The sequence below is a fragment of the Priestia abyssalis genome, assembly GCF_002019595.1.
Lineage (GTDB): Bacteria > Bacillota > Bacilli > Bacillales > Bacillaceae_H > Bacillus_BA > Bacillus_BA abyssalis.
In genome coordinates this window covers 2,168,959-2,225,271 of the sequence record NZ_KV917369.1, presented here as the reverse complement: position 1 = coordinate 2,225,271, position 56,313 = coordinate 2,168,959, and the positions used below count along the sequence as shown (strand labels likewise).

The 56,313-nt window shown below is 38.7% G+C and carries 69 protein-coding genes and 1 pseudogene (1 of these 70 only partly in view); 16 read left to right on the top strand and 54 right to left on the bottom strand.

What is annotated here, in order from left to right; genetic code table 11:
* The 9 genes from BK575_RS10265 to BK575_RS10230 form a co-directional block, all read right to left on the bottom strand.
* A protein-coding gene (locus BK575_RS10265) for a phage tail tube protein (protein ID WP_078410287.1) crosses the window boundary here: on the bottom strand, positions 1–55 show its beginning. It extends 380 nt beyond the left edge of the window; the window shows 55 of its 435 coding nt (coding positions 1–55); the start codon lies at positions 53–55; its stop codon lies off the left edge, out of view.
* Positions 56–69: 14 nt separating this feature from the next.
* Positions 70–1,128 carry a phage tail sheath C-terminal domain-containing protein gene (locus tag BK575_RS10260; protein ID WP_078410286.1) on the bottom strand — a complete coding sequence of 353 codons (1,059 nt, stop codon included), beginning with the start codon at positions 1,126–1,128 and terminating at the stop codon, positions 70–72.
* Positions 1,129–1,133: 5 nt separating this feature from the next.
* Positions 1,134–1,577: a phage tail terminator family protein gene (locus BK575_RS10255; RefSeq protein ID WP_078410285.1), complete on the bottom strand. Its 444-nt coding sequence runs from the start codon at positions 1,575–1,577 to the stop codon at positions 1,134–1,136.
* On the bottom strand, positions 1,574–1,996 hold the full coding sequence (locus BK575_RS10250) for an HK97 gp10 family phage protein (protein ID WP_078410284.1): 423 nt from the start codon (positions 1,994–1,996) through the stop codon (positions 1,574–1,576). Before BK575_RS10250 ends, BK575_RS10255 begins: the two co-directional genes overlap by 4 nt.
* Entirely contained in the window at positions 1,993–2,349 is a 357-nt protein-coding gene (locus tag BK575_RS10245; protein WP_078410283.1) for a phage head closure protein, read from the bottom strand. Before BK575_RS10245 ends, BK575_RS10250 begins: the two co-directional genes overlap by 4 nt.
* Positions 2,336–2,638: a hypothetical protein gene (locus BK575_RS10240; RefSeq protein ID WP_078410282.1), complete on the bottom strand. Its 303-nt coding sequence runs from the start codon at positions 2,636–2,638 to the stop codon at positions 2,336–2,338. The genes BK575_RS10245 and BK575_RS10240 overlap by 14 nt, the downstream gene beginning before the upstream one ends.
* 9 nt (positions 2,639–2,647) lie before the next feature.
* Positions 2,648–2,809 carry a hypothetical protein gene (locus BK575_RS28510; protein WP_169907712.1) on the bottom strand — a complete coding sequence of 54 codons (162 nt, stop codon included), beginning with the start codon at positions 2,807–2,809 and terminating at the stop codon, positions 2,648–2,650.
* 12 nt (positions 2,810–2,821) lie between these two features.
* Complete coding sequence (locus tag BK575_RS10235) at positions 2,822–3,979, bottom strand: phage major capsid protein (RefSeq protein WP_078410281.1); 1,158 nt, start codon at positions 3,977–3,979, stop codon at positions 2,822–2,824.
* A gap of 162 nt (positions 3,980–4,141) precedes the next feature.
* Complete coding sequence (locus tag BK575_RS10230) at positions 4,142–5,023, bottom strand: leucine-rich repeat domain-containing protein (RefSeq protein ID WP_078410280.1); 882 nt, start codon at positions 5,021–5,023, stop codon at positions 4,142–4,144.
* A gap of 332 nt (positions 5,024–5,355) precedes the next feature.
* Between BK575_RS10230 and BK575_RS10225 the strand changes: the two genes are divergently transcribed.
* Complete coding sequence (locus BK575_RS10225; protein WP_078410279.1) at positions 5,356–6,591, top strand: IS110 family RNA-guided transposase; 1,236 nt, start codon at positions 5,356–5,358, stop codon at positions 6,589–6,591.
* Positions 6,592–6,769: 178 nt separating this feature from the next.
* Here the strand turns inward: BK575_RS10225 and BK575_RS10220 are convergent, their stop codons facing one another.
* The 6 genes from BK575_RS10220 to BK575_RS10195 form a co-directional block, all read right to left on the bottom strand.
* Entirely contained in the window at positions 6,770–7,483 is a 714-nt protein-coding gene (locus BK575_RS10220) for a head maturation protease, ClpP-related (protein ID WP_078410278.1), read from the bottom strand.
* Positions 7,480–8,619, bottom strand: a complete 1,140-nt coding sequence (locus BK575_RS10215; protein WP_078410277.1) for a phage portal protein — start codon at positions 8,617–8,619, stop codon at positions 7,480–7,482. The genes BK575_RS10220 and BK575_RS10215 overlap by 4 nt, the downstream gene beginning before the upstream one ends.
* A gap of 17 nt (positions 8,620–8,636) precedes the next feature.
* Entirely contained in the window at positions 8,637–10,322 is a 1,686-nt protein-coding gene (locus tag BK575_RS10210; protein ID WP_078410276.1) for a terminase TerL endonuclease subunit, read from the bottom strand.
* Positions 10,319–10,639 carry a P27 family phage terminase small subunit gene (locus tag BK575_RS10205; protein WP_235867357.1) on the bottom strand — a complete coding sequence of 107 codons (321 nt, stop codon included), beginning with the start codon at positions 10,637–10,639 and terminating at the stop codon, positions 10,319–10,321. Before BK575_RS10205 ends, BK575_RS10210 begins: the two co-directional genes overlap by 4 nt.
* Positions 10,640–10,747: 108 nt before the next feature.
* Entirely contained in the window at positions 10,748–11,080 is a 333-nt protein-coding gene (locus BK575_RS10200) for an HNH endonuclease (protein WP_078410275.1), read from the bottom strand.
* A gap of 50 nt (positions 11,081–11,130) precedes the next feature.
* Positions 11,131–11,469: a hypothetical protein gene (locus tag BK575_RS10195; RefSeq protein ID WP_078410274.1), complete on the bottom strand. Its 339-nt coding sequence runs from the start codon at positions 11,467–11,469 to the stop codon at positions 11,131–11,133.
* Positions 11,470–11,560: 91 nt separating this feature from the next.
* Between BK575_RS10195 and BK575_RS10190 the strand changes: the two genes are divergently transcribed.
* A complete protein-coding gene (locus tag BK575_RS10190) occupies positions 11,561–11,782 on the top strand; it encodes a DUF2188 domain-containing protein (RefSeq protein ID WP_078410273.1) in 222 nt (73 codons plus the stop codon).
* Between the two features lie 312 nt (positions 11,783–12,094).
* Positions 12,095–12,241: a hypothetical protein gene (locus tag BK575_RS28505; RefSeq protein WP_169907711.1), complete on the top strand. Its 147-nt coding sequence runs from the start codon at positions 12,095–12,097 to the stop codon at positions 12,239–12,241.
* On the opposite strand, the gene BK575_RS10185 is transcribed toward BK575_RS28505, so the two are convergent.
* Both BK575_RS10185 and BK575_RS10180 read right to left on the bottom strand, forming a co-directional pair.
* The gene (locus tag BK575_RS10185) at positions 12,231–12,977 is read right to left on the bottom strand and encodes a hypothetical protein (protein ID WP_078410272.1); all 747 of its coding nucleotides are present in this window, start codon (positions 12,975–12,977) and stop codon (positions 12,231–12,233) included. The two genes, BK575_RS28505 and BK575_RS10185, sit on opposite strands and share 11 nt — an antisense overlap.
* 82 nt (positions 12,978–13,059) lie before the next feature.
* The gene (locus tag BK575_RS10180) at positions 13,060–13,728 is read right to left on the bottom strand and encodes a BA5345 family protein (RefSeq protein WP_078410271.1); all 669 of its coding nucleotides are present in this window, start codon (positions 13,726–13,728) and stop codon (positions 13,060–13,062) included.
* Between the two features lie 130 nt (positions 13,729–13,858).
* Here BK575_RS10180 and BK575_RS28500 point away from each other — a divergent pair, with 130 nt between their 5' ends.
* Entirely contained in the window at positions 13,859–14,026 is a 168-nt protein-coding gene (locus BK575_RS28500; protein ID WP_169907709.1) for a hypothetical protein, read from the top strand.
* Positions 14,027–14,176: 150 nt separating this feature from the next.
* Here the strand turns inward: BK575_RS28500 and BK575_RS10175 are convergent, their stop codons facing one another.
* Positions 14,177–14,638, bottom strand: a complete 462-nt coding sequence (locus BK575_RS10175; protein ID WP_078414735.1) for an ArpU family phage packaging/lysis transcriptional regulator — start codon at positions 14,636–14,638, stop codon at positions 14,177–14,179.
* Between the two features lie 316 nt (positions 14,639–14,954).
* On the opposite strand from BK575_RS10175, the gene BK575_RS10170 reads away from it, so the two are divergent.
* The gene (locus BK575_RS10170; protein ID WP_078410270.1) at positions 14,955–15,179 is read left to right on the top strand and encodes a hypothetical protein; all 225 of its coding nucleotides are present in this window, start codon (positions 14,955–14,957) and stop codon (positions 15,177–15,179) included.
* A 43-nt stretch (positions 15,180–15,222) separates the two neighbouring features.
* Here the strand turns inward: BK575_RS10170 and BK575_RS28495 are convergent, their stop codons facing one another.
* From BK575_RS28495 to BK575_RS10095, 18 genes are all read right to left on the bottom strand, one after another.
* Positions 15,223–15,363: a hypothetical protein gene (locus tag BK575_RS28495; RefSeq protein ID WP_169907707.1), complete on the bottom strand. Its 141-nt coding sequence runs from the start codon at positions 15,361–15,363 to the stop codon at positions 15,223–15,225.
* A gap of 217 nt (positions 15,364–15,580) precedes the next feature.
* Complete coding sequence (locus BK575_RS29005) at positions 15,581–15,769, bottom strand: hypothetical protein (protein ID WP_078410269.1); 189 nt, start codon at positions 15,767–15,769, stop codon at positions 15,581–15,583.
* Between the two features lie 179 nt (positions 15,770–15,948).
* Entirely contained in the window at positions 15,949–16,416 is a 468-nt protein-coding gene (locus BK575_RS10160; RefSeq protein WP_078410268.1) for a hypothetical protein, read from the bottom strand.
* A gap of 1 nt (position 16,417) precedes the next feature.
* Positions 16,418–16,966: a RuvC family protein gene (locus BK575_RS10155; RefSeq protein ID WP_078410267.1), complete on the bottom strand. Its 549-nt coding sequence runs from the start codon at positions 16,964–16,966 to the stop codon at positions 16,418–16,420.
* Positions 16,967–16,968: 2 nt separating this feature from the next.
* Positions 16,969–17,502, bottom strand: a complete 534-nt coding sequence (locus tag BK575_RS10150; RefSeq protein WP_078410266.1) for an HNH endonuclease — start codon at positions 17,500–17,502, stop codon at positions 16,969–16,971.
* Between the two features lies 1 nt (position 17,503).
* Positions 17,504–17,680 (bottom strand): hypothetical protein, encoded by a 177-nt coding sequence (locus BK575_RS28490; RefSeq protein WP_169907705.1) that lies wholly within the window; start codon positions 17,678–17,680, stop codon positions 17,504–17,506.
* Positions 17,677–17,895, bottom strand: coding sequence for a hypothetical protein (locus tag BK575_RS10145; protein ID WP_078410265.1), 219 nt, complete (start codon positions 17,893–17,895; stop codon positions 17,677–17,679). The genes BK575_RS28490 and BK575_RS10145 overlap by 4 nt, the downstream gene beginning before the upstream one ends.
* Complete coding sequence (gene fbpA, locus BK575_RS10140; protein ID WP_139368010.1) at positions 17,888–18,070, bottom strand: Fur-regulated basic protein FbpA; 183 nt, start codon at positions 18,068–18,070, stop codon at positions 17,888–17,890. The genes BK575_RS10145 and fbpA overlap by 8 nt, the downstream gene beginning before the upstream one ends.
* A complete protein-coding gene (gene dnaB / locus BK575_RS10135) occupies positions 18,045–19,400 on the bottom strand; it encodes a replicative DNA helicase (RefSeq protein WP_078410263.1) in 1,356 nt (451 codons plus the stop codon). Before dnaB ends, fbpA begins: the two co-directional genes overlap by 26 nt.
* Positions 19,378–19,662 (bottom strand): replicative helicase loader/inhibitor, encoded by a 285-nt coding sequence (locus BK575_RS10130; protein ID WP_078410262.1) that lies wholly within the window; start codon positions 19,660–19,662, stop codon positions 19,378–19,380. The genes dnaB and BK575_RS10130 overlap by 23 nt, the downstream gene beginning before the upstream one ends.
* Before the next feature lie 5 nt (positions 19,663–19,667).
* Positions 19,668–20,420 carry a replication protein gene (locus BK575_RS10125; protein WP_169907703.1) on the bottom strand — a complete coding sequence of 251 codons (753 nt, stop codon included), beginning with the start codon at positions 20,418–20,420 and terminating at the stop codon, positions 19,668–19,670.
* 179 nt (positions 20,421–20,599) lie between these two features.
* Complete coding sequence (locus BK575_RS10120; RefSeq protein WP_078410260.1) at positions 20,600–21,418, bottom strand: recombinase RecT; 819 nt, start codon at positions 21,416–21,418, stop codon at positions 20,600–20,602.
* An 11-nt stretch (positions 21,419–21,429) separates the two neighbouring features.
* Entirely contained in the window at positions 21,430–22,374 is a 945-nt protein-coding gene (locus BK575_RS10115) for a YqaJ viral recombinase family nuclease (protein ID WP_078410259.1), read from the bottom strand.
* Between the two features lie 103 nt (positions 22,375–22,477).
* Positions 22,478–22,699 carry a YqaI family protein gene (locus BK575_RS10110; RefSeq protein WP_078410258.1) on the bottom strand — a complete coding sequence of 74 codons (222 nt, stop codon included), beginning with the start codon at positions 22,697–22,699 and terminating at the stop codon, positions 22,478–22,480.
* A gap of 2 nt (positions 22,700–22,701) precedes the next feature.
* Positions 22,702–22,824 carry a hypothetical protein gene (locus tag BK575_RS29330; RefSeq protein WP_268877712.1) on the bottom strand — a complete coding sequence of 41 codons (123 nt, stop codon included), beginning with the start codon at positions 22,822–22,824 and terminating at the stop codon, positions 22,702–22,704.
* Positions 22,803–23,156 carry a hypothetical protein gene (locus tag BK575_RS10105; protein ID WP_078410257.1) on the bottom strand — a complete coding sequence of 118 codons (354 nt, stop codon included), beginning with the start codon at positions 23,154–23,156 and terminating at the stop codon, positions 22,803–22,805. Before BK575_RS10105 ends, BK575_RS29330 begins: the two co-directional genes overlap by 22 nt.
* Before the next feature lie 69 nt (positions 23,157–23,225).
* Positions 23,226–23,495, bottom strand: coding sequence for a hypothetical protein (locus BK575_RS10100; protein WP_078410256.1), 270 nt, complete (start codon positions 23,493–23,495; stop codon positions 23,226–23,228).
* Positions 23,492–23,725, bottom strand: coding sequence for a DNA-binding protein (locus BK575_RS10095; RefSeq protein ID WP_078410255.1), 234 nt, complete (start codon positions 23,723–23,725; stop codon positions 23,492–23,494). Before BK575_RS10095 ends, BK575_RS10100 begins: the two co-directional genes overlap by 4 nt.
* Positions 23,726–23,929: 204 nt before the next feature.
* Here BK575_RS10095 and BK575_RS10090 point away from each other — a divergent pair, with 204 nt between their 5' ends.
* The 3 genes from BK575_RS10090 to BK575_RS10080 are packed head-to-tail and all read left to right on the top strand — an operon-like array spanning position 23,930 to position 25,988.
* Positions 23,930–24,388 carry a helix-turn-helix domain-containing protein gene (locus tag BK575_RS10090; protein WP_235867356.1) on the top strand — a complete coding sequence of 153 codons (459 nt, stop codon included), beginning with the start codon at positions 23,930–23,932 and terminating at the stop codon, positions 24,386–24,388.
* Between the two features lie 15 nt (positions 24,389–24,403).
* The gene (locus BK575_RS10085) at positions 24,404–24,856 is read left to right on the top strand and encodes an ImmA/IrrE family metallo-endopeptidase (protein WP_078410253.1); all 453 of its coding nucleotides are present in this window, start codon (positions 24,404–24,406) and stop codon (positions 24,854–24,856) included.
* Positions 24,834–25,988 (top strand): site-specific integrase, encoded by a 1,155-nt coding sequence (locus BK575_RS10080; protein ID WP_078410252.1) that lies wholly within the window; start codon positions 24,834–24,836, stop codon positions 25,986–25,988. The genes BK575_RS10085 and BK575_RS10080 overlap by 23 nt, the downstream gene beginning before the upstream one ends.
* A 116-nt stretch (positions 25,989–26,104) precedes the next feature.
* Here the strand turns inward: BK575_RS10080 and glnA are convergent, their stop codons facing one another.
* Positions 26,105–27,469 carry a type I glutamate--ammonia ligase gene (glnA, locus tag BK575_RS10075; RefSeq protein ID WP_078410251.1) on the bottom strand — a complete coding sequence of 455 codons (1,365 nt, stop codon included), beginning with the start codon at positions 27,467–27,469 and terminating at the stop codon, positions 26,105–26,107.
* 408 nt (positions 27,470–27,877) lie between these two features.
* Between glnA and BK575_RS29000 the strand changes: the two genes are divergently transcribed.
* Positions 27,878–28,453 (top strand): hypothetical protein, encoded by a 576-nt coding sequence (locus tag BK575_RS29000; RefSeq protein ID WP_235867355.1) that lies wholly within the window; start codon positions 27,878–27,880, stop codon positions 28,451–28,453.
* A 46-nt stretch (positions 28,454–28,499) separates the two neighbouring features.
* On the opposite strand, the gene BK575_RS10065 is transcribed toward BK575_RS29000, so the two are convergent.
* Positions 28,500–29,936 carry an amino acid permease gene (locus BK575_RS10065; protein WP_078410250.1) on the bottom strand — a complete coding sequence of 479 codons (1,437 nt, stop codon included), beginning with the start codon at positions 29,934–29,936 and terminating at the stop codon, positions 28,500–28,502.
* Positions 29,937–30,242: 306 nt separating this feature from the next.
* Here BK575_RS10065 and BK575_RS28485 point away from each other — a divergent pair, with 306 nt between their 5' ends.
* Together BK575_RS28485 and BK575_RS10060 are read left to right on the top strand one after the other, a co-directional pair.
* Positions 30,243–30,398 (top strand): hypothetical protein, encoded by a 156-nt coding sequence (locus BK575_RS28485; RefSeq protein WP_169907701.1) that lies wholly within the window; start codon positions 30,243–30,245, stop codon positions 30,396–30,398.
* Positions 30,395–31,132, top strand: coding sequence for a vanadium-dependent haloperoxidase (locus BK575_RS10060; RefSeq protein ID WP_139368009.1), 738 nt, complete (start codon positions 30,395–30,397; stop codon positions 31,130–31,132). Before BK575_RS28485 ends, BK575_RS10060 begins: the two co-directional genes overlap by 4 nt.
* 63 nt (positions 31,133–31,195) lie before the next feature.
* Here the strand turns inward: BK575_RS10060 and BK575_RS10055 are convergent, their stop codons facing one another.
* The 3 genes from BK575_RS10055 to pruA all read right to left on the bottom strand — a co-directional run bounded on the left by BK575_RS10055 (position 31,196) and on the right by pruA (position 35,388).
* Positions 31,196–32,461, bottom strand: coding sequence for a Glu/Leu/Phe/Val family dehydrogenase (locus tag BK575_RS10055; protein WP_139368136.1), 1,266 nt, complete (start codon positions 32,459–32,461; stop codon positions 31,196–31,198).
* Between the two features lie 91 nt (positions 32,462–32,552).
* Complete coding sequence (locus tag BK575_RS10050) at positions 32,553–33,755, bottom strand: ornithine--oxo-acid transaminase (RefSeq protein ID WP_078410248.1); 1,203 nt, start codon at positions 33,753–33,755, stop codon at positions 32,553–32,555.
* Positions 33,756–33,840: 85 nt separating this feature from the next.
* Entirely contained in the window at positions 33,841–35,388 is a 1,548-nt protein-coding gene (gene pruA, locus BK575_RS10045) for an L-glutamate gamma-semialdehyde dehydrogenase (RefSeq protein WP_078410247.1), read from the bottom strand.
* 379 nt (positions 35,389–35,767) lie between these two features.
* Between pruA and BK575_RS10040 the strand changes: the two genes are divergently transcribed.
* Together BK575_RS10040 and BK575_RS10035 are read left to right on the top strand one after the other, a co-directional pair.
* Positions 35,768–37,201: a sigma-54 interaction domain-containing protein gene (locus BK575_RS10040; RefSeq protein WP_078410246.1), complete on the top strand. Its 1,434-nt coding sequence runs from the start codon at positions 35,768–35,770 to the stop codon at positions 37,199–37,201.
* A 330-nt stretch (positions 37,202–37,531) separates the two neighbouring features.
* Positions 37,532–37,930 (top strand): DoxX family protein, encoded by a 399-nt coding sequence (locus BK575_RS10035; RefSeq protein ID WP_078410245.1) that lies wholly within the window; start codon positions 37,532–37,534, stop codon positions 37,928–37,930.
* 83 nt (positions 37,931–38,013) lie between these two features.
* Here the strand turns inward: BK575_RS10035 and hutU are convergent, their stop codons facing one another.
* The 10 genes from hutU to BK575_RS09990 form a co-directional block, all read right to left on the bottom strand.
* Positions 38,014–39,672 carry a urocanate hydratase gene (hutU, locus tag BK575_RS10030; RefSeq protein ID WP_078414733.1) on the bottom strand — a complete coding sequence of 553 codons (1,659 nt, stop codon included), beginning with the start codon at positions 39,670–39,672 and terminating at the stop codon, positions 38,014–38,016.
* A gap of 28 nt (positions 39,673–39,700) precedes the next feature.
* Entirely contained in the window at positions 39,701–41,224 is a 1,524-nt protein-coding gene (hutH, locus tag BK575_RS10025; RefSeq protein ID WP_078410244.1) for a histidine ammonia-lyase, read from the bottom strand.
* 119 nt (positions 41,225–41,343) lie between these two features.
* A complete protein-coding gene (hutP, locus tag BK575_RS10020; RefSeq protein WP_078410243.1) occupies positions 41,344–41,793 on the bottom strand; it encodes a hut operon transcriptional regulator HutP in 450 nt (149 codons plus the stop codon).
* Positions 41,794–42,112: 319 nt separating this feature from the next.
* Complete coding sequence (locus tag BK575_RS28480; RefSeq protein ID WP_162831911.1) at positions 42,113–42,271, bottom strand: hypothetical protein; 159 nt, start codon at positions 42,269–42,271, stop codon at positions 42,113–42,115.
* A 254-nt stretch (positions 42,272–42,525) separates the two neighbouring features.
* Positions 42,526–43,233 carry a TerC family protein gene (locus tag BK575_RS10015; protein WP_078410242.1) on the bottom strand — a complete coding sequence of 236 codons (708 nt, stop codon included), beginning with the start codon at positions 43,231–43,233 and terminating at the stop codon, positions 42,526–42,528.
* 480 nt (positions 43,234–43,713) lie between these two features.
* A complete protein-coding gene (locus tag BK575_RS10010) occupies positions 43,714–44,073 on the bottom strand; it encodes a DUF4387 domain-containing protein (RefSeq protein ID WP_235867353.1) in 360 nt (119 codons plus the stop codon).
* 2 nt (positions 44,074–44,075) lie between these two features.
* Entirely contained in the window at positions 44,076–45,437 is a 1,362-nt protein-coding gene (locus BK575_RS10005; protein ID WP_078410241.1) for an acyclic terpene utilization AtuA family protein, read from the bottom strand.
* Between the two features lie 142 nt (positions 45,438–45,579).
* Positions 45,580–46,569: a sugar ABC transporter substrate-binding protein gene (locus tag BK575_RS10000; protein ID WP_169907699.1), complete on the bottom strand. Its 990-nt coding sequence runs from the start codon at positions 46,567–46,569 to the stop codon at positions 45,580–45,582.
* A gap of 298 nt (positions 46,570–46,867) precedes the next feature.
* Positions 46,868–47,119, bottom strand: coding sequence for an HPr family phosphocarrier protein (locus tag BK575_RS09995; RefSeq protein WP_235867352.1), 252 nt, complete (start codon positions 47,117–47,119; stop codon positions 46,868–46,870).
* A 44-nt stretch (positions 47,120–47,163) separates the two neighbouring features.
* Positions 47,164–48,471, bottom strand: a complete 1,308-nt coding sequence (locus BK575_RS09990) for a CitMHS family transporter (protein ID WP_078410239.1) — start codon at positions 48,469–48,471, stop codon at positions 47,164–47,166.
* A gap of 556 nt (positions 48,472–49,027) precedes the next feature.
* Here BK575_RS09990 and BK575_RS09985 point away from each other — a divergent pair.
* The 3 genes from BK575_RS09985 to BK575_RS09975 are packed head-to-tail and all read left to right on the top strand — an operon-like array spanning position 49,028 to position 52,900.
* Positions 49,028–50,608, top strand: coding sequence for a spore germination protein (locus tag BK575_RS09985; RefSeq protein WP_078410238.1), 1,581 nt, complete (start codon positions 49,028–49,030; stop codon positions 50,606–50,608).
* A 17-nt stretch (positions 50,609–50,625) separates the two neighbouring features.
* Entirely contained in the window at positions 50,626–51,732 is a 1,107-nt protein-coding gene (locus BK575_RS09980) for a GerAB/ArcD/ProY family transporter (RefSeq protein WP_078410237.1), read from the top strand.
* Positions 51,713–52,900, top strand: a complete 1,188-nt coding sequence (locus tag BK575_RS09975; protein WP_078410236.1) for a Ger(x)C family spore germination protein — start codon at positions 51,713–51,715, stop codon at positions 52,898–52,900. Before BK575_RS09980 ends, BK575_RS09975 begins: the two co-directional genes overlap by 20 nt.
* A 326-nt stretch (positions 52,901–53,226) precedes the next feature.
* Here BK575_RS09975 and BK575_RS09970 read toward each other — a convergent pair whose 3' ends face one another.
* The 3 genes and pseudogenes from BK575_RS09970 to BK575_RS09960 form a co-directional block, all read right to left on the bottom strand.
* Positions 53,227–53,550, bottom strand: a complete 324-nt coding sequence (locus BK575_RS09970) for a MerR family transcriptional regulator (RefSeq protein WP_169908016.1) — start codon at positions 53,548–53,550, stop codon at positions 53,227–53,229.
* 399 nt (positions 53,551–53,949) lie between these two features.
* Positions 53,950–54,144: pseudogene (locus BK575_RS09965) on the bottom strand (SRPBCC domain-containing protein); the annotation flags it as partial.
* Between the two features lie 285 nt (positions 54,145–54,429).
* A complete protein-coding gene (locus tag BK575_RS09960; protein WP_078410235.1) occupies positions 54,430–54,996 on the bottom strand; it encodes an HTH-type transcriptional regulator Hpr in 567 nt (188 codons plus the stop codon).
* Between the last annotated feature and the right edge of the window lie 1,317 nt (positions 54,997–56,313).

Here is a 56,313-nt window from a genome sequence, read left to right as displayed (position 1 = left end):
CCCATACAGCACCGAATGTACCATTGATTTGTTTGTTACTTGCTACTTTCCCCATCGTCTATCCCCTCCTTAAATCGCAATCTGGAAGTCTAGGTCTTCCATTGCATCTACGATTTTTACGTTTGCAGCAGCAAACACATTTTTCTTAAAGGACATTTCTTTCACCTTTTGATCATCCCAAGCAGTGGTATCTGTCCCAATACCTTCCCAGGCAAGACGTTGAGCCTCTATATTGACTCTGGCCTTATTATCAAAATTAGGGTCCAAAATGTCATCGCCGGCCAAACCTTTGAAATATGCATTCACAGAAGTAAAAAACAAAGCTTGATTGTCGTATGTGTTATTGACTTTTCCAACATAGTGATTATTAAAGGTATCTCGGATATCATCTTTCATCATATCCATAGTTTCGATAATTTTAATGCTCTTGAAGTCTTCTGTTTTCTCAGTAGTAGTTGTGGTTAGGCTGTTTACACCTCTACCAATCTTAATTTTCTCACCATCATTAATGAGAATAAGCTTCCCAGCATCAATATCACTGTTAGGGTCCACACTTTCAGTAATGGTGTCAACTTCATCCAGCACATAGTAAGTGGATGAACGAGTAAATGGTAGACCTGCCAAAATCCCGGCCATACGCACAGAATATTCAGCTGCTGAATACGTTTTTTCTCCAACTTTGATGTCTTCTGTAGCAAAGTTAATGATCCCCTCGTGGTCTCCTTCATGATTAGGCAATACAGCTTTGTACGTTTTCTTATCATTATCACGCTTACCTTTAATCCATGTAGCAACATCTAATACTTGAGATGTAGTAATTGATGGGATAGCCAGGTAATTAAATTTCTTACTCCCCAAACGTGCTAATGCTTCATTAAGATTGGTTGCATCCGGATCTAAACGTTCGCAAATGACCTTTGCCGGCGTTCCTTTGAATGCTAATTTAATATAATCAACGTTTTCCGCTGCCCAATCAGTATCTTTAATTTCATCAATGCTCTTATATTCTTTCGTGTTAAATGTGCCTGTATCATCTAATAAAATAAGTGATACTATCCCGCGAGCACTTCGAGCAACAGCGCTAACGGCTTTACCTTTGAACTCAATATTAATCTCCGGTAATCCCATTTATTTCACCCTTTCCTAATATCTAATGTTTCCATTAATTCAGCATCTGGATTGTCACCGAAAGTACGGTACACAGCTTCTCTTCCTTCAGAAAACTCAATATCGAAAGAGAATTCAAGGACCCCATCAGTTGTAACGCTGGAGGCTTCAATTATATTGAAATGCCTGTCTTTCACACTAAGTTTTAAATCGAATAAATTTTCAAGTTGTTCCTGAACGTCCAATAATTCGATGGAATAATCGTTTCGATCACTTGGAAAATAATTAATTCGAATAGTAAAGGATTTCTCAACTTGCTCGACAGTAGATGAACGACCTAGATTGTCGAAAGACACAAAAAAAGAAGGCCTATTAAAACCCTCTTTCACATCATTGCTGTTAATTTCAATGTTAAATCCACTTTTCAATAAGGTATTTACAGCTTTTTTGATATCTTTATACGTAATCACAGTTTCCCACTCTCCAGCATGTCATCCAGCCATATCGACAGCATGTCCTCGAATTGGCCACTATCATCAAAATCCCTCATGCCCTTTTCAAGCACCTTTTTCCCTGGCACAAATCCTACTTCTTTTCCATCATGTGTCACCATTCTGTGCCCATCCTCGATTAAATGGGCGTGTGGGGAAGAGTTAATAACACGAACAACCCATTCACCGTTCTGCCCTTTAAAAACTTTCCCACGCTTCCATCGTTTATGATAATTACCAGTGACTTTTTTCACTTCACTACGAGCCTTTCTAGCCACCCGTGTACGTGCTTTGCTCCCAATTTTACGCATGATCTTAACACTCTCTTTTGGAAGCTTCGTCTGGGCCATTGTCAATAAATCCTTTTGAAACTCCGTTAATCCCCTGGTATCCATCATTCCATCACTTCCGTACAGAAGATTTCCAACGTCTCATTTTTAAAGTATGGATTGAGAATATATTTAATTTCAAACTTGCTATTACGAAAATGGATTTGCATATCCTTTGTGATGTCTTTTCCAGCTGCATAACGCACAATGATCTTATGAGTGACATTTGTCAGGATAGTTTCAGCTACTTGCTTTTGTAGGCTCCCCGTTTGTGGAACGATTTCAGCCCAAATTGATTTAAGTTTTTCAAATTTATAAATTGTTTCATCGAGTTCATTTACCGTTTTGATATTACCGAAAACATCGATTCTATGCCGTAACTGTCCTGAATTCAGCTTAGGTTTATACTTAAACGGCTGCATCTGTATCATCCTCTAGCTCAATTTCTTCAAGTGCCTTACCAATGGCTAAGCTATTAATCCGGCTTAAGAAGTTTGTATCAAAAAATTCTAGCGCATCGTTATAGACATATCGGGACCGTTCAAAAACAAGTTCTTTGAATTCTTCATCTGTATTTATGTCATAGTCCCCACAAGATCTTATTAATGCTTTCATAGACACAGAAAGGATGCGTCTTAGGTTATCATCTTCATCGTCACCCAGACGCACCCTTTCTTTAAATTCCCTTAATATTTGTTCCGTGATGTTCATTCACATCACCTACTTTTCTTCTGATTCTTCAACTCGAACTAAAAAAGAGCTGTCGAGATTTTTTTCAACCTCGTTAGCTCTTTTCACTGTCATTTCAATTTCAGAATCAACTTTGTAAATTTCATTTGTGTGTATATCGCGAAAGGTTTTCAATACTTTGTATTTAGCCATTCAAAACCCTCCTTATCCAGCTGGAACTGTTTCAGTTAGTGCTAATGTATAAACAGCTGCTGCTTTATTATCGCGTGGCTTGCCAAAAGCGAAGGTTTTTGCAATGTGTAAATTGCAATCTTCAATTGCTAATGTTTCTTTGTATTCACTCACTTCGACACCACCACCGCGATAAGCATCATAACGATCTGTAACAAATGCAATGACCTCACCTGTTGTTGCGAATACCGATTCAATCAACTTGAAATTGAATGGCAGTTTTGTAATGTAATCACCTAATGAGTTTTGAGAAGTAAATTCAGCTTTTAGATCCCAAGAGTCAGATGGATTGATAATTAACGCTACCTTACCAGTAACGTTTAAAGGTTTGCCATTTTGCTTAGTAGATAATAATTTACCGATGCCGGCAAATTCACGAATAGTTGTTTTTGGATCAGCTAATGTTAATGAACCTGCTGCATTTTTCTTAGCATGTCCATTTGTTGGGTCAACAGCCGCTTGTAAATCACGAACTAAACCAATGGGTTGATGCTTAGTTGGTCCTGCACCATTGATAACAGCATCTTCTAATGCAACAGCATAAGTTTCAGTAATTTGGGCACGCACATAAGCTTCAATCCATTCTGGACCAAATTTCTTTAAGTCTTTTGGTAATACAACGAATGCAGTTAATTTAGATTGAGCAATGTTCTCTTGATTGAATGCAGCACCTAATTGACCTTTGATGTCACCAAAAATAGGTCCCCATACAGCTGCACCTTCATATTCGGAAGTAATTGCAGTTAAAGTAATTGTTCCAAGGTTTTGGAAATTAATCACTGATAATAACGGGTGGTCAGTTGTTAAGTCGTCATAAATACGTTCAACAATCGTTTCAGGAAGAATTAATTCATCAGTAAAACCTTCTGATTGAACAACTTGATTGAAGAAAGTACGTTCTTGAGAAGTTAAAACATTGGCACCACGAGCAACCAAGACATTGTGATCGGTATTTGAATTGCTAACTGCTTCAGTGATTTGGGTTTTTAAAGATGAAACTAAAGCATCTTGCATTTCGGTCCAAGCTTTCTCGATTTGCTCCGGTGTTGATTCTTCATTTTTCACGACCGCAGCATAATTTAATTTTGCATTTTCATAAACCTCTGTATGATTGTTTAATTTCATAACCATAATTTATTTCCCTCCAATATTTTTTAAATTGGCTCTGTTAAACGCTAGTGTTGATATTTGATCAAAAGAAAAAGGAGCATTCTTTGCTCCTTTTGTTTATCCCTTCTTCAACTATGCCTCCGTTAGTTCAATAAAGACCTGTATAAATATATGGTTAAGTAGCTACTTTACTCGACTGGTCCAGTTCTTAAATTCCGTCCATTTATGTGAATAATGCTTTTTGCTATCAAAGTAAACATAGTCAACATGGAAACACGGAGTGATGTCTCCATCTAAAACATTCGTTTCTGGAAAGACAAAATGTTTCAAATTAGTTAATGGTTCAATAAATTCTAAGGATGGAACTTCCCCACATTTAACGAGAAACAAAAATTCTAGCGAATGTAAAGCTCGGATACGAAGTAGATCCTGAATATTTTTGCAGGAAGTGATGTCTAATTTTTTTAACGAGGACCCTAAACCTTCAATGTCGCCCAAAGACGTTAAGGTTCGTAAGTAATTCAATTCTAGTTCTTTTAATTGATTTAGCTTTCCAATTCCTTGGAGTGAACGAACTTTTGATTGTGTGATGGTCAGTTCTTCGAGCTTTTCAAGAGTAGCCAACTCCTCCAGGTCTCCTTGTTTAGGAGCATATTTCTCCAACAATAGTCCCTTTAAATTGGTGAGGTGATGAAGTCCTCTTATCTTTTTACTCCAGCACAGAAGAAGGGATTCAAGCTCTGAAAATGCCTCTAGGTCAACTTCGATCCCCCCATCAATAACGGTTGTCTCTGATAAACTTAGCCCCTTTAAACTTTTCAAGTACCGCAATCCCGAAATATCTTTCAAGTAATTACTATCCAGGACTACCTCTTCAACGCTCGGGCATTCATTTAAGAATTCGACATTTTCACCTTCATAGTACCAATCCATTACGACTATCTTAGTAATGCGGTGAAAATTTATATATTCAATGCATTCATTTAGATGCTCGTGGGATACTAAAACCTCTTCTGCATCACCGTCTATTCTTACTCTAACATTATTTACTTTTTTGTTCTTCATTCCGCCACCTCTCATCAAATTTTATCTTATTTCTATCATTTAAAGAAGAGGTTCTTTATTGCACTAAACTGCCCTGTTCGTATTATAAGGTCAGCCAGATAAGAAAATATTTCTGGTTGACCATTTTTTATATGGTCTTATTATAACGGTAGCCGGGGTAAAACGTAACTGCCCGTGGGACCTAGATCCCGTCAGCTAAACAGTTTGCCCCCTACTTGTAGAAACATGATTGAGGCTGGTTGGGACCTAGATCTCGTATAACAAGCGAAGCTGTGACACTGCAAGAAGGAATTAGGGGTACCGGCAAATAAGAGATTAGGAGATGATGGAGGATGAATCCAGTCGTTGGTCTGGATATTTCAAAGGGAGAAAGTCAAGTTCAAGCTTTTGTAGATAAAGGCAAACCTTTTCGTAAGAGCTTTAAAGTATCTCATACTCTTGATGGGCTTGGTTTACTTGTAGAGTTCTTAGATGATGTGCAGAAAGAAACAGGTCAGAAGCCTCCTGTGATTCTAGAAGCAACTGGACACTATCAGACACCAGTTGTCCAATATCTAGATGAACGTGGGTATTTATTAATTATTATTAATCCTTTAATTTCGTATAAGGCAAAGAGTTCAAGTCTAAGAAAAGTAAAGACAGATGCAGTCGATGCATACCTACTCTGTGAATTGTATTATAAAGAGGAATTAGAGCCATACAAAAAGCGAGGGATTCAGTTATTAAACCTTCGTAATCTTACGAGACAACACGAAAATATTACAGGCGTTATGATTCAGACTAAGCTTCAATTTCAGGCTGTACTTGATCAGGTATTTCCTGAATATCGAGGAGTTTTCGGTGATTTGTATTCTGTGGTATCACTCTTAACATTACAAGAGTTTCCGTCATCTGAAGACATATTAAAGGCTAGTGATGAAACAATCTCGAATAAGATCAAAGAATTATGTCAAAGTCGCTCAATCAGATGGGCAAATGAAAAAGCTCTAAAACTAAAAGAGGCGGCAGCTCGTAATCCTTTTGAAAAAACAGTCTACCAGAGTCATATATTAAGCTTAGGTATGTACATTAACATTATTCTTCAATACAAAGAGCATCTATCAAGATTAGAGTCAGAGATAGACGCTCTCGCTAAAGAAATTGAAGAATATAATATTATCAAATCCATCCCCGGCATTGGAGAAAAAATCGCTGCCACGATTATTTCTGAAATCGGTGAGATAGATCGATTTAACCACCCTAAAAAGCTTGTCGCTTTCGCTGGTGTTGATCCTAGTGTATTTGAATCTGGTAAATTTAGAGCTACCCAAAACCGTATTACTAAAAGAGGATCAAGTAGACTTCGCCATGCCTTATATATGGCAGTTCGTTGTGCCATTCGTGATTGTCGTAAGAAGAAAACCACAGATGAAATACTCCCTAGAAACAAAAGAATGCGGGAGTTTTATGATAAGAAACGCGAAGAAGGAAAGCCCTTTAAGGTCGCTGTCATTGCTTGTGTAAACAAGCTCTTACATTGGATTTTTGCCTTATTAAAAAACAGAACAATTTTCCAAGATATAGCTTAATGACTATATCTAACTAAATAAAACAAAACCTTCCAAAATTAAGGTAGTGGAAGGTTATTTGGTGTGCGTATTTTTAGTATAGCATGAAATAATTTAAGTTTTTATTGAAAAATGTTGACAAACTATTAGCTGGTTTAGTTGAACAAAAAAATCAACAGCAACGAACAGAGCCTTTAAATTAAAAAATGAACCCTTTACGTTTCGTCTGCACTGGTGCAGGCCATGTAGGTTCATTTTGTTGATTTGTATTCATTTGTGCTAGATTATTTGTTACAGTATTGATAATTTGCTGCATTTGCTCATCGGTAATACCACTTTCTGTATCCTCTTCTTGGTTTGATTCTACTTTATCAGCAAATCCTTCTTTAACTGCTTGCTCAGCTGTCATCCAAGTTTCATTCTCAATTAACTTGGCAATTTCATTGCGACTTTTACCTGTTTTTTGTTGGTAGATAGAGACGATTGATTCATCATAAGATTCAAGAGCGTTGAGTGTTTTCTTAATATCTTGCTTAGTTCCCCATGCAAATGTTGCTGCTTCATGAATCATCATTCGTGAACCAGTACGCATGATAATTTCATCGGCCCCCATTGCGATTATCGATGCAGCTGATGCCGCTAGTGATGTAACCTCCACAACGACGTGTTTATCTAGGTCTTTTAAATAATTGTAGATTTCGACACCTTGATCTGCATCGCCGCCGCCGCTATTTAATTTAATACGTACTGTAGAAGCAGTAACATCTTTCAACGCATTTCGAACGTCCTCTGCGCTTGTAGCAGTATAAAACCATCCACTCTTACCAATAGCACCGGATATAACCATTTCGTGTTCTTCACCATTGACTTGATTATAAAATTTATAAGGGATAGACTGGATTTTATTTTTCACTCATTATCACCTCCTTCAACTGTACCAGCAGATTGATAATTTTTCGTAATAACAAACTCATCTAATTCTGGGTTGTCCGAACGCTCCGCACCAAACAATTCCCTCACCTCATTTCTCGTGAATGCACCAGACGCGACAAGCTTGTCTACTGCTTCAGCATGATCAATTAAGTCTTTTTCGGTTACTCCTTTAACTTCGATCCGGGAGCCATTCAAGTAAGCTTTTTTCTCAATCAATTTAGCATTTAGCTCATCACTGATTTTTTTTACTAAAGGACCAATGCAAAATTTCACATAAGCTTTTATGCTAGTTTCATAATCAGACAAGTCGCCATGTATTAATGCATTGGGAATGCCTAAGATATTAGCAACATCATCAATGAGAGATTTCTTTAATTTTGTAAGTTCGTCTACTGACTGCCCATTGTTTTCACCGCTTGCTACTTCCTCGTATTCGAAGCCCTTTAATTTCGGCACTAAAGCAACAGAATTATTTCTGAACGAAGTAAACAGTTTGTCAATAAATTGCTGTAACTTCGTTTGATTTTCTTTTGTCAGAGATTGTGTGGAATCGATACCCACAGTTCCTCGTATTTGATTTTTTCTCAGACTAACTTCTATCATTCTGCTAAACAAATTAGCAAAATCATCAAACATACCGGCCATAAACTTTGTTAATTTCTCATTGTTGTATGTTAGATAAATAACTTCATCCATTCTGAAAGACCGTTGGAAAGTATAGTCCTTAACGGTTACATCCTTAAAAATGTCTGGATACACCGCATATTCTACACGGTTAAAACTATCGGCAATCAACAAATCATTATTATCCGTCAAGATCACCAACACTTCATTCTCATGAATTAATTCATAAATAAATTTTTGCCAAAAGTCCGCAGCTGACTGATCCGTGTTCGGCCTAACATTCAAAAGATAATGCCAATCGTTCAGCTTCCGCTTTCCGCCATTCATGATTCTAAAATCAGACTGACTAATGGTGCGACCAATAAAATTTATGCATGTTTCCAGAGCCATCTTCTTTAAATATGCTCGGTTCGATGTCTCATAGGTTATATCTAAATCAAACAACCATTCTAGCTCGCTGTTACGTCGTAAGACATCGCTTAAAAATCCCATTCCTTTTTCTCACCCCCTTAGAAATTTAGTGCATCTAACATATCTAATGAATCTTCAATATTGGCATCACTTATCTCATCAACTCGATATAAGCCATAAATAAAGCACTGGAAACCATCTGTTTTACGGCGAATAGGTTCTTTCTTTTGGTACTCTTTATTTCCGTCCTTCTTGATTACCACGAGAACATTATTTGTGTACCAACGCATTAAAGGGTTATCATCAAATATAAATAGCTGGTTAGCAAACCCCAACTCTACACGAGGCGCTAATAAGCTATGAATAGCTCGTGGATTTCTAATGACTTCCACCTCAAACCCTTTCGCTTCAAATAAGGGTTTCAGAACTTCCATTCGAAAGTTATCTCCAACTATTTTTTTAATATTGTAGTATTTGCTCTTTTCCACAAACCAATCAACGATTTTGTGAGGATCAATAGTTTCACCATGAAGGATTGTCATAAGCCCTTGTTCTTCCCATTCACGAATCGGTGCAAATTTACGCTTTCCTGCCATTTCAGCGTCATGTTTTTTGGAATAGCTATAATATTTATCGACAAACTCTTTACGTGCAAAAGAATGAGTGATAAATGGATATTTCCCCTCATGCTTAAATACAAGTCCACAAGCTGCAAAATCTCGAATACTTGCAAAGTCTAAGCAGCCAATACATTCTCTGTTTAGCAGATTCGGCATAGGTTGTTTTGTAGCAAGAATCTCTTCCCATTTGGCTACAGAACGTTCAAGATCTGTTACCGGTAAATTCATACGTTTGGTCATGAATTCTTCCCGGTTGCTCGGATCATCTTCTAGGGCCTCGAACTCTTCCATAATGGTGTCAAATAAACTTTGAGCATAGCTGCTTCGCGGATGAGAAAGCATTGGGTTAGCCAGCTCCCAATTATCCGGATTGTTTACTTCTTCTTCATCGTTTAGCTTGCAGATAAATGGAAAGATAGCGTTCGGACGTGCTTCGCCTTTTAACACCTTGATTGCCAATGCTTTCATATTATCCAAGAATCCATCCCGGACATATCCGTCAGTTCCAATATAAAATTCCCTTGGATTCGGTTTTTTACCTAAACCAGAAATATGAACGCGAACATCTTTGTTGCTTTCAAACTGATGAATCTCATCAAATACGACAGCTCCATCACGCAAACCATCTTTTGTTTCTCCGTTTGAAGTACGGAACTTTAAAATAGCAGCAGTCTTTTTAGATGTGATTTTTTCTTTAGTTCTTGCAAACATAGCCTTCAAAGTTCCGCTTCTACCAATCACATTGTATGTCTCTTCGAAAGATGTTTTTGCTTGCTCTTCCGAATTGGCAACGATTGAGACGTTATACTCTTTAATTCCATGTAAAGGGCTGATTAGAAAATGAGTAACAACAGAGATTAATCCGTTCTTCCCTCCACCGCGTCCTAACATCCACAAATGTTTTCTGTAAAAGACGCGATCATTCGATTTGTAAAATAAAAAAACGAAAGCAACTAAGAACTTTTGAAAGGATGAGATTGGAAAATACCACTTCTCACCAAACCTGATGCAGTTCTCAATCATTTCGTCATCAAAATACAAATCATCACGACTCAGTACATGCTCTTGTAAATATTCAATAAGCATGATGCGTTCTTTATTCAGCTTTATCTTTCCAGATTTCCAGAGATTAATATATTCATCAACGTATTTGTTTAAAATCAAATTAAATCAGCTTCCGAATATTTTTCTTCTTTAGATGGAGGGTGGGTCCCCTCACTAATAAAATTAAATGATTTTTCAATTGCTAATAATTGTGCGTTAACTTTCATCTTGTCAGTAACAGCTGGATGACTTTTTACAAATCGTTGTGAACCATTTTCAGTTACAACAGTTGCACCCTCACGTTTTATATCTTTGTCCAATTGCTTGTTTAATTTTACTAAGCTTATATATCGTTCAACCTTTTCTACTTCCACAAGATCATCAGTATCTATTCGACTCATTAACTGTTTTTGAAGTTTCGATATATTAACTGGCACTCTACCCCACCCCCCTTACGTGAGAATTCCCTCTAAAAATCTGGACAAAACAGGCTGCATACGGTCAAGGGAAAAATGAAAAATCCCAAACTTTTTGACCCGGGGGGTCTACCACTTCTCATCTTTCCATTTCAATTTCTTTGATTTAAACTTTTCATGAATCTCATTATGACAACGTAAGCAAAGCGTGATGGTGTTATCTAATCGTAAAGCTAATTCTGGATGATCCTCAATCTCCTTAATGTGATGGACGTTTAGTTCAATGCTCTTACGTTCACCTTCAACTTTCTTTGAATCAACATGAACATAACCAAGTTCCTTACATCGTTGACATTCCCAGTTATCACGCTTCAATGCTTGCTGACGTATTCCATTCTTACCTGTCCACTCTTTTGAATTATAAAACCTCTTCTTTTGTTCTTTGGTTTTGTACTCAGCCATTACTTATCCTCTTCACTTCCTCCAATAAAAAAAGCACCTCAATTGAGATGCTAATTCCAACTAATTCTTTGTAGATCTATTTGCTCGACTTTTTTTCTTAGATCTTCGTATGCTTCATGTATTTCTTTTATTTCAAGTTCATTAAAACCAAACAATTCAGGAATATTTTTTATTTTCCTAATAGCAATCTCTAATTCTCCTAAAGGTCTCTCCATAAATTCCATGTCTTCTTTATTTAATTTGTGCGGAAGATGTTTCGACATATATGCTATACTACCTCGAACTCTTTCAATAGCATCTAAAACATCTTGTTTATCCATAAATCTCCGCCAAATTTCATTTACTTCTGCTTGTTTCTTGAAATATCGATTTGAATATCTATTATCCATATTGCTCACTCCTTTCGACTATCAATTCTATAAATAGGAGGATTTTCCTCTTTCATTGCCGAATTTTGTAAAAAAAGGAGGTGGAAAAGTTATGTCAAATCAACATGTTACTCCTCATCCTAATGGCGGATGGCAAGTAAAGGGAGCTGGTAATTCAAAAGCTACATCTAGGCATGATACACAAAAAGCAGCAATAGATGCAGCTAGAGATATTGCTAGAAATCAAGAGTCAGATGTTGTTATTCATAGACCTAATGGACAGATTAGAGATCGTGATAGCTACGGAAATGACCCTTATCCTCCAAAAGGTTAATGTTCCGAAGGACACCTTTTCCTAAGAAAGGTGTCCTTCGAAACGCAACACGGTTTCGTTTATAGATATCACGTTTAATACCCATTAGTTCTGCTATGTCAGCAGCTGTCAGCTTTTCGTTTTTACGTCCGATGGTCTCAAGTTTCTTCTTTTGCTGTTCTTTTAATTTGTCATGAAGCTTTATCTCTCTCCCTCTAATAAAAAACACCTATGAACGGATGCTTGCGGTATATAGCTACCTATTGCTACTAAAATATTTCTTGTAAAAAGAATTAAAGTTTTAATAAAATTATCTACTAGGAGGTGAATCAAATGGAAAAAAGACCCTTGGATAAACCCTTTAACAAACCAAGTCTTAACAAACCAAGCTTAACAATTAAGCCAAATCAGCAGAATTCCGCAGATAAACCGTCTATGACAATTAGACCTGCTGGAGGAGGCGTAACACCTAAGAAATAGATCCATTGTTAACTCTTTCATTATACAAGTCTTGAGCTTCTAAGGCCTGTTCTGTATTATATATTTTTATAATTGAACCATTACTTGTATCTATGAAAACATTGTCTATTTCCACGTTATAATACTCCATAACGTTTGCCCAATGATCTGTTGCCTCGAGTACAATGCCTTTATCAGGTTCATGTGCTCGAGGTACTTTTGTTAAGCAGCCAATTAACCTAAAATTAGGATCTTCCACCTTAGTATACTCAACAATTTGCCCCGCATTATTTAAAAACATTTCGTTCCATACAGTAGTCTTTTCGGAGAAAGGAGCAATTCCATTTCTTTCTCTCACCCGGTTTACTTTTGCTAACATAATTTTATAACCTGTATTTGATATAAATTGTGCTACATAGAAACTGGTTATAATACTCAGGACGACATAAAATAGTAGAAACCATATGTTTTCGGACAGCTTATTAATATCTGTTACCTTACTGCTGATTAACATCCAATCTTTTTTTAATAACGGAACATCAAAACTTGGATCAATAGTTTTCCAATTGGAAACCCAAGCCAACGTTTGATAGATAAATAAAACTATCGATACAATAGGTATCCATAATAGTGCACTAATCGCTACGACTTCACTATTGTCTCGCTTACTTGTTGGAGTTAATCCGAATAAGTTTATCCAAAAGTAAGCCAGTAATCCCGGCAATGTAAAAATTATTAAAGAAATTAAACTCTTCACTTTATCACCCCATCACTTATTATATGTATTTTGATTACATAGAACCATATCATCTCTCTCCCTCCAATAAAAAAACACCCGATTATTCGGATGCTTTTTTTGATATCTGTTTAACTGAGTTTTTCACAATCATTTCTTGAAGGAAATAACCCATAAAATTTATAGTGTTTTTAGAATAGTAACTATAATTAACAAGAGCCATTACAGCTAAAAAAAATGTTACTCCTGTACTAACCCCTATTAGGGTGTGGTTGAAATACAAAAATGCAATAATATTAATGCTAAAAGCTGTTGTTAAACTGTAAAATAAAACCCCTAAACTATGAGTGGTTGATAATAAATGACGATACCTCCCTGCTATATAACTTCTTTGATTTTCCTCTAATTTGACAAGTTCATTTTGCCACAAGAACTCTATATAATAATAATCCTCAATCTTATCTTCTCCCCAATTTCGTGGATAACGCTTTTTTATTTTATTAACAACAGGAGAAAAATCTTTTGATATACCTTTTTTCGATAAATCCCTTATCCATTCGAACGCAAAATATACTTGATGAAATAAATATCCTATGACTATCCCAATGGCAGTTGACGTTATTAAACTGCTTATTAATTTTATAGAATTCATTTCTCCTATTACTTTTTGAGCTTCTGTAGGATATTGGAAAATAAAAGGCAGTACACTTAGAAATATAAACACCCAGCCTGGTATTCCCCATCTAATTAAATGTTTAGTTTCAAATTTCATTCATTCATCTCCTCCGCCACTCATTATATGACAGAAGGAGGTATTTTTCCTCAAATTTATCATTTTTTTAACAAGTTATTACAAGTATTTATTGTATTATATTTCTATAGACCTATAAGGAGCGATTCAAATGGATGATATGGAACAATTAGTACAGTTCATTTTTTCCACCGAGGAAAGGCTGCGCCACTGCAAAAAGACTTATGGCCTTCATCACAAGAAAAGCCGTTATTTAGCAGCACAACGGGACCTTCTAATGGATTACTGGAATGAAATTTCTAATAACCAACACCAATAAAAAAGCGCCATACAAAAGAAGAACGCTCAATGTCTTACCTATCGTCTTATCGCTTAATACCATATTAGCACCTTTAAAACCAAATGCTCATTCATCATTCTTTCAAAATTCTTTTATTTGTCTTTCATACCATAAAAATAAAAAAGACACCTACTTGTTAGGTGCCTCCTCGTCTTTATAAACAACAAGCTGTAAACTGAATGCTAATTTATAAAATGCTTTCTCACGAATCCTATAATAAGTCGTTTCACTAACTCCCATTTCATTATAAACATCATAATCGTACACATCCTCATGAGTCATGTAGCTCTTAGTGATGAGCTCACGTTCCCTCATGCTTAATCGATTTACAGCTTGATGAGTACGTTCTATGAATGTGTCACGTTTTAGCTCAAAGTCAACTCTCTCAATGGCGATACTCTCAGTGGTAGAGTGGAATGTATTTGTATTACTTGGTGGAACCAAAGAGTAAGTTTGTGTAATCTTAGGCATCAGCTCATCTGGAACGGTTAACATATACATACGATACTTCGCAAAATGCTTTTCCACTTTGGCTTTTGTCTCTTCCCCATCTGTATCGCGAAGGAATGATAATTGTTGTTTACCCACCAGAACCCCTCCCGTGATATACTTTTTCTTAGACAATGCATTGCCGGGAGAATTCCTGGCTTTTTTTATTTACTTGGAACTTTCCTGAAAATAGTTCGTAATATATTTATCACATACATAACTATAAGGAGTGTTCTAATTGATAAATTGGTTTTTTGGCGTGTTAACAGCCTTGGCTTTTTTAGCCACTGTAGCTATAAATATGGGTTTTATAAATTTATGATAAGGTATTAACATCATTTTTTATTGAATGTACTCTTTATTGTTACATTTAAATTTTCACCCTCCCATCCGATATAGGTATGGGAGGAGATTGGTAATGTTTGATAACGTAGATAAAAGTGTAATTAATGGTTTAGCTTTATCGCTTGGAACCCTTTTTGTAACAATCCTTGTATTTTGTTTGGTTCCAGCGTTAATACTCGATCGTATCGGAGTGCCTAAAAAAATAGTCGATAGCAGTATTGGCTTGTTCGGTCTTTTAGGATTTGCTTGTTGGATTTATGCCATGTTTTACTTAAATTTATCTAAGCTATTTATTTGAGAGCAATTCCATTGCTCTTTTTTTTGAAAACAGAAATGTTATTTTAAAGCGTTTTTACAAGTTCTTTTAAAAGGTCTTGATTAACATTCATATCTTCTTCTAAACATGCTATTGCTTCTTTTACTGAATAACCTAACCCAACCATTTCATGAAAACTTTCTTCAATGTATTCTCTATCCATCATTTAACCCTCCATTTACTCCATAAAATCTACATTTGGTTTATACCACCAAAAATATTTGGTATTAACAACCATTTTTTGAATAATCCCTTTCTTGATTCATAAAATAATATGGAGAAATCATTCAAAGTACCCAACCTACCCCAAGGTTACGAATCTGAATGCTAAAGGTCTTTTGATCTTTAGCATTTTTATTTATGAGTCACAATTAACCTTTGGCTTATCGCGCTTCTTGTTTTAGAAAACCATTTTTAATCCAAATATTACGCCAGGCTCTTTCCACCCGTTCTTCCTCTTCCTGCTTTCGCTTCTTGCACTCAGCTATACTGTCATTTCCACAGACCGGGCACAGCCATAGAATCTTTAACCGAAACCAATGATTGCATTTTTTGCAGTGGTACCCTTTCATTCTCTATCATCCTCTTATTTTTGGAATAATATCTCCACCGAACTTTTTACACCGGTTGCCAATTCCTCTTGTTGTACATTTTCGGAAGAAAGGACAGCGTGTTCGGCACGCCATCCACTCATCTTCTTTTTTCATCCAATCAGGGCGACTATCAACAACAACGACCCGATCGCTCTCCATTAATGCATGCTTTCTTCTAACTCTTTTTCTTTTGTTTGTTCTGCATCCTGTTCCACGTCATCCATGGACAACTGGTCCGGATTCAGGCTCACGGTTCCGTCCTTTTCGACTTTATATTCGATGCCTTCATGATCATCGTCATAAAACTCATCAATGCTCATTTGAGATTCAACAATGTTTAACGTCACATCGGAGCCGGCTTTTTTGTAAAAATTGAATGACTGTTCTGCGGACGTATCACCTTTAACGATGAATTCCAAAGTTGTCTTTTTGCTATCCTTGGTTGTTTTACTGAATTCGCAAGTAAGCTTCTGATCTACACCTTCAATCTCCAGCTCTACCACTTCGCGAGTCATTTGATTAAGCTCTTGTTTCTTTTCGTCCTCACCTTTCACATAAAATTGAACGAGCTCTTTCTTGCTATCCTTGGCCTGCTTATTGAAATGCGCCTTTACAGTTACTTGCATATTAAATCGCTCCTTTTAAAATCGTGTTTACTACTTCTAATTGATACTTATAGCGTGTGATATTGCTTGCTCCGAGTTGGCAGCACCTTGCTATTTCAGCCAAGATATATGCATCCACCACGTTATCGCTCTTATGTGTAAATCCAAAGTGTTTTTCGACTGCTGCCATTACTGCTTGTTTCTTTTCTTTGCCTGTGAGACGTTTTTTATTGCCTGTCTCACCTATCCAGCCGGTTACATTGACAAATTTTTTTACCGCGTTAGGTGCTATTTCGTAGTAACGCAATTTACGTTTATAAAGCTCATTTCGTATCCCGTGATGAAGGCCCCCAGCAAACATCGCTTTTTGAGTGTCATAAGGGAAACCCTCTATGCAAATGACATCACCTGGTTGCAGATGAGCAACTACTTCGTTAATGAGAGTGACCATGCGCTTTGGGTCCTCAGATCCGACACCCGTTAATTCTTTAGCTCGAAGCACCTCTCCATATTCATCAAGAGCAACAAAACCAGTTTTAGTTGATGGATCTATACCCACAAACCGAGTCACTTCTATACCCCCATTGCTTCTTTAGAAAATGGCATATACTTTTTCCGAGCTTCCTTAACAACTTCCGCTGCTTCTTCTTTAGTTTCATATACTCCTAGATACGTGTACTTGCCATTAATCCTTAAATTTGCTTGCCATTTCTTTAATTTTTTATGAAAGCATACACCTCGATAACCAGACGTGTTATTAGATTGCAAACTTCTATTTTGAAGATTTTGTGCCTTTGTGACTTCTCTTAAATTTTCATCAGTATTATTTAATGGATCGAGATCGTAATGATCTACTTCTATAGACTTATCTTTAACACCCAAAATCCATCTATGAAGAGATGTGTTTTTCATTTCCCCGCCATTCCTAGGTAGATGACCCGCAACATAAAACGCCTTTCGTAAAGGGCACCATGATGCGTACCAGGTGTTGGGAAACTCTTTAGCCTTTTGAAGTCTGTGCGTACTAATTAATGCTTCGTGTGTTACACCCTTATTCCTAACAAAAATTGCTGTAACATCACCGCGGATTTCGTATTCGTTTTTCATCCTATAACACCTGCCTTAAAACTTTAGCTGCATATTTTAACGCCTGTCTTTTTCCAAGAAAGTAAGCTTCACTAACATCGTGAATCGGTATTGTTTCTAAAGTTTCACTGTCTCCATCAGCCTTGGTTTCAAAATCGTCTATAATTCTTTCAATCTCTTTGGGCTCAATGTTGATCACTTCTTACCCTCCGATTCAAAATAATCTTTGCCAAAATGCTGAACAATTAACTCCATTGTCTTTGGGCCGATTCCTTTAACCTTCTCCAAACCCTCAAACTTAGATGCAAAAGTATATAAAGCAGTGTGTTTACCATGTTCAAATCCGACCTTCTGCCCTGCAAGGAACCCTTCCTGTCTTGCCTTTTCAATGACCGGATTTCTCTTTTTACTCATACTGCTTCATTTCTTTCCCGAATTTACATTTCACTTCAATATGAGTAAGCTCAAGCTCTGTTAACGTTAGTTCATACAACTGTTTGCCTTCTGGTGTTTTAAAATAGCCGTAATTCATCAACTGATTAATTAAATGATTCTTACGATTTTCAACTGCTTGATATAGAACTGCCATTTCCATCCCCCTTAACGTTCATTACATTTTTCCGTGATAAATCCAAAATCTTATTTTGTTCTTTCAGATAAAGAAGCTCTACAACACCTGTCGGTCCGTTCCGTTGTTTGGCAATGTCAACTTCCAAAACATTTTTCTTACCTGAATCTTTGTTGTAATATTCATCTCGATAAAGAAAAGCTATGATGTCAGCATCTTGTTCAATGCTTCCTGATTCACGAAGATCAGACATCATCGGACGCTTATTCGCTCTACTTTCAACGCCACGTGATAATTGGGCCAGCGTAATGACCGGATTTTTAAACTCCTTGGCCATTGCTTTAAGTGCTGCTGAAATCTCTGATACTTGTAAATGAGCATTTCCGCTATGATCATGCTGCGGCCGAATCAGTGTAAGATAATCAATCAAAATAAGAAGCTTTCGACCAGGAAAATCTTTTTTCACTTGTCGTACCTGGGCGCGCATTTCATTTACGGTTTGCCCTGGCTTGTCGAAAATTTGAGGATTCACTTTCGAAAGTAGCCCGATAGCTTGAACCCATCTTGTACGATCATCGTCATTAAAGTAATGGTACGGATTTTTCATCTTGTTCCCGTCAATTCCACCCAACATGGACAACATACGTTTAATTAAACTATCTGCACTCATTTCAAGGGAAAAGATGACAGGAATAGCACCTTTTAAACCTGCATTGGCAGCAAGATTGAGAAGGAAAGCTGTTTTCCCCATACTCGGACGAGCTCCGATAATAATTGAATCCTCATCTTGCCAACCATCCGTCATATCATCAAGGTCCTTATATCCACTTGGAACCCCAGATAGTCCAACAGGGACCGGAATGTCTGGAAGCTCGTATAGGTTAGCCAATCGTGACGTCAAATCAAATTGTTCTCTTGTGCCTGTAACATCAATTCGATTTAGTTGCTGAATAATTGCCTGAATATCAATTTCCCCAGCTGAAGTTCCTTCCTCCATGGACTTCATCACATTCTGAACAGCCCTCTGTTTCCACATTTTCATGATGACGTCAGCGTAATATTCATAGTTTGCCGTGGTTGGGACCGCGTTGGTAAGTTTCATGAGGTATGTAACACCGCCGATATTTTCCATCTTTTCATTGCCGGCTAGTTCGACCATGGCCACAAAATCAATAGGCTTCTTTTTCTCATCAAGCTGCTGCATCCATTTGAAAATTTGACTGTTTCTTGGATCGTAGAAATACTCTGGTTTTAATGGAATTTCCTGAAGGATACTGGGTTCAAGAAAAATGCTTCCCAGCAAGGTGCATTCAGCTTCAATGCTGTACTTAGCCTCCAAAGTTTGCTTCATAGTAGGCTTCACCTCGCAATTTCCGCATTTTTTTTAGGTGTTCATGATTAATGCGCGATTTTTCTGGTTCAACGTAAACTTCTGCAATGGTAGGCGCAAATTTACATTGCGACACATGTTTTTTCACTTTAGCGAATGCCGGCTCATATTCAACGGAACTCAGCTGCTCAATCCATATAGCGACACGTTGCTCCGTTACTTCGAAATTTGGATAAGCTTCAGCGATATAGCGAAGAATGCTCAACACTTGCTTACTTGTCATCAAGGTCACTCCGTTTCATACTTGCTTGCAATTTCATCTAAGACATCAAGGTTGCTTCTTTTCTTCTTTTCATTGTGATAACGATCCAGCACACCTTTTTCCACGTATTCAAACTTTGCTATATAGTCCAGGCGATGCTTTGATTTATATTCATCAAATACCGTATCGATTAAGAAAAGAATTTTATCTAAAGGAATGTCATCTTCTAGCAATCTATTAATAGACTCTTCATCTTTTTTAGACAAAACTAATCCTCTTGCTCTTCGTTGAATAAATTTATCTGCAATTTTTTGAAAAGCATCATGATTGTTCAAGCTCTCTTCCTCTTCTTCTTTATTTATTTCTTTATTTATTTCTTGGGGGGTAGAATTACCCGGGGTTCCTAGGGTAACTTTACCCGAGGTTCTTAGGGGAGTTTTACCCAGGGTAGAATTACCCGGGGTTTCCTCATTCAGCCATTCATCATAATTTTTATTAAAGCTGATTGTCCTCGACCTCCCTGGAGAGACTATTTGAAGGATAATTTTTCTCCGTTCAAGCCTTTGAAGTTCTCTTCTAATTTGCCTCTCATCATACTCTGTCGCTTTACTCAAGAATCCTGAAGAAAGAGCATGTTCTTTTCTATTGAATCCGTAAGTAAATCGCCAAATCACAAAGATAATTCGATATTGAATTGGGCTGAGCTTGGTCAGCGCCATTCGCTCTAATAACTCATTTGCTATTTTCGTATATCCATGTTCAAGCTGAACGTCAGCCAAGCCCAACACCACCTATTTCCTCTCACATATTGCAAAACCGTTCTTCACAGCCTTCACCCTGTAATGTGGGTAACGTTTCATATATTCCAGGATTAGTCGTTTTAAATGTGCTTCATCCTTTGCTTCTTTCCAGATTTGCTTTGGAAGCAAGACTGAATATGGAGATTTATCTGTAAGCATTATTCAATGTGGAAATTCTCTTGATCAAATGCACTCGCTTTTTCTTCAGCCGGCACATCAATCACTTCAGCCTCAATATAGTCCACTTCCTGAGCCTCTTCTGTGATGTCTTTTAATTCTCTTGGCTCTTCATCCTCTGAATAGGCCTTCTGCATCTCGATGGAGAGAATTCCCCACTTAGAGAGCATCGCTTTAAGAACCGTCTTCATAGCCATTGCATCGTAATCGTTTTTCCATCCAAAGTCCGATTTAGCGAATTTCTTACGATGCTTTTCAACTTGATTTTTTGTCCAGTAGACTGTTTTGCGGAAACCGTTCAGCAATTCGAAATAAGCAGCGTATCCAATAATGACGTCAGATTGACGAGCATCAAAATCAATTTCAATTTCTTCAGTAAGAGGATTCCACTTCATCAACTCCCCTTCATGTACTGGAGTGACATTGATAAAACGATATTGTGATGTTCGCAATGCCAGCTGGATGTATCCTTTATAACCCAGTTGAAATGAAGCTGTATTTTTGTAAGGAACAATCCAGGCATATCCTAAATTTTTATCAACCGGCAAATCCAAAGTAGCCGCCACCATAGCTGAGGAAATGACACTCATTGGTTCACATTTTTGAAGCATCTTCTCGCTGTTGTACAAGTTAACAATACTAGTCATGAACTGGGCCGAACGTTTATCAAGAACTTCCTCGAATCGCTTTTTCACTGTTGGACTCGACAATAAAGCTTTTAACGAATTCGACTGTTGTGCCGGAGTACCAGCACTTTGTCTGCTTTGCAATTGATTTTTCAAAGATTGATTTGTGGCCATTCAGAGACCTCCTAGTCTAATTGTTTTATAGAAAAGTAGCGTGATATACTTTGCTTCACTACTTGTCGATACACATCGGGAAATTTTTCTTTCAGTATTTTGCTATCTACCCGACTCGATGCTCGAGGCTTCCAAAGGACTTCATAACCGTTTGCAAAGCCAATCTCCGCATCTTTTAGTTCATTTTTCATTTCGTTCTCAAGTGTCTTTTTCTGCTGCTCGAGTTGAGAAATAGTAGTTTTTAGCGAGTTATATTCTTCGATTTTTGATTTAAAGTCTGCTCTTAGCTCTACCATTTTCTCTGGAACTGTTTCTTTATATCGCTCTTTCAAAAACTGCTCGGCTGCCGATGAACCATCAATAGCCGGCGGTATATTTTGCATAACATGGTATTCCCAGAAGTGTTTTTCCTGCTCGATAATGTATTGAATAAGCTCTTCATCTCGATTGACCGGCTTCCACTCAAACTGATTACCACCCATCAATACAGCGATATATCCTTGTTGATAGCCGGTAACAGCAAGATAGTGTTGCACTTGCATAAGATAAGGAGCAGGAATTTCGTCACCTTCCCATTCCTTTTTCTTGAATTCATTTGCTGTCTTGCATTCAAGAACTGCTTTTTCACCAACTACCTCACGATCAATATTTGCTAGCATAAATGGATGCTCTAGATGCTGAAGGATGCGATTACAACGTCTAACTTTCTTATTTGTACGACGGGTAAACTCCCGTGCAACCACATCTTCCATTTGGTTCCCCCAGTATGCTGCTTCACTCTGAATATCCTCCGGAATAAATTGACCGGTCTTTTCAAGCCATAACTGAAAAGCTGTTTTATATGGATTAAGTCCTAGAATAATAGCTGCGTCTGAACCGCCAATTCCTTTGGTACGGGCTTTCAGCCATTCCTCACGACTCATTTCAGCCGTTGAAGTAAATATTGAGGATTGCATATATTCACTCTCCAATTGATTAATAGAGGCGATTTATGTAAAATGAATTTGAATTTGGTTTACATGAATCACCTTTGTGGTAGGCTCCTGCGCCAACAGGAGCCTACCATTCTGCTTCCTTATCTGAACCCACAATGATAACCTCAGCCCCGAGAATACCTATTAAAAACTCACAGGCTGATTCACTTAAAACTTCTGCTAAAATGATTTCTTCATCGATTTTGATCAGTTCATCACCTTCAAAAATCTCATTACCTACCGAATCAACTCCCCAATGCTTAGGCTCAGGTTGGTCACCCAAAACCATTGGATTTTCAACTGGCATTTTTATTCATCACCTCCCTCAATTTCTTGATGGTCAACCAAATAGTCGCAGTCACACTTTAATTTAGGAATGACTTCGACGTCCATTTGTAAAAAGTCACACGTTACACACTCATAGACGTACATGGAACACCCACCCTTTCGGCTTTTATAATTACTGGAGCATTTTGATACTGGAATTCATATCGAATTTCATCAATGCGATTGGCAAGGTCCAAATATAGTAATTGTTCTGTACGCTTCCTCATCTCCATAAACACACCAGAACGCCACGTCAGGGCCGTCACTATACAAATCATTTCCATCCCGTCTAAAGACGGAAATTGAGCTTGTTGCACTTTGTTAAGAGTCATTTCAAACAATGGCTTGTAAGGCCCCTTCACGTTTCGTATGTAGCTTTTCATAGCTGTTAAAATCACGCCGCGTTCCGCCATGTTGAAGAGTAAACGCTGCTTCATTTTCCCTCACTCTCCCCTTAATTCCGACTAAATTCTTCAGCATTTTTCGCGATATTCGGCAAAAAATGATCAATGTGTATTCTGTTCCCTAATCCACATTAGTAGAAATGCTTCTGCATCAGCTGCTGGAAAGTACCATTTTCCACCGATTTTGTATTTCGGAAATCGTTTATCATAAAAGAATTTTTCTTTTATGGTATTTTCACTCATGCATGTTTGACGACAGAGTTCTTTCATATCCCAAAGAGTGCGTCGTCTCTCAATGTGTTGGAGACGTTTTTGCAACTCTTCGATAAATATTTTTTCAATTTCCTTTTCATCCAGTTGTACTGCAATCACGAAATCCTACTCCCCTTTTTTTTAAATTGTTGGTTATCTTCCTCGAATAGATATTCAAGACTTCGATCAGGAAAAAAATGATCTTTGATTCTCAAGGCCTCGTCATAGTAAAAGCGATATTTACCATTTACTTTGTCGTTGACTGTTGCATACCGAAGATTTAAAAAGTCTGCAATATCAACACACGTGATGCCTTCTCTTGCCATTTCAGCGCGTAAATTTCTGTGCATTTTATTTAGCACCTCCCAAAAGAACGCAATTTCGTTCTTGTGATATCTAAAAATATAAACGCAATTTCGTTTGATGTCAACTAAAAAACTGACCTAAAAAACGAAATTTCGTCCTTATTTTCTTTACATACTCAATTTCATAGTTTATTATTATGTCATGAACGATATTTCGTATATAATGGCAATAAAAGGAGAATTAGCAAAGTGGATAAAAGAACTGAAGTGATAGAAAGTTTAATAACTGAGACAGGATTAAGTAAGAAAGCTTTTGCTGAAAAAATCGGATTGCCACCTACGACTTTAAGATCAATGTTACAGAGGGGTGTTGGAAATGCCTCTGTAGATAATGTAATTAAAGTATGTAAAGGACTAGGAATCACTACTGAAGAATTAGAAAAAATGGCTGAAGGGGAAAAATTAGATAAAAACGTAGATTCACTTCCGGAACTAAATCAAAAGGATGAAAAATCTATCCAAAAAGAACTTCAAAAAATGATCGATGGTTTATCCAATAATAGCGGATATGCTGCTTTTGATGGGGGAACTTTAGATGACATGGATGAAGAGGACAAAGAACTTTTAATAGCAAGTCTCGAGAATTCTTTAAGGTTAGCAAAAAGATTAGCCAAAGAAAAATTCACTCCAAAAAAATATCGTAAATAGAGAGAGGTTATATTGATGGAGTCGGTTCTTGAAAAAATTGAAGAACTTATTAACAAATATGGTACCAACTGCCCTTTTAAAATAGCCAAACACTTGGATATCGAAATAGTATACGAAGATTTAGGAAAAGTGTTTGGCTATTTTAATCAATTCTGCAGAGTTAAAATTATCCACATTAACGAAAAAGCCACAGACTATCAAAAAATGTTTATTTGTGCTCATGAATTAGGCCATGCTATTTTTCATCCTGACGCAAATACACCTTTTTTGAAGAGAAATACCCTATTTTCAACTGATAGGATTGAAGTTGAAGCGAATTTATTTGCAGTACACCTGTTATTTTCAGAACATTTCTTCAATGACCAACTAAGTCTACGTGATGCTGTAGAATTATACGGGATTCCAGAAGAATTCATCTTAAAACAATTTGAAAGGAGAATAATTTATGGCAACCTTTCACAAATATAAAAAAAAGGGATCTAATAAAGATTTTTGGGAATATCGAATATATTACCAGGACCCTATAACACGAAAAACAAGGGAAAAATCGAAGAAGGGATTCACCAGTAAACCGGAAGCAAAATTAGCAGCCGAGGAAATGGAACGTAAATTACGAGAAGGTATACTTGAAACAGACGAATCATTAAAAACGTGGTTAGATACATGGCTAAAAGAATACAAAAAAGGTACAGTTGCAAAAGGTACTTTCGATAAGCACGAACTGAATATTAGAACTCGAATACTCCCCTATTTTCAAGACATTCTTCTGAAAGATGTTAAGCCAGTATTATACCAAAAATTTATTAATCATCTTGGGGAACGATTTAGTCGAGAAACTGTCAAGATTGTACACAGTACAATGCACAATGCACTCGAAAAGGCTGTAACACTTGGAAAGATTTCTAAAAATCCATGTAATGGTGTAGAAATTAGAGGAGAAAAGAACAAAAGAGAAATACAATTTATTGAATCCGAATATATATCAAATTTTTTAAAAGAAGCATATCAATATGGATACATTTATTGGATTTTCTTTAAAGTTCTAATTGAGACAGGAATGCGAAAAGGTGAAGCCGCTGCTCTTCAATGGACGGATATCGACTTAAAAAACAAAATGATAAACATTAATAAATCTTTAGACTTTCAAGCAGCTGCCAAAGATCCAAAAGAAATGTTTATTGGAACAAAAACATCTAATTCTGTGAGAAAGATTACAATAAGTCAATCCCTAGCTAATGACTTACATTTTCACAAAAAATATCAAAATCAAAATAAACTTTCCCTTAAAGAGAATTATCGTCACGATTTAAATTTAGTTTTATGTCGTAATGATGGTAATTACATGCCTAAAACAAGTCTTTTTAATGCTTTTTCTCGAATTTTAAAGAAATGTGAATTACCTTCTCTACCTATTCATTCTTTGAGACATACCCATGCAGTTTTACTCTTAGAGGCTGGAGCAGACATGAAATATATACAAGAACGATTAGGCCATGGCAGCATTCAAATTACTTCTGATGTTTATTCACATATTAGTAAAAAGATTGAAGAAAGCACAATGAACAAATTTGAAGATTACATGAAAAACGTACTTGAATAATTTTTTTGTAAAAAAATCGGGCGAAAATCGGGCACCCATAAAAATAGGCGGAAAACTATTTAGATCGCCCGACATAAAAAAAGCCCCGATACCAGAGGTACCAAGGCTTTGAATGATTAGAATTTATTTTGATAGTTTACTAATTCCCACGTATGAACCGCTGTACGATAGCTGTCCCACTCTGCTTTTTTCATGTCGACATATTCGCCGAATACGTGATCGCCTAATGTGTTACGTGCTAATTCGCTGTCTTTCAATTCGTTTACAGCTGCTTCCAAGCTGCCTGGAAGATTTTCAATACCAAGCTCTGCACGGCGCTCTTCAGACATATGGAAAATATCTTCGTCGATTGATGCTGGTGCCTTCAATCCTTTTTCAATACCTTCAAGACCCGCTGATGCGATTACTGCAAATGTTAAATAAGGGTTAGAAGATGGATCTGGACAACGAAGCTCAACACGAGTTGCCATTCCTTTCTTCGCAGGAATACGAATCAATGCAGAACGGTTTGATGCAGACCATGCGATATAGCAAGGAGCCTCATAGCCAGGTACTAAACGCTTGTAAGAGTTTACAAGTGGATTCGTAACCGCCGCAAAACCTTTCACGTTTTCAATTAAACCACCAATAAACTGATACGCTGCTTCAGAAAGTTGAAGCTCATCTGTTGGATCAAAGAATGCATTCTCGCCGTCTTTGAAGAAAGACATATTCACATGCATTCCAGAACCGTTAATGCCGAATACTGGTTTTGGCATGAATGTCGCATGTAAACCGTATTGGCTTGCAATTGTTTTAACTACCCACTTGTAAGTAGTAGCTTTGTCCGCTGCACCTAAAGCGTCTGCATATTTGAAGCTAAGTTCATGTTGACCTTCAGCCACTTCATGGTGAGATGCTTCAATTGTAAAGCCCATCGCTTTTAATGCACGGTAAATTTCTAAACGAACGCGCTCGCCAAGGTCCTTTGGAGATGGAGCAAAATAACCTGCGTTATCGCCAAGTTCCATTGTCGGATTTCCATTCTCATCAGCTTTGAAAAGGAAGAATTCTAATTCTGGTCCGACAGAGATTGTGTAGCCGTGTTCTGCAGCACGATCAACCGTTTTCTTTAATACGTTACGAGTATCACCTTCAAATAACGTTCCGTCCGGGTTTGCTACAGAGCAAAGGAAACGAGCTTCAGCATATCCCTCTTCTACTGTCCAAGGCAGTACAGCAAATGTATTTAGATCCGGCAAAAGATAAAGGTCCGATTTATTGATTGGAGAGAATCCTTTAATAGAAGAACCGTCAAACATTTGCTTTCCTTCTACTACATCATCTAGCTGTTCAACCGTTACAGTGATATTTTTTAAGATTCCTTCGATGTCAACGAATTGTAAATGAATTAATTCTACACATTTGTTTTTAATCGTTTCTTTAATTTGCTCAAGAACCGCTGTGTCATTTTTCATTTCAGAAAGCATTGTTTGTCCCATGTTAGATAACCTCACATTCAACGTCGTAATTTATAACATGTGTTTATTATATTGAATGTTTTATCATTTGACAATACTTTTTCTTTATTTTCTCTTAAAATTTTCTGTATATTTATAATATTAAATGAGAAAACGCTTCCAATGTTCGGGAATTACGATAACCTACCAATAAACGACTTTTATCAAAGATTATCATTCGTCTTTTACTTCCGAAGTTATTTTTTCTCTCTATCATTACTTGTCATTGCATTCATTTTTATCCAGTTAAGCGATTGAAAATTTACTTGATCACGAAAATACGTACTTTTTAGCAATGAAGATATATCATATAAAACCCCCATTATTTGAAACCATTTCCAAAATAAAACGTATATCTTATTATCAGCTTTCAGATAAGGAGAAACGGAAATGAAAAAAACAAATAAAATGATGAGCGGAGTCTTGACCGCACTGGTCGCAGGCAGCATGGCCGGATGCAACTCCAATTCAACCATGCCAGATGAGTATAATTTAGAAAAACCTTCATTCGAGGCTGAGATGACATTTGAATCCAATACATCATACGAACAAACGGAAAGCCACCTTTTTGAAGAAAATGAAACCACCCATCCCCCAGCCATTGAGGAATCCTTTCCAATAGATATAGAAACAGAAGTGGATGATAACGAAAGCTTCGAGATAGAGTATGAAGAGATAGAACAAACAGAAAACGATATGTATATGGAAGAAACATTAACCGACCCTCCAACGGACTCGGATTGTTCTTACTGGGAATGGGATCAGGAAACAGAGGCTTATTATTGCGAAGATATGGACTCTTCATATGCAAATCATTATTTTTACGGCGGACATTATTATGCAAACCAACACGCCTTAATGAGCAACCCCAACTATCAATCATCTATGGACAGCTACCAATCTAGCAGCTCCAGCTCTTACAAATCTGGCATCGGCAGCGGATCTCCGGGTGGATTTGGAGGTTGATGTGAACATACAAAAAGGTCAGCCTTTCAAGCAGGCTGACCTTTCTTTAGATGACCATCTTTTTATCGGAATTTAATTGTACTTCCTGTTCTTGAATATCAAGCTTTTGGTTTTTTTTGATTCTAAAATGATAGATAGCGTAACAAGCAAGCATGAACGGGATACCGCAATATAGTGCCATGCGTTGTTCTGCATCAAAAGCCAAGCTAATTAATACAACGCTGTTTAATGTTAAAGCTAATCCAGGAAGGAACGGATACAACGGTGTTTTAAACTTCAAATCTTCCACCCTTCCACCTTGACGGATGTATTTTCTTCTGAATGCAAGCTGTGAAGCTGTAATGGCAATCCATCCGACTTGCGCTCCAAGTCCCGCTACCGACAGAAGCCATACAAATACGGTTTCGGCAGCAACAACACTTGAAAGAAGCGATAACAAAGCAATGCCCAATGTCAAAAGCAATGCGTTCATCGGAACGCCGCGATGATTCACTTCTCCAAGCTTTTTCGATGCCATTCCTTCTTTTGAAAGAGAGTAAAGCATACGTGTCGCTGCATAAAGTCCGGAGTTTCCAACAGACAAGAGTGCCGTTAAAATAATAAAATTCATAATATCAGCAGCATATGGAACACCAATACTGTCTAACACAACTACAAACGGGCTCTCCACCACTCCCGCTTTTTCCATCGGAATCATTGCTGCCACAATCGCCACGGATAATACGAAAAAGACAAGCGTACGCCAAACCGTTTGTTTAATAGAACGCGGAATCGTTTTTTCCGGATTCTCACTTTCTCCTGCAGCGATCCCTATCAACTCCGTTCCTTGGAAGGAAAAGTTAACAGTAATCATCGTAATCAACAGCGCGGTGATTCCATTCGGAAAAAGACCTTCAGAAAAGAAATTGGAGAAAAACGGTGCTTCTTGCCCGTCTTTCATGTCGATTAATCCAAACATTGCCGCACCGCCAAGAATGATGAACATAATAATAGCCACAACTTTAATGCTCGAAAACCAAAATTCCGCCTCACCGAATGCTTTAGCCGATAAAGCATTTAACAAAAACAACAGCGAAGCAAACAGCGCACACCACATCCAAATCGGCGAATCCGGAAACCACCTTTGCATCAATTGCCCTGCAGCTAAAAACTCTAGCGCTACCGTCACTGCCCATCCGAGCCAATAAAGCCATCCGATAGCAAAACCGGTCGCAGGACCGATAAACTTCGTCGTATACGTTTGAAAGGAACCAGATACCGGCATCGCCACCGAAAGCTCTCCTAAACACAGCATCGTTAAATACATAATAAACCCGCCTACTAAATAGGCAATAATGGCACCAATAGGACCCGCTTCGTTAATGGTATAGCCTGATCCGAGAAAAAATCCAGTTCCAATAACTCCCCCTAATGAAATCATGAATAAATGCCTTGATTTCATCGTTCGCTTTAATTCATGCGTTTGATGCTGTTCGATGTTCATTGAATCTCTCCTTTTCTGACAAAAACAAGAATGCGCTTACACAAAGAAAATGAATATACTTTTCAGATGATTCTTTCTACACTAAACATTTATGCAAGTTTTATGCCAGATTCAAAAACTTGAAATGTTAACATTCTTTGAACAAATCTGCCAAATAAATAGGCATTTCGCCAAATTTTTTGGCAGGGAAACGCCAAATTTTTAAATCGTAATATCTTCCATAAAAATCGGGGCTTTTTCACCGCTCCACGAAGAAACGGCTTGCATACTATAGAAGAAAATCTTATATACAATGGAGAGAAAAAAATGAAGAAAGATTATCAACGATGGACAAAACTGCCTTATGCAGGCGAATCGTCTCCTCCCTCAAATCCAGAGGAACCACTAGCAAACTCGTGGAATCTATTTTTCTTCAAACTGCGTAAAGACGGAAAATTAATGACCCTTGATGAAAAAAAGTGACTTTAACGATTCGTCACCCTAAAAAAATCGATTGGAATAAGGAACTTGAGGTCGTTCAGCAAACCTTAACAAAGATTACTCCGTCTGAAACGCAAATCGCGAAATATTGGGGAACTGGAGCACCCACGAAACAATTTACACCCATTATTGACCGACTCATTGACACATATGGCGTCCCCGCAGCAAAAGCAGCGCGGATTTTAGCATGTATTCACGCTGCTATAAATGATACGCTGGTCATCACATGGTATTACAAGTTCAAATGGATGGTCGCCCGTCCCAATCAGCTCGATGCTGATTTAGAAACGATCGTATGCACCCCGCGCCATCCTTCTTATCCGGCAGGACACGGAACAGTGGCGGGCTGCTGCGAAGAGATGTTAAGCTATTTCTTTCCAGCCGAAAAGCAGCAACTGCGCAAACTTGCCGAAGAATGTGCCGACTCCCGTTTATATGCCGGTGTCCATTTTCCAAGTGATAATACCGAAGGACTTGAGCTGGGGAGACAAATAGCAAAATTGATCATTAAACAACTAAAGAAGCAAAAGAACAGTAAGCATGGCGTAATCGACACTCCGTATTCAAACAACCTTCACGCCGAGTTAATGCCTCCTCCATATGAACAAGTGATTCCCTTTGACTTCCAGACAAAATGCCAATCACGGGTAAAAAGTGAACCAGCTTTACTATCTGCTCAAGATGACGAGAAACCGCATGGGGTCGACGAGGAATAAAAAAGCTGCACCCCAATTGTTAGTGCCTAACAATTGGGGTGCAACTCATTTACCCATTATCTATTATACCCAGCCTCTAAAACGTGATGCCTCAGCTACTTTACGAATTCCAACCATATAAGCCGCTAAACGCATGTCAACTTTATGGGATTGGGCCGTTTGATAAATGCTGTCAAAAGAGTCAACCATCACTTTTTTCAGCTTTTCTGCAACTTCTTCTTCCGGCCAATAATACCCTTGGTTATTTTGAACCCATTCAAAATAAGATACGGTAACACCGCCTGCGCTCGCCAAAATATCTGGTACAAGAAGGATGCCTTTTTCAGATAAAATCTTCGTCGCTTCCAGTGTTGTCGGCCCATTTGCCGCTTCCACGACGATAGATGCTTGAATGCGATCCGCATTTTCTGCCGTAATTTGGTTTGAGATAGCTGCCGGAACTAAAATATCACAATCCAATTCCAGCAACTCTTCATTTGTAATCGTGTTTTTAAAGAGCTGTGATACTGTCCCAAAACTATCACGTCGGTCTAATAAATAGTCAATATCAAGACCGTTCGGATCATGAAGGCCGCCGTATACATCTGAAATCCCGATGACCTTCGCTCCTGCGTCATGCATGAACTTGGCCAAGAAACTTCCGGCATTCCCGAATCCCTGGATAACGACACGAGCCCCCTGCAAATCGATGCCCTTTTTCTTCACCGCTTCTTCAATACAAATGGTCACACCGCGTGCCGTTGCTGTTTCACGCCCATGAGATCCACCCAGCACAAGCGGTTTACCTGTAATAAAACCGGGAGAATCAAACTCGCGAAGACGACTGTATTCATCCATCATCCATGCCATAATTTGTGAGTTTGTATAGACGTCCGGTGCCGGAATATCTTTTGTCGGCCCCACAATCTGACTGATGGCACGTACATATCCACGGCTTAGACGCTCAAGCTCACCGAATGACATTTTGCGTGGGTCGCAAACGATTCCGCCTTTCCCGCCCCCGTATGGAAGATTGGCTATTCCGCATTTTAAGCTCATCCAAATCGATAAGGCCTTCACTTCATCTTCACTCACTTCCGGATGAAAACGAACTCCGCCTTTTGTCGGTCCTACAGCATCATTATGCTGGGATCGATATCCTGTGAATACTTTTACCGTTCCGTCGTCCATGCGTACCGGAATGCGAACCGTTAATAAACGAACCGGTTCTTTCAGCAATTCGAATACTTCTTCTGTATAACCTAATTTATTCAAGGCGTTTTCAATAACCGTTTGAGTGGAGTAAAATAAATTTAGTGATTCTTTCTCTTGTTTTTGTTCTTTTGACATCGTATTTAATACCGTTTCAGCAGGCATCCTTCACACCTCATACATTATGATAGAATATTGGGTTCAACCAAGACAAAAATCTCCTTTTACATTAAGCAGATAGGACGCGGTTGATTTTTTCAATCGCCCAGTCTAAGTCCTCTTTCGAAATAACTAGAGGCGGCGCGAAGCGAATGACCGTATCATGTGTTTCTTTGCATAATAGGCCTTCTTCTTTCAACTTTTCGCAATATGGTCTTGCCGCTTCAGTTAATTCCACTCCAATGAATAATCCTCTTCCGCGTACTTCTTTAATAATTGGGTTATTGATTTCTGATAATTTTTGTTTGAAATACTCTCCTAATTCTAGTGAGCGCTGTGATAAGCCCTCTTCTTCAAGAACTTCCAACGCCGCAACAGATACAGCGCAAGCCAACGGGTTTCCTCCGAATGTCGAACCGTGAGACCCAGGGTTAAAGACGCCTAAAATATCTTTATTTGCTACGACACAAGAAATCGGAAATACACCACCTCCGAGCGCTTTTCCTAAAATCAGCATGTCAGGCTCTACACCTTCCCATTCGCATGCAAACATTTTCCCTGTACGTGCAAGCCCTACTTGAATTTCATCTGCGATGAATAATACTTGCTGCTCCTTACATAATTCGGAGGCTGCCTTCAAAAATCCTTCTGGAGGTAAAACAATTCCCGCTTCTCCTTGAATTGGCTCGATTAAGAATGCAGCAGTATTCGGTGTAATTGCCGCCTTCAATGCCTCAAGGTCTCCATACGGAATTAATTTAATACCTGGAAGCATCGGACCGAATCCTCTTTGATATTCCGCTTCTGACGATAAAGAAACCGCTGTCATAGTACGGCCGTGGAAGTTGCCGACACATGCAATGATTTCCGCTTGATTATCCGCGATTCCTTTCACTTCGTAGCCCCAGCGGCGAGCTGCTTTGATGGCCGTTTCAACCGCTTCTGCACCTGTGTTCATCGGAAGAGCCATATCCTTGTTTGTTAATTGACAAATTTTCTCGTACCAAGGACCAAGTTGATCGTTATGGAATGCACGCGATGTTAATGTCACACGGTCGGCCTGCTCTTTTAATGCTGCAATGATTTTAGGATGACGGTGGCCCTGGTTGACTGCTGAATATGCACTTAACATATCCATATATTCTTTTCCTTCCGGATCTTTTACCCACACACCTTCTGCTTCCGAAATAACGATTGGCAGCGGATGATAGTTATTCGCACCAAATTTTTGAGTTTGATCAATAATTTTTGTCGTTTTTGTAGTAGTTGTCATTTTTAGTTCCTCCCTCAAAGTCTTTTGTTTTGAAGAGAGGGAGCATCAAGAGCTCCCCTCTCAAATTCATATATCACTTTATAGATTATAGCATTTCAGACGTTGTTTTCGCTTGCATATGAAGAAGCAAGTAATCAGGGCCGCCCGCTTTCGAATCCGTACCGGACATGTTGAATCCGCCGAATGGCTGGTAGCCTACGATGGCGCCTGTGCATCCGCGGTTGAAGTATAAGTTTCCGACATGGAATTCTTCACGTGCACGCTCGATGTGTTCGCGGTTGTTGGACACAAGCGCACCAGTTAATCCGTAATCCGTGTTGTTGGCGATTTCCATCATATGATCAAAATCACGTGCTTTGCAGAACGCCACAACCGGACCGAAGATTTCTTCTTGCATTAAACGAGAGTCTTGGTCAAGGTCCGCAAAAATCGTCGGCTGGATGAAGTAGCCTTTGGAATCGTCTCCTTCACCGCCTGTCATCAGCTTGCCTTCTTCTTTCCCGATTTCAATGTACTTCATGATTTTGCTGTATGATCTGTCATCAATCACTGGCCCCATGTATGTGTTCACATCTTCCGGGTTGCCAAGAGTTAATGTTTTCGTTAACGCGACCGCTTTTTGCAGCACTTCATCATACACGTCTTGGTGAACGACTGCACGGGAACCTGCGGAGCATTTTTGACCGGAGAAGCCGAAAGCCGAGTAGACGATCGACGATGCCGCTAAATCCAAGTCTGCATCTTTATCGATCACCATCGTATCTTTACCGCCCATTTCAGCGATGACACGTTTCAACCAGATTTGACCTGGATGTACTTTCGCCGCACGCTCATAAATACGGCAGCCCACTTCACGGGAACCTGTAAAGGATACGAAACGTGTTTTCGGATGATCGACTAAGTAGTCACCAATTTGGGAGCCGCTTCCCGGAACGAAGTTTAAGACGCCTGCCGGAAGGCCCGCTTCTTCCATCAATTCCACAAACTTCGCCGCAATGACCGGAGTCGAGTTAGCCGGTTTTAACAATACCGTGTTTCCAGACACGATGGCCGCTACCGTCGTTCCCGCCATGATGGCTAACGGGAAGTTGAATGGAGAAATGATGATTCCAACACCAAGCGGAATGTAATGGAATTGGTTGAACTCGCCTTCGCGGCTGTTGACTGGAATACCGTCTTTCAATTTCAGCATTTGGCGTGCATAAAATTCCAAGAAGTCAATCGCTTCCGCCGTATCAGCGTCGGCTTCCTTCCATGGTTTCCCGGCTTCTTTCACCAGGTAAGCCGAAAATTCATGTTTGCGGCGGCGCATGATGGCAGCGGCACGGAATAAAATGTTCGCACGGTGCTCAGGCTTCCACTTCTTCCATGTTTCAAATGTCGTCAATGCTGCCTGCATCGCTTTTTCCGCCAATTCTTGATCCGCCATCGAAACACTTCCGATTACTTCCTCTTTATTGGCAGGATTAATAGATACAACTTTTTGTTCAGTCGCAATGTATTCTCCGCCGATCACAAGCGGGTATTCTTTCCCTAATTGCGTTTGTACATATGCCAAAGCGTCCTGAAACGCCTTTTTGTTTTCTTCAATTGTAAAGTTCGTAAATGGTTCGTGTTTGTAAGGTACTGTCATGATTTGGTTCCTCCTAAACGAATTATGTTCTTCGCTAATATTATTATGCAAGTTACGTGCCAACTTTTTGAATTTCTGGTGACAAAATAATTTTTACATACAGAAAAACGGCTATTTATCGCTTATAATCCTTGTTATTACACGTTTTTTTCTAAAAAAATAGTGCAGAATCAGCAGAAAAAATTTTAACCTCCTTCTAATATGATCAATTTTTTGGCATTTTCAGTATGTAAAGTCTGTATTTTTCTATAAAATACAGCAAACTTTATTTGCATATGCATAATTTAATTGCACTAATTAATGCAAAATATGTTTGCAGAAACAAAAATATTATGCTAAAACTAAAAAGAAGACGTTGATATAAGGGAGAAACAGAATCATGGGAGAACATCAACAGACGCTTGAATACTTGCAATATGTTAATAAAATTTATGAAAGAATCTTGAACGAGGTAGACATTGGCCTTCACGCAGTAGACGAAACAGGAAAAACCATCATTTATAATAAAAAGATGGCAGAAATTGAATCGATGGATATCCAAGACGTATTGAACAAAAAGTTGATGGATGTATTCATGTTTACGGAAGAACAGGATAGTACGCTTGTACAAGCTTTACAAAACGGAAAAGAAGCGGTCAACGTAAAACAAACCTATTTTAATAACAAAGGAAAAGAGATTACGACCGTCAACCATACCTTTCCGATCATTGAAAACGGGTCCATTCAAGGAGCCGTTGAAATCGCCAAAGACGTGACCAAGCTTGAACGCCTCATTAAAGGAAATATGAAACGAAACGGCAATACGAGATTTACATTCGACAGCATCATCGGGAACAGTCCTGCTATTTATGAAGTAATCGAAAATGCGAAGCGGGCGACCAGAACTTCTTCTTATGTATTGATTGTCGGAGAAACGGGAACGGGAAAAGAATTGTTTGCACAAAGCATCCATAACGGGAGCAGCCGCTCTGCCGCTCCATTCATCTCACAAAACTGTGCCGCTCTTCCCGATAATTTAATCGAAAGCCTTTTATTCGGTACAAAACGAGGTGCTTTCACAGGTGCACTCGATCAGCCCGGATTATTCGAACAAGCAGAAGGCGGCACCCTTTTACTTGATGAAATCAACTCCTTAAACCCGGGGCTGCAGGCAAAATTGCTGCGGGCCCTGCAAGAAAAAACCATCCGACGAATCGGGGATACGAAAGATACTCCTATCGATGTAAGGGTCATTGCCAATATGAACGAGGATCCGATTGACGCCATCGCCAATAACCGAATGCGAAAAGACTTATACTACCGTCTTGGCGTCGTCACCTTGTTCATTCCCCCGCTTCGGGAGCGGAAAGAAGATATTTTACCGCTTGCGCAGCGTTTTATCGAAAAATATAATGTCCTATTTCAAATGGATGTAAAAGGAATGAATGAAGAGGTCCTCCAATCGTTCCTTTCTTATGATTGGCCCGGTAATGTCCGGGAACTCGAGCATATCATTGAAGCAGCGATGAACATTATGATGGATGAAGATATGATCATGTACGCTCATTTGCCATTTCAATACCGAAATAAATCGCAATTTAAAGAGAACGTTTCCCCTGCCTCAAACGTTCAATCATTCATTAACGCAAATGCGAATTCACCTGTCGACTTAAAAGCCCAAATGGATTCGTTTGAAAAATACTATATTGAACATGTTCTGAAGCAGCATCAATACAACATTTCCAAAACCGCCAAGCTGCTTGGATTAAGCCGTCAGAGCTTGCAGTATCGGATTAAGAAGCTTGAAATTGATGTCCATCACAAATTCTCTTAAATTATCTCTCAAAAAGAAGCGAACGGGTCAAACTTTTATCGTTCGCTTCTTTCCTATCTTGTTTTGCACGTCATTTCAGAAATCAATAAAGCGAAAATTTCTATTGATACTTCCTTTAGTTCCGCTATATTTTTACATTAAAATAAAGATAAATCAATTAAATGTATTAGTGGAAAGTATGTAACTGGAAGGAGAGATAGTAGCATATAAAACCAATCATGGCATCCTACAATATAAATTTTTCGGGACAATGTCTCGAATTAAAGAATTATGAATATAAAATAACAGAACTAATTTTATCAATCACATTTTTTAAGGGGGACCATTCAAATGATGGATTTAGGTTTATTATTAATACGGTTGGTCATCGGATTGGCGTTCATAGGTCATGGGACTCAAAAATTATTCGGTTGGTTTGGCGGTTATGGACTTAAAGGAACGGGAGGTTGGATGGAATCCATCGGAATAAAACCTGGCGTGACGATGGCTCTTTTAGCCGGTTTATCCGAGTTGATCGGCGGTGCGTTGTTTGCTGCAGGTCTTTTCACTGCCCTTGCCGCTGCATTAATCACTGTTACGATGATGGTCGCTATTGTAAAAGTTCATGCTCCAAATGGATTTTGGGTGTCTCAAAACGGTTATGAATTCAATCTTGTTTTAATCGCTGTTGTTATCGGTATCGCTTTAATCGGACCAGGGCAATACGCTCTTAGCGCCGTCTTGTTTTAACAATTTCCACATCAGAAAAAAGTCCCCTTTTTGGCTAAGGGGACTTTTTCTTATTTCTAACAAGTGTATCGATTTTCACCGTTTTACTCTTTTCCATACTTCTTCATTGGAATGACAATATCCATATTTTCTGCTGTTTCTAATGCTTTTTCGTACCCCGCATCCGCATGACGAATGACCCCCATGCCAGGATCTGTTGTCAGCACACGCTCTAATCTTTCTCTTGCCAAGTCCGTACCGTCTGCGACTACGACCATGCCCGCATGAAGCGAGTAGCCCATTCCGACGCCGCCGCCATGATGGAATGAAATCCATGAACCGCCGGCTGCCGTATTAACGAGTGCGTTTAAGAGTGCCCAGTCGCCCACTGCATCACTCCCATCTTTCATCGCTTCCGTCTCACGGTTCGGTGAAGCGACCGATCCGCAGTCCAAATGATCGCGGCCGATGACGACAGGTGCTTTCAATTCACCCTTTTTCACCAATTCATTGATGGCCAGCCCCATCTTTACGCGCTCGCCATAGCCGAGCCAACAAATACGGGACGGCAGACCTTGGAAACTCACTTTCTCTTTGGCCATCTCAATCCAGCGCAGCAGCGGTTCGTTATCCGGAAACAACTCTTTCACTAATTGATCGGTACGATAAATGTCCTCCGGATCTCCCGATAGAGCTGCCCAGCGGAATGGTCCTTTCCCTTCGCAAAATAACGGGCGGATATAGGCAGGAACAAAGCCCGGGAAATTAAAGGCATCGGCTACTCCTTCATCTAATGCCACCTGGCGGATGTTATTGCCGTAATCAAATACGATTGCACCGCGTTTTTGGAATTCGAGCATCGCTTTGACATGCGCCGCCATACTCTGTTTCGAACGGCGAACATACTCATCAGGCTGTTCTAATCGCAGGACGGCCGCTTCTTCAAGTGTCATCCCCGCCGGTACATAGCCGTTTAACGGATCATGCGCAGATGTTTGATCTGTCACGATATCAATATGAATGCCTCGTTTTAATAGTTCATGATGAACTTCCGCTGCATTTCCGATCAGCCCGATTGACAGTGCTTCTCCTTTTTCTTTTGCTTCAAACGCCCATAACAAGGCTTCATCCAACGAATCGGTCATCCGATCACAATAATTCGTATCCAAACGTTTTTGGATGCGTGATGGATCCACATCGACCGCCAGCACGACACCTTCATTCATCGTAACTGCCAGCGGCTGCGCACCTCCCATGCCTCCTAAACCGGCTGTCAACGTTAACGTCCCTTTTAACGAACCGCCGAAATGCTTTTTCGCTAACGCCGCAAACGTCTCATATGTTCCCTGCAAAATCCCTTGCGTTCCGATATAGATCCAGCTTCCCGCCGTCATTTGGCCGTACATTATCAGCCCTTTTTTATCGAGTTCATGGAAGTGCTCCCAATTGGCCCATTTCGGTACGAGAACAGAGTTGGATAAGAGCACTCTTGGCGCATGCTTATGTGTTTTGAACACTCCGACCGGTTTCCCCGACTGGATGAGCATCGTTTCATCGCTTTCCAGGTCACGCAATGTCCGAACAATCGCATCAAACGATTCCCAATTGCGGGCTGCTTTCCCGATTCCGCCGTAGACGACAAGGTCTTCCGGTTTTTCGGCGACCTCCGGGTCCAAATTGTTATAAAGCATACGCAATACAGCCTCTTGCTCCCAGCCTTTACATTCAATCGCCAATCCCTTTTTGGCCTTTACGTTTCTCATTACTTTCTGATCCATTCTTATTCCTCCCTTAAATTTTTTTCGCGGGTAGGCTCCGTGAGACGAAAGCATGCCAGTCTATTTGCTGCAACCAGCTTGCCGCAGCCTCGATATCTTTTGAAAACACGCGGTCTTGCGTAATGCTTGGAATAACCTTTCTCGCTTCTTCAAACAGCGATTGTGTGAAGGGTGCCATTTTATCCTTTCCTCTATATTCGACTGCCTGCAAAGCGCAAATGAGTTCAATCGCCAATACCCTTCGGACGTTTTGAATGATTTGATGGGCATGCCGTGAACCAATTGTCCCCATGCTTACATGGTCTTCCTGATTCGCTGAAGATGGAATGGAATCAACGCTTGCAGGATGGGCGAGCGTTTTATTTTCAGAGACGAGTGAAGCAGCACAATATTGCATGATCATCGCCCCCGACTGCAACCCTGGTACAGGGCTCAAAAACGGCGGTAAATCATTCAGCTGCGGATTGACGAGACGCTCGATGCGTCGCTCTGAAATATTGGCAAGCTCAGCCACGGCGATTTTCATGAAATCCATCGCCAAGGCAATCGGCTGGCCGTGGAAGTTGCCCCCTGAGATGACCTTTTCACCGTCATCGAAAATGAGCGGATTATCGGTTGCCGCATTCATTTCAATCTCAAGCTTTTCTTTTACATAATCAAGCGCCTGCCATGATGCTCCGTGCACTTGCGGAATGCAGCGGAGAGAATACGCATCCTGCACCCTCAGCTCCCCTTGCTTTGTAATAAGCTGGCTCCCGCTGATCATTCGGCGAATCCGTTCCGCTACTTCCGATTGCTGGCAATAACCGCGTGCTTGATGAACATCCGGATCGAAGGCATCCTCAATCCCCTGAAGCCCTTCCAGCGTCAACGAAGCAATTGCCTCCGTTTGATAAGCAAGCTGTTCAGCTTCGATGTAATTGACAAGCCCCATCGCCGTCATCGCTTGCGTACCGTTAATTAATGCTAGCCCTTCCTTTGCCTTTAAAGTCAGCGGCACGATGCCTTCTTTCGATAAAGCCGTGATGGCTTCCACTCGCTCCCCCTTATAAAACACTTCACCTTCTCCCATTAATACAAGCGCCAAATGGGAAAGCGGCGCCAAATCTCCACTCGCACCAAGGGAACCTTGCTGGGGGATGACCGGATGGACATGCGCATTCAAAAGTTCAAGCAAGCGGTCAATGACAACCGGACGAACTCCAGAAAATCCTTTTAACAACGCATTGGCCCGAAGCAGGACCATCGCTCTGGACACTACTTCCGGAAACGGCTCACCCACTCCGCAAGCATGGGAGTGAATCAAATTCCATTGCAGCTGCTCCACATCATCTGAATCAATCAGCACATCACTGAACTTGCCGAAACCGGTTGTAATACCATACACGACTTTCTTTTGCTTCACGATGTTTTCAACCGCTTCCCGGCTCTTTTCCACTTTCTTTACACTATCGGCAGAAGCCGTCACAAACACATGATCAAACAACACTTTCTTCGCTTCTTCAATCGTTAAAGACTGACCCGTTAACACAATCATTTTTGACACCCCTCATCCCGCTTATTTAGAAGAAAACATAAAAAGGGGCCATATTGACAGACGTATCCCGTCGTCAATACAGCCCCCTATTACACTAGTAAACTATAGGCTTACATTATTTAAATGTGATTGATTCCAAGCCCGACTGCTTCATGTTCAAATCCGCGGACAGGCGCTCCAATTGTTCCATACACGGCGACTGCAATCCATTCGCCTTCTTCCTCATTTTCAAACGGTTGACCGCGAACGATGGAGAAACGAAGCCCTGCCGTCCTCAGCATCCCGCCAAGCTCCACTTGGCCGCGTGTCACTCCATGCATCGCTTCGATAATCGCGTGATACAGAGCATGCATTTCACGATAAATATCTGAATTGACCAATCCCTGTCTTTTCGCCGAAGTTTCAATCGCCGCTACAATTTTTTGCAGCTCCATCGAACCGACTTTTCCTTTCCCATAGCGCCAATTCATTCGCGCCAGCTCGCTTGTTAATGAGGATTCTTCCTCTTCTTCCGCGAACGCGTACATAATTGCATGGCGCCCAATTCTTTTATCAAACTGTTTCGTCATGATGCTACCTCTTTAAAATTTTCTAAATTCACTAATAACTTAATCTTATTTTAAGGTCACATGTGACATTCAGTCAATATTTTTTTACCAGATTTTACAAAGTTAGCAGAGCGCTATAGTAGTAAGATAAAGAACTAAACTATATAGATCGATTAGAACCTTTGTGAGCTTATTCAGGATGGAAGAACAGAAAGGCCTGCATAGAAGAAAGTCCGATAGAAAAGGTTAAAAAATTAATTTAGATTTATATATACAAAAAAGGCAGACGGGAAGGTATTCCACCTTCCCGTCTGCCTTTTTTATAGTTTAGTAAACAATATTAATATGCGAAATCAGAGAAACACTCGTCATTATAGTAAACAACTTGTGAAAGGATTTTGCACCCCTCCATTTTTTGAAATGCTTCTTTCGCTCCCGCTTCTGTGTCATACTCAAACATCGTCGTGTTCCCTTTTGAATACAATGTGATTACCCACATACAATATTGCCTCCATTTATTTTTCGTTTTTCTCCGCACACTGAATATATGATTCTTTTAAATGCAAGCGGAGTTCAAATCCCATATTCTAACAAATAAATTTCTTTACCTCAGTCATTCTAATCCATTTCGTCTCTAAATGTAAAGCATGTAAAAGCAACGTTCATAAAATTGCCTTTATTTCATTTTTATCCTATCACCGAACCAATCTCAGCATCTGTTTTCTTTGAAGCATTTGGTAATCTGGCCGGTCATTATTGTGACTGAACCTTTTGCAATACCTCTTCTTCTGTATGCCCTTGCTGTGACATTTTTGCCTGTTTCCATTTCCCGGCTCCCACTACTGCAGCAACGACCAATGCCTCAAATCCGTATTTAATCAAATCGTTTGCAAAAAAGTCTTGCATGAATGGTTCGCCTACAATCATTTTTGACGCCGTCCAGGCCAATACAGCAGAACCAATCGTGATGATCACAGGGAAACGTTCGACCCACTTTAAGATCAATGTACTTCCCCACATTACGACAGGTACAGAAATCAATAATCCTAACACAACAAGCAAAAAGCTTCCATGTGCTGCTCCTGCAACAGCCAGTACGTTGTCAAGCCCCATTAACGCATCAGCTATAATAATCGTTTTAATGGCCGCCCAAAAGCTGTTACCTGCCTTAACATCATGGCCTTTTTCTTCGACAAGCAGCTTATAAGCGATGAAGACTAAAAGAACTCCCCCCACTAAAAGTAAACCTGGGATTTTCAAGAGCCATACAACAGCCATCGTTGCAACGATCCTAATTAAAATTGCTCCAACTGATCCCCATATAATAACTTTCTTTTGCTGATGTTTCGGCAAATTCCTGGCAGCCAGACCAATAACAATCGCATTATCCCCCGCAAGAACTAAATCAATGACAACAATCGCTAAAAGGGCGGATAAAAACTCTGTGCTTAAAATTTCCATTCCTATTCCTCCTCAAAATATTGTTTGTACTATATAGACTAAAGAAATGATGGCGAAAAAAGCGGAACCTTTTTCTTTGAAGAGATTACTATAATAAGAAACACAGCTTAATGGGCCGATCCCCCTTCCGGTTTCCGGCAGACATCTTAAAAAAACGCAAAAAGACCCCTGCCGTTAATAGGCAAAGGTCTTGCTGAGCATAAATATGTATTATGCCAACAAAGCCGATGGATGTTGAATCCATGTAATGACGACTTTGTTTCAGGACGAACCTGACGCTACTCCCCTTCACGTGAGTACTATTTATATGATATGTGTATTTTAAAACAGACGGAATAAATTGTCAATCGCTATTCTGTCTATTTTACATCTCTTCAATCTCCTGATGAATTCAATTAACAAGTTTATTGTAGTAGAAAAAGAGAATCGTTGTAAAGGATAGATCTTTAAAAAGGATAAAATTCATTTCGTTCATTTTGTTTATTCACTTTTCCATGGAATCTGTACATCCATCAATGGTGCATGATGCTGAGCAGCGTGCATATCTGTTTCTCCGATACTGCCCTGGGCTCTTGGTCGTGGAATGGTTGCCTTGATAGCGTTTGCTGCATCAAAATAAACAAATGCAAGGATATCTTCTGCAGGAAGACTGTATAACTCGGCAATGAGTTCCTTGGTGATGACCCCCGCCGCTTTTACTGCTTCGTAATCTTCATTGCTTTTAAAAATAATGTCCATTGTTATTTCGAAAGGACCTGCATTTTTACTTCGGACAATCTTAGCAATATCTTTTAACGCTGCCACCTTAGTTGTTTCTCTTACTGCTGTCATTTGCACCATCGTCATACCTCCACATATTGAATTGGGAAAAGCTCTGTTGGGTTTTCAACTTCCATTAAGTGATATACATTAAACTTACAAACTTCTCCAAGCGGTATTTCCAATGGTGTAAAAGGGAGGGCAATATTTCCAGCTGTCGCCATTCTTCCCTCATAAGGACAATGCAGCATTTCTGTTCTGGCCCTGCTGCAAATAGCTGTTGCCATCTCCTGTGTTGGCGCAGCTACCTCTAAGATGACACACAGTTCGTGCGGGTTAGCATCTTTTATTGGCTCTAACTCACGCATCACACCATTTTTACCGAACTGGTGGAAAATCATTTGATAGCTTTCCCTTGAAATATCCGAGAAATATTCTTGAACCGTTCGTTCCACATGTGCAATAACATGATCGATTTGTCCGATAAGAATCGGGTCCCTCACACCTGCTATGTAAATGGATCTGTACCCCACACGCTTGGCGCCTTCCATTTTCACTGTATAAGCGGGCGCCGGGATAAACCTGCTTCCCGATACTTTAACACTGCGCTCTGTCAATTGTTCAAACTTCGCTTCGGATAAGTCCAGTGATCCCCCAGGCCCCGGAAGGATATACGGATGTGTTTTCTCATACAACGTGTGCGCAGACACGGAGTAAACCGTACATCTTTCCGCTGGATTTAACGGTTCAAGTACAAAATGGTCTCTTCTGAGTATACCCATGATGCTTTTGCCAGAAGGTTCCGCACAGATAGCGCCGCATTCCATTACTTTCCCCATGTGCCAGCATAAACCCGGATCAAATCCCTCTTTTATTCCAAGCGCTGCAAACGGCACAGGATCATAAGCACGGCCTGATATGATAATATCAATATCTTCATGTTCTTCCAATACTTTCAAAAAAGGTTCTACACCCATTTGAGCTACGATATTGGAGGCGGCAAGTACTTCTTCTGCTGTAAGAGGTTCTACCGGACCGCAAGGAGTCACCCTTCCGCCTTCGATTTGTTTTACAGCATACTCTTTTTTTACATCACTATAGATAGCCGCTATTTTGAAGTGATATCCCTTTTCCTTCGATATATCATGAATGATATCGATAAAAGCATCTACATGGTCGTTCGTTCCATCTCCGCCCGCCGAGCTGATAAATATCGGAATTTTCTTTTCATAGCCTGCTTCAAGCATAAAGGAAAGATCCTTATAATATGCTTCACGTGAACACGTCATAGACCCTAAACCAAGTTTGTGCGGCCCGCTGTCCGTTGAACCGGAGTCAATGACGATGACATCAGGATTCATCTCTACCCCTTTTTGAAACAAATCAATAGGAAAGCCGTAACCAAGCATACCTGCCGGCGTTAAAATTTTAATTTCCTCTTTCATTTTCCCATCCCCTATTTGTCTTGTTTTTCGCATCTCCCTAAGATGAAAAACCATGTTGACCGCCTCATTGTAACAACAAAATATACATATTGATAGATTATGGAATTTAATGAAATTAAAAATAATATGTTTTATTGTGTCTTTAAAATTCACGCATAAAATTGTTAAGTCTCTCCACTCTTGAATGTAATATTTGGTTTAGAAAATCTAATCTTTCCTTCCCATTATCTTTGGTTACAATGTCTACTCCAATATCAATCCTTTTTTCTACGTATTCCCCCTTAATCGCTTTCTGTGCTTGCTCCACACTTAGATATCCCACATCATAAGGATTTTGCCCTATAGTAGCACTCACTACTCCTGATTCAATGGCCTTTACCATTTTTCTACTACCTTCTGTTCCGATGACGGGAATCTTTAACTCTTTTTCTTCTATTACTTTTAATGTATCTAGAGCAATTCGATCACTAGTGGCAAATACACCTTTAATATTAGGATAATCCTGTAAAATACGTTCCATTACAGGTACTGGATTTTCGAATCGGTCTTCTCCTAACTGCTCCGTAACAATCTTAATTCTAGCATTCCCCAAAACTTCCCTCGCTCCTTTTATCCGATCTAGCTCAGCTTGATCCCTTAAATTCCCATAAATAACAGCTACTTGATCTCCAGGCTGCAGCGTGGAACCTAATAGCTCCCCTGCTTTTTTTCCTAACAGGGAATGATCAATCCCAATATAAGCGGTTTTATCCTTCCACTCAGCATCCCTGTTTACAAACAATATGGGAATGTTTCTTTTCTTATATTGCTTCAATACAGGAATTGTAACGGATGGATGAGCTGGACTAATGATTAGCGCATCCGGATTTTGCTTTAGAACGCTTTTTAACAGATTAGGTTGGTTTATGATGGGATATACAGCCTCAGGCGCTATCACTTTACCATCTATGTCAAAATCATCAAATGCCTTTTGGGCTCCTGATTCAAAAGCTCTCCAATACTCTACGTCTAATCTTTTTAAAACAACGAAAACTTTAGGTTTATCATCTTCTTTCAGAAAGTGAACTGCAAAACTTAGTAAAGTTACAAGAAAAATTGAATAAACTAATCGAACGATCCCTTTCTTTTTCAATGTTCTTATCCTTCCCTATAAAACTATTGGTCCATTAAAAGGCTTCTCGTGCTATGCTGGATTGAAACTCTATGAAGCAGCCGCTTGCCTATTAGAACCAATACCATCATCACTGCAATAAGGGGCAAAGTAGATTCTGTTTTTATAGTTACATCGCTTCCTATATTCCTTGCTACTATTTGAGAGCCCTAGTATTAATATGCCCCATTTCAATAGAACTCTTAAATCAGAACTATTTATCATTTTAGACAAGAGAACTCCCACTTAATTTTCGTCAAAAAATTAAGTGGGAGTTCGTTCAATAGACTTCAACAAGAATACCATGCTTCCCAAATACTTGAATCATTGCAATTTTTGCATCTTCCTCATCTGGACCATGAATTTCAAGCTTATATGTTTGAGAACTGAATAGAGTATACGTTAAACCCAGAAGACTTTTCGCATCTAAGTTTTTATCATCCGTTCGAATGACAATACTTGATTCGAAGTTATTGGCAGTTTGATTAATATCCAGGATGATTCCTGCATTCTTTTTAGTGAGCTCCATCATCTTTAACCACTCCATTCTTCAAATTTATCGATCATTATCCTGTTTTAGAAAGAAATGACTCCCACAGCAAGTGATATAAGCAACATCACAATTCCTGTTCCAACTGTCCATTTTAGAGTAAATCGTTGGTACTCTCCAAAATCTACTTTGGACATTCCTACTAACAAATAGGTCGATGCTACAAGCGGACTGAGTAAGTGTACAGGTTGTCCCATAAGAGATGCGCGAGCAATTTCCACTGGATCGACCCCATAAGCAGCCGCTGCTTCCGCAATGATTGGAAGAACGCCAAAATAAAATGCATCATTAGACATGAAGAAGGTAAACGGCATACTAATAAATGCTGTAATAATAGGCAGCTGCGGCCCTAACGCATCTGGAATAATGGAAACTAAACTATTCGCCATCGCATCAACCATCTTTGTACCTGATAAGATTCCAGTAAAAATACCGGCTGCAAAAACTAATGATACGACTGCTAACACATTGCTTGCATGGGCTGCGATACGTTCTTTCTGATCTTCTAGTTTTGGATAGTTAATTATGATAGCGATTGCAAATGCAACCATAAATAAGATTGGAAGAGGCATGATCCCCATAATGAGTGCCGTCATAAGAGCCGCTGTTAAAGCAAGGTTAACCCATAACAATTTTGGACGTTTGACATCTATTTGCTCTACAGTTGCTGCCTGTTCTGCAAATGCTAATTGCTCAATACTTGAATATTGGAAATTTGCTACTCCAAGCCGCTTACGTTCTTTCTTTCCAAACATATAAGCTACAAAGATGACCCATAGAGCACCACCAATCATCGCCGGAACAAGAGGGATAAACACGTCTCCCATATCAAGACTTAATGCACTCACAGCTCTTGCAGTAGGGCCGCCCCATGGTGTAAGGTTTGTAACACCGACTCCCATCAGAGCGATTGCCGGTAACATAAGAGGGTTTATCCCAAGTCGTTTATAAAGCGGAAACATGGCTGAAATCGTAATCATATACGTAGTTGTTCCATCGCCATCTAAGGATACAATCAATGCTAGAACAGCTGTACCGACGAGAATCTTTAACGGATCTCCTTTTACCGTCTTCAAAATTTCCCCTACAACAGGGTCGAATAAACCAGCGTCAATCATAATCCCAAAATACAAAATAGCAAACATCAGCATAACACCCGTAGGTGCCAATTCCTTAATTCCCTCTAACGCCATCTCGCCTATTTGAGTCGTAAACCCGCCCATTACAGCAAAAAAAACCGGTACGATCATTAAAGCAATTAATGCTGACATACGCTTTGTCATGATTAAAGTCATGAAGGCTACAACCATTGTAAATCCTAGTATAGTTAACATCTTAATCCTCCATTCTTTTTTTGAATACGCTTTCAAAAATGAAACTAATTAAATCTTCTGACTAAGTGTTCGTTAATTATATTAATTAGTGATTTCTCATGAGATAACTTTCTTGAAGTAATCTTAATTCAATAGAACAACCTGTGTATATAATTAGAAACATAATTTTATAAAAGACTATTTATTTATTTTGTTCATTTTGTCCATTGGCAAAAAAGCGCCTACATTACCAAAAAACAACCTGTTACAACCTAAAAAAGGCGATTCCCTAAATTTTTTAAGGAATTGCCTTTTTTGATTTGTCCTGCTATACAATCGCGCCTAATTTTTGAATAACTTACAAAGCCTGTATTTTACCGACCCCAAATATGTCGTATTAGAATGTATAATCTTGGATTCAATGTACAAATTAACTAGCAAGGTGATATAAAATGTGGAATAAGTTTGTTCCTATCTCCCAGAATGAAACATTATATTTGGTGCATTGATCACTTTCTTCGTTCCTTATAGTATTTCAAATTTATTTAGTTGGATTCGCTCGTGAGGGAAGAACATTATGTTTGAAAAGAAAAAATTAAATAAACTTTATCAAAAGAGTAAAAATCATGAACAAATTAAAAATGAGAATTTGAAAGAGACTCAAAATCAACATTTATCAAGTGATTTGGATTATAACCTGCAAGTTATAAAAGACAAAATAGGTTTCAACTCGGACGTAACAATTCGAACGTTCAATATCGGACAGAGCCATATACGGGCATCAATCATTTATGTCAATGGTATAACAAATAAAGACTTAATTAACGAACATATAATGAAGCCATTAATGTTACATTCCCTTGAAAAGGACACCATCCAGTTAAGCTCTTCAGATCATTCTGGTTTCAAAGAATATCTCAAGAACCATGTTTTATCCGTTAGTGCGATATCAGAAGTCCATACATTGGAAGAGTTAATTTCTCAAGTGCTTTCTGGGGCAACAGCTCTATTAATAGGTGGTTTTTCCGACATTTTAGCCCTTAAAACACAGGGTTGGAAGTCACGAGGGATTGAGGATCCGCCAACTGAATCAGGTATACGGGGACCAAGGGTAGGATTTACGGAAACATTAGAGGATAATACAGCCCTTTTACGCCGATCTACTTTGGATCCGAACTTAACAATACTTGATTATACAGTTGGAAAAAGAACTAGAAAAACTGTCAATATCGCTTATATAAAAGATATTGCCGATCCTGAACTAGTTAAAGAAGTAAGCAGACGAATAGAAAAGATTGATATCGATGATGTACCGGACTCAGGTTATATCGAACAACTAATCGAGGACAACTTTTTATCTCCATTTCCCCAACTTATAAATACTGAACGCCCCGATCGTGTAATTGGAGCGTTAAACGAAGGACGAGTCGCCATTTTATTGGACGGATCACCTTTTGCTTTACTTGCACCTGTTACATTTTCAATGTTTTTACAATCACAAGAAGATTATTATATTCGCTGGATTCCGGGGTCATTAACTCGTATGCTGCGTTTTTTTGCAGCTTTTCTTTCCTTATTCCTTCCGGCCATTTATATTTCATTCGTTTCTTTTCATCAGGGACTAATTCCATCAAGCCTTGCATTTTCAATAGCAGGAACAAGGGACGGTGTCCCATTCCCTACCCTTATAGAAGCACTGGTTATGGAGATAGCGATTGAAATATTAAGAGAAGCAGGTATTCGGTTACCAAAACCTACAGGGCAAGCAGTAGGAATCGTCGGCGGGTTGGTTATCGGAGAAGCAGCCGTTCAAGCAGGTATTGTAAGCCCTATAATGGTTATCGTTGTTTCTATAACGGCCATCTCTTCCTTTGTTTTACCACAATATGCGATAGGAATCACCTTGAGATGGCAACGTTTTATTGTGATGCTTTTCGCAGCTGTGTTGGGGTTATACGGAGTCATTCTTTATTTTCTAATATTTATCATTCATCTCGCAAAACTTAAAAGTTTTGGTGTTCTGTATATTAGTCCTGCTGTCCCCTCTAGTTTGAGTGACTTAAAAGATTTCATCGTTCGTATGCCGCTTATGATGATGAAAAAGCGTCCAACCATGTTGAATCCACAAGATCAAGTTCGAAAAGGGAGCAAAGACTGAATGAGGAAGTGACACTCGTGATGACGAATCCAAAGGACCGAATTTCAACACTGCAAGCAGTTGTTGTCTTAACCTCTACGCATATCGGAGTTGGGAGCCTCATCATGCCAAGAACTGCCGCTGAGGCAATGGGTACACCGGATGGATGGATTTCAGTCATTCTAGGCGGTTTGCTTGCAATAGTTGCTAGTATGATCATCACGAAACTGAACCAATGGTTTCCCGGACAAACGTTCTATCAATATAATCAACAAATCGTTGGAAAATGGCTCGGTTCATTACTTAGCTTAAGCTTAACGATTTATTCAATCGTTTTCGCCGCTTTTGAACTTCGGATCGTAGGGGAAATCACCCAATTCTATTTATTAGATGGTACACCCATCTCGTTCATCACCATAACGATGATGTGGGTAGGGGTATATCTCATTGTTGCCGGTATAAATCCCATAGCTCGTGTGTTTACGATATTATTTCCTATTACTTTAGTCATTTATTTCCTTGTTCTTTGTTTAAGCTTGAAGATTTTTGAACTCGATCATTTACGCCCCGTGTTAGGTTTAGGTATTCTACCGGTTTTAAAAGGAATACCTTCTACTTTTCTTTCTTACAGCGGTTTTGAATTTATGTTAATATGGTTGGCTTTTATGCAACAACCTCAAAAAGCGGGAAAAGCAGCTCTACTTGGAACTTTAGTCTCCATGATTATTTATTTCATAACAATGGTCGTTGTAATCGGCGGATTATCAGTAGATGAAACAAAGACATTACTTTGGCCAACCCTTGAAGTTGTTCGAGAGTATGAGGTAATGGGGTTATTTATAGAGCGTTTCGAAACTTTTCTTCTAGCTGTATGGATCATGCAAATATTCACTACCTTTGTAATATGTTATTATATGGCTTCACTTGGTTTGGCCCAACTCTTTCGAAAAAAATTGAATTCTTGTATTTACTTTTTACTACCAGTCATATTTATAATTGCGATGTATGCAGAAGATATTAATGGCGTTTTTAGACTTGGAGATATCATCGGCTATGTGGCATTTATATTCGGTGGAGCACTGCCAATAATTTTACTGTCTGTCACTTTTTTAAGGAGAAAAAAGCATGAAAAAGCTTCACAGTAAAAAATATTACATATTGCTTCCTCTTTGCTTAATCGTATTGACTGGTTGCTGGAGCAGTCAAGACATTGATGAGCTGAACTTTGGCGTGGCTAAGGGAGTCGATCTTGCAGATAAAGAAAGCCTTGAACAAGAAGTAGATGAAGTAAGCGACGGATATCCAAAAAGGAATTTAATTACGTTGACCGATCAGATCATTTTGCCCGAGGTAACCGCGGCTGAAGGTGTACCACCGCAGAAGGCTTATCTCAATGTTTCCCATACCGGAGATTCTATTCATGAAATGATAAGAGAAAATCGCTTAGAAAGGAAATCAGTCACCTCCCACCATCTAAAAGTAATCGTGATCGGAGAAGGTGCTGCACGGAAAATAAGTCTACAAAATTTGTTAAATGAATTTCTACGTGACAACGTAGCCAGGAGAAGTGTTCTTTTACTAATTGCTAAAGGAAAAGCTAGCGAAACACTGGAAACAAAGGGAAAGGACCCTCCTGGTGAACTACTTAAAGATGTCATATCTAATGAATCAACAAGGCTTATACAGCCAATATCGATTGGGAATGCATCATCTGAGATGACATCTAATAGTAGTTTTCTTCTCCAAAGTGTTGAAGCAAAAAATGGAGAGAATAAATTATCTGGTGCTGCCATTATTAAAGGGGAGACAAAAAAACTTGTTGGTTTTCTATCGGAGGAAGAGATAGAGGGGCTCACTTGGTTAACAGGTAAAGCCACACAAAAAGGGATACTCAAAACCTATCATGAGGAAAAAAAACAAGTGATTGTCTTTGAGGCCTTATCATTAAAAAGCCGTATCAAACCTATTGTCAAAAGAACTGAAATATCTTTTGACGTGGAAATTCAATCAGAAGGGCGTTTAACAGAAGATTGGATGTATGCTGATAACGCTATTTACAACGATCGTTTTCTTAAGGAAGCTGAAAAGGCAGTAGAAAAAAGAGTGCGGCAATTGGTAGAAAAAACCCTAACTAAAATTCAAAAAGATTATCAAGCTGATGTTGCCGGATTTGGAAGTCAACTACGGATTCATTACCCGAGGTTATGGCAAAAGGTAAAAAAAGATTGGGACAAAGAATTTAGTCAAGTGCCAGTGAACGTCAAAGTGAAAATTAACATTCGTAGTTATAGCGCTAAGGGATCAAAAAAATAAACACATCATGTATCTAAACATATCATGTATCTAATGAAAATTTCAGATATTAAAGTTATAAATAGATGATCATTAAAAACAAACTGCGTTAATGATTTTAGGCAGCTGATATTATCCCCTTATAGTCGACACAAAAGAAAGCTCTGTACTGTCTAACTATGAAGGGGATAGTTTGATGGGGAAAACTAGAACAACGTATACCGAAGCATTTAAAATATCAAGCTGTACAAAAGTATTTACATCGTGACATGGAGAGCGGTCATCTAATAGCTCTTCTTTCTTCATTTTTCCACCTAATCGATCGAAATAAATATCAAGAAAATTTTTCACTTAAAATTAGTTCGCTGAAAATGAGCATTTAATTGACCTCTAATCATATTTTTCTTTACATTAGCATCACTTTCTCGCTTTTTGAAATCTCTGCGAATCTCATCGGTTTGAACACCATCTTCAACCTTTTCTGCAATTTCCATTAGCCTTTCTATATCAGAAAAAGAATACTTACGGATACCTGTAGAGGTACGATCTGGAAAGATAAGTCTTCTCTCTTCATAATAGCGGACTTTTCTTTCAGACAAACCTGTCATTTCGGTTACAATGCCCATCGTCATGACTTTTTTATCACGATATGAATTATTATTGATCACCAAAATCACATCCTAACGTCCTTTAATGTATTTTCATTGATGTTCGTAAATACCTTTCCATGAATTTAACAACAGGAAGCGTTTCTGACAAGTTATTTTTTTTGGAAATCTAAATTTATTTAGAATATTTACATACTTATTCCGAATAAAGCCCCTTCTTGTATCTATGAAGAACTACATTAGCTCCAGTCTGGCTAAGTACCCATATGTAATAAGGAAAATGACTTGTTTATTTCGCATTTCACCTAATATATAGCCCCATTTGTATATCGATATTAAAAATTTGCAACGTCTTTAAGTGAAAAATAAATGAGTCAGTTTTAGCTGACTCATTGTTAAGAAAAATATCATAATTTTAGTGCCTTATAAAAATGATTACTTGAGCATCTCTGATTTGCTTTTTTAAATGGTTGTTTGTTCTGCATATTTTTTGAAATTATTTAGGATTGCCTGCCATCCTTGTTGTTGTACCTCAATTGGATTCTCAGTTTCAGCATCAAAAGTTTCAATTACTTCGGTTTCGTTTTCTTGACCTTTAAAAGTGATTTTAACTTTTCTTCCATCGTCCATTGTATAAGTGATAACCTCATGTAACTTCCATTTCTTCCCTTCCACTAATCTCCCCCATTCGTTTAATAAAAAAATCAACAACATTCTTTAGCAGAGCCAAACAAAAAGGTTAATCAAAAGAAAATCGTAATGAAATAACAGTACGAAAAAACGAACTATTATCTCTGAAAGTGGAGCAAAAAACTTTTTTTGAGATTTTCCTAGATTTTAAAAAGAATTTCGGTGAATATGCTAAAATGTTAATTTAGTATGAAAACACATCTATAAATCAAAATACATACTTCAACCGTTTTTCAAACTTTTTTATCAGGACTATCTATCTATCTTTCTTTTGAGACTTCCGTCCTCTTCAACAAGTTCTTTTTCAATATTATCGAAAGAGCGTTCAAAAAGTTCTATAAAGTCATTACCATATATGTTACGAATAATGGTCACCATTTCAATCATGTCAGGAAATTTGCCGTATACATGTTGTAATGGTAATGCCGCTTTGCATACAACATTTTGTAACGGTTCATAATCTTCGAAAAGCTTTAAAAACAATTCTTCTCCTTTTTCTGTCAATTGAATATATGTGTTTCTTTTATCATCCTCCTTTTTGGAGAATTGTAAATATCCCCGATCCTCCAATTTTTTCGAGAAATTAAACGCTGTTGATACGTGCATGACTCCAAATTTGGCAATCTCTGAAATGGAAGCCCTTTTTAAATAATAGGTAATACACAAAATATGGTGTTCATTAAGATTAAGACCATAAGGCTTAATCCATTGCTCCCAATCCTTTTCGATTGATTTCCAAAGTGCTTTGCTTAATTGCATCATTCTTTGACTGAATAATAGGGCGTCCTTGGCTGTAGAATCTTTCAATGTCCTTTCCATATTTCTACCCTCTTTTCGAAATTTTCTGAATGTTATTTGTATTATGCCAGTAAAATAAAAAATAATAAAGTTATTAATACAAAAAAAAATCAAAGTAAATTTTCCCAGCATTAATAAAAAAGGAGTTAAGTAAGGATATTATTTAGAAATGAAATAAATAACTATACGGCCTATCCAGTATAATAAATACTCCTGATCATACTCCAGGATCATTAGTAGTCTTTTAATTCATTATATTAAAAACAAAAAAATCAAACAGAGGCATGGTATGAATTTACATCTTCAACTACAACAAGCCCTTCAAGAATGCGAACGATTAAAGAAAGAAAATAATTATCTAAAACAATTCATCCAAAAGATGACAACCCAACAACAGATAACTGAAAATCAAATAGATTCAAATAAGGTCATTACAAATCGATCTTCTCCTGAGGAAAAAATACTCCTGTTTCATGGAAAGGAACATTACAACAATATGTGGGTCGCTTACATCAGATTCATTCCAATAAACAAGAAGTTAGAGTGTACGACTATGTCGATCATAATGTTCCTGTGTTAAAAAAGATGTATGAAAAACGTTTAAGAGGTTATAGGACTATGGGATACATCATTGATGAACAAGCTTCTTCAAAAGCAGAACAAATGAAATTGTTTTAAATTAGGCTACCATGAAAAAGGTAAAACTACTAATCGGAACAGTAAACAGGGTTGCTACTCTAGTCCGTCGATGGTTTACGTAACGATGAATTTCGGGCAATCAAAAATCCCTTGAATTCATAGAAAATTCGAGGGATTTTCTGTATAACATAATAACTATCTATCATTGGGATTTAACAGGGATTAAAAGAATAAAGCCACCCTTAAATCCTAATTTTACGCATACTTTTATAGAGATTATAAAATAGCGTCCCTCTTAGCCTAAAATACTAGGTTAACAATATTATAGAAAGCAAAAAAGCCTAATCCTAATGGGATTCAGGCTTTCTATTTGTTCACAAAATGGACTTTTACGAATGATACAAGTTTCAATAAAGTTTACACTATTGGAATGTTCACTTTATCGCTAAACTCTTATTCTTAAAGGATAAGTAAGAGACTGTCTCATAAGCTTAAAATGTAATAGAAAAAATACTGATATAGGCTTTTGGAGCATCTATATAGATCGATTTAGAAAATTCGACATGGCCAAAGAACGGCCATGCCAAATTTTCTGAACCTTTGAGAGCAAATTCAAGTTGTTTGGGCCGCCGATTGTGATGGCTCTCGATTGAATGAAGATGTGTCGAACTATTAAGTGGAATGTATATACCTCATTGT

Coding starts and splice junctions, on each gene's coding strand:
- BK575_RS10260 (WP_078410286.1), bottom strand. CDS start 1,128: ATGGGATTACCGGAGATTAATATTGAGTTCAAAGGTAAAGCCGTTAGC.
- BK575_RS10250 (WP_078410284.1), bottom strand. CDS start 1,996: ATGATGGATACCAGGGGATTAACGGAGTTTCAAAAGGATTTATTGACA.
- BK575_RS10245 (WP_078410283.1), bottom strand. CDS start 2,349: ATGCAGCCGTTTAAGTATAAACCTAAGCTGAATTCAGGACAGTTACGG.
- BK575_RS10240 (WP_078410282.1), bottom strand. CDS start 2,638: ATGAACATCACGGAACAAATATTAAGGGAATTTAAAGAAAGGGTGCGT.
- BK575_RS28510 (WP_169907712.1), bottom strand. CDS start 2,809: ATGGCTAAATACAAAGTATTGAAAACCTTTCGCGATATACACACAAAT.
- BK575_RS10235 (WP_078410281.1), bottom strand. CDS start 3,979: ATGGTTATGAAATTAAACAATCATACAGAGGTTTATGAAAATGCAAAA.
- BK575_RS10230 (WP_078410280.1), bottom strand. CDS start 5,023: ATGAAGAACAAAAAAGTAAATAATGTTAGAGTAAGAATAGACGGTGAT.
- BK575_RS10225 (WP_078410279.1), top strand. CDS start 5,356: ATGAATCCAGTCGTTGGTCTGGATATTTCAAAGGGAGAAAGTCAAGTT.
- BK575_RS10215 (WP_078410277.1), bottom strand. CDS start 8,619: ATGGGATTTTTAAGCGATGTCTTACGACGTAACAGCGAGCTAGAATGG.
- BK575_RS10200 (WP_078410275.1), bottom strand. CDS start 11,080: ATGGCTGAGTACAAAACCAAAGAACAAAAGAAGAGGTTTTATAATTCA.
- BK575_RS10195 (WP_078410274.1), bottom strand. CDS start 11,469: ATGGATAATAGATATTCAAATCGATATTTCAAGAAACAAGCAGAAGTA.
- BK575_RS10190 (WP_078410273.1), top strand. CDS start 11,561: ATGTCAAATCAACATGTTACTCCTCATCCTAATGGCGGATGGCAAGTA.
- BK575_RS28505 (WP_169907711.1), top strand. CDS start 12,095: ATGGAAAAAAGACCCTTGGATAAACCCTTTAACAAACCAAGTCTTAAC.
- BK575_RS10180 (WP_078410271.1), bottom strand. CDS start 13,728: ATGAAATTTGAAACTAAACATTTAATTAGATGGGGAATACCAGGCTGG.
- BK575_RS28500 (WP_169907709.1), top strand. CDS start 13,859: ATGGATGATATGGAACAATTAGTACAGTTCATTTTTTCCACCGAGGAA.
- BK575_RS10170 (WP_078410270.1), top strand. CDS start 14,955: ATGTTTGATAACGTAGATAAAAGTGTAATTAATGGTTTAGCTTTATCG.
- BK575_RS28495 (WP_169907707.1), bottom strand. CDS start 15,363: ATGATGGATAGAGAATACATTGAAGAAAGTTTTCATGAAATGGTTGGG.
- BK575_RS29005 (WP_078410269.1), bottom strand. CDS start 15,769: ATGAAAGGGTACCACTGCAAAAAATGCAATCATTGGTTTCGGTTAAAG.
- BK575_RS10160 (WP_078410268.1), bottom strand. CDS start 16,416: ATGCAAGTAACTGTAAAGGCGCATTTCAATAAGCAGGCCAAGGATAGC.
- BK575_RS10150 (WP_078410266.1), bottom strand. CDS start 17,502: ATGAAAAACGAATACGAAATCCGCGGTGATGTTACAGCAATTTTTGTT.
- BK575_RS10145 (WP_078410265.1), bottom strand. CDS start 17,895: ATGAGTAAAAAGAGAAATCCGGTCATTGAAAAGGCAAGACAGGAAGGG.
- fbpA (WP_139368010.1), bottom strand. CDS start 18,070: ATGGCAGTTCTATATCAAGCAGTTGAAAATCGTAAGAATCATTTAATT.
- dnaB (WP_078410263.1), bottom strand. CDS start 19,400: ATGAAGCAAACTTTGGAGGCTAAGTACAGCATTGAAGCTGAATGCACC.
- BK575_RS10130 (WP_078410262.1), bottom strand. CDS start 19,662: ATGACAAGTAAGCAAGTGTTGAGCATTCTTCGCTATATCGCTGAAGCT.
- BK575_RS10120 (WP_078410260.1), bottom strand. CDS start 21,418: ATGGCCACAAATCAATCTTTGAAAAATCAATTGCAAAGCAGACAAAGT.
- BK575_RS10115 (WP_078410259.1), bottom strand. CDS start 22,374: ATGCAATCCTCAATATTTACTTCAACGGCTGAAATGAGTCGTGAGGAA.
- BK575_RS10110 (WP_078410258.1), bottom strand. CDS start 22,699: ATGCCAGTTGAAAATCCAATGGTTTTGGGTGACCAACCTGAGCCTAAG.
- BK575_RS29330 (WP_268877712.1), bottom strand. CDS start 22,824: ATGTACGTCTATGAGTGTGTAACGTGTGACTTTTTACAAATGGACGTC.
- BK575_RS10105 (WP_078410257.1), bottom strand. CDS start 23,156: ATGAAGCAGCGTTTACTCTTCAACATGGCGGAACGCGGCGTGATTTTA.
- BK575_RS10095 (WP_078410255.1), bottom strand. CDS start 23,725: ATGCACAGAAATTTACGCGCTGAAATGGCAAGAGAAGGCATCACGTGT.
- BK575_RS10085 (WP_078410253.1), top strand. CDS start 24,404: ATGGAGTCGGTTCTTGAAAAAATTGAAGAACTTATTAACAAATATGGT.
- BK575_RS10080 (WP_078410252.1), top strand. CDS start 24,834: ATGGCAACCTTTCACAAATATAAAAAAAAGGGATCTAATAAAGATTTT.
- glnA (WP_078410251.1), bottom strand. CDS start 27,469: ATGGGACAAACAATGCTTTCTGAAATGAAAAATGACACAGCGGTTCTT.
- BK575_RS29000 (WP_235867355.1), top strand. CDS start 27,878: ATGAAAAAAACAAATAAAATGATGAGCGGAGTCTTGACCGCACTGGTC.
- BK575_RS10065 (WP_078410250.1), bottom strand. CDS start 29,936: ATGAACATCGAACAGCATCAAACGCATGAATTAAAGCGAACGATGAAA.
- BK575_RS28485 (WP_169907701.1), top strand. CDS start 30,243: ATGAAGAAAGATTATCAACGATGGACAAAACTGCCTTATGCAGGCGAA.
- BK575_RS10055 (WP_139368136.1), bottom strand. CDS start 32,461: ATGTCAAAAGAACAAAAACAAGAGAAAGAATCACTAAATTTATTTTAC.
- BK575_RS10050 (WP_078410248.1), bottom strand. CDS start 33,755: ATGACAACTACTACAAAAACGACAAAAATTATTGATCAAACTCAAAAA.
- pruA (WP_078410247.1), bottom strand. CDS start 35,388: ATGACAGTACCTTACAAACACGAACCATTTACGAACTTTACAATTGAA.
- BK575_RS10040 (WP_078410246.1), top strand. CDS start 35,768: ATGGGAGAACATCAACAGACGCTTGAATACTTGCAATATGTTAATAAA.
- BK575_RS10035 (WP_078410245.1), top strand. CDS start 37,532: ATGATGGATTTAGGTTTATTATTAATACGGTTGGTCATCGGATTGGCG.
- hutU (WP_078414733.1), bottom strand. CDS start 39,672: ATGAGAAACGTAAAGGCCAAAAAGGGATTGGCGATTGAATGTAAAGGC.
- hutH (WP_078410244.1), bottom strand. CDS start 41,224: ATGATTGTGTTAACGGGTCAGTCTTTAACGATTGAAGAAGCGAAGAAA.
- hutP (WP_078410243.1), bottom strand. CDS start 41,793: ATGACGAAACAGTTTGATAAAAGAATTGGGCGCCATGCAATTATGTAC.
- BK575_RS28480 (WP_162831911.1), bottom strand. CDS start 42,271: ATGTGGGTAATCACATTGTATTCAAAAGGGAACACGACGATGTTTGAG.
- BK575_RS10015 (WP_078410242.1), bottom strand. CDS start 43,233: ATGGAAATTTTAAGCACAGAGTTTTTATCCGCCCTTTTAGCGATTGTT.
- BK575_RS10010 (WP_235867353.1), bottom strand. CDS start 44,073: ATGGTGCAAATGACAGCAGTAAGAGAAACAACTAAGGTGGCAGCGTTA.
- BK575_RS10005 (WP_078410241.1), bottom strand. CDS start 45,437: ATGAAAGAGGAAATTAAAATTTTAACGCCGGCAGGTATGCTTGGTTAC.
- BK575_RS09995 (WP_235867352.1), bottom strand. CDS start 47,119: ATGATGGAGCTCACTAAAAAGAATGCAGGAATCATCCTGGATATTAAT.
- BK575_RS09990 (WP_078410239.1), bottom strand. CDS start 48,471: ATGTTAACTATACTAGGATTTACAATGGTTGTAGCCTTCATGACTTTA.
- BK575_RS09985 (WP_078410238.1), top strand. CDS start 49,028: ATGTTTGAAAAGAAAAAATTAAATAAACTTTATCAAAAGAGTAAAAAT.
- BK575_RS09975 (WP_078410236.1), top strand. CDS start 51,713: ATGAAAAAGCTTCACAGTAAAAAATATTACATATTGCTTCCTCTTTGC.
- BK575_RS09960 (WP_078410235.1), bottom strand. CDS start 54,996: ATGGAAAGGACATTGAAAGATTCTACAGCCAAGGACGCCCTATTATTC.